This window comes from Microbulbifer maximicatervae (SeqCode) (genome assembly GCF_052467505.1).
The window spans coordinates 3407672-3460000 of sequence record NZ_CP174313.1 but is presented as its reverse complement, the minus strand read 5'-3'; the positions used below and the strand labels follow the sequence as shown (position 1 = coordinate 3460000).

Below are 52329 nucleotides of genomic sequence, written 5' to 3'. Positions count from 1 at the left end.
TTTAAGGTTGTAGGCTGGGGACTTAGGCAAATCCGGGTCCCTAAGGCTGAGAACTGATGACGAAGCCCACTTAGTGGGTGAAGTGGTTGATGCCCTGCTTCCAGGAAAAACTTCTAAGCTTCAGGTAATAGTGAATCGTACTCTAAACCGACACAGGTGGTCAGGTAGAGAATACCAAGGCGCTTGAGAGAACTCTGGTGAAGGAACTAGGCAAAATGGTACCGTAACTTCGGGAGAAGGTACGCCGGTTTTGGTGATGGGACTTGCTCCCTAAGCTGAGGCCGGTCGAAGTGACCAGGTGGCTGCGACTGTTTATTAAAAACATAGCACTCTGCAAACTCGTAAGAGGACGTATAGGGTGTGACGCCTGCCCGGTGCCGGAAGGTTAATTGATGGGGTTAGCTTCGGCGAAGCTCTTGATCGAAGCCCCGGTAAACGGCGGCCGTAACTATAACGGTCCTAAGGTAGCGAAATTCCTTGTCGGGTAAGTTCCGACCTGCACGAATGGCGTAACGATGGCCACGCTGTCTCCACCAGAGACTCAGTGAAATTGAAATCGCTGTTAAGATGCAGTGTACCCGCGGCTAGACGGAAAGACCCCGTGAACCTTTACTACAGCTTTGCACTGAACTTTGAGCCTATTTGTGTAGGATAGGTGGGAGGCTTTGAAGCAGCGACGCTAGTTGTTGTGGAGCCGTCCTTGAAATACCACCCTGGTATGTTTGAGGTTCTAACTCTGGTCCGTTATCCGGATCGAGGACAGTGTATGGTGGGTAGTTTGACTGGGGCGGTCTCCTCCCAAAGAGTAACGGAGGAGTACGAAGGTGCACTCAGCATGGTCGGAAATCATGCAATGAGCATAATGGTATAAGTGCGCTTGACTGCGAGACAGACATGTCGAGCAGGTACGAAAGTAGGTCATAGTGATCCGGTGGTTCTGTATGGAAGGGCCATCGCTCAACGGATAAAAGGTACTCCGGGGATAACAGGCTGATACCGCCCAAGAGTTCACATCGACGGCGGTGTTTGGCACCTCGATGTCGGCTCATCACATCCTGGGGCTGAAGCCGGTCCCAAGGGTATGGCTGTTCGCCATTTAAAGTGGTACGCGAGCTGGGTTTAGAACGTCGTGAGACAGTTCGGTCCCTATCTGCCGTGGGCGTTGGAGATTTGAGAAGAGTTGCTCCTAGTACGAGAGGACCGGAGTGAACGAACCTCTGGTGTTCCGGTTGTCACGCCAGTGGCATTGCCGGGTAGCTATGTTCGGACGGGATAACCGCTGAAAGCATCTAAGCGGGAAGCCTCCTTCAAGATAAGATCTCCCTGAGGCCTTGAGCCTCCTGAAGGGCCGTGGAAGACTACCACGTTGATAGGCTGGGTGTGGAAGCGTTGTGAGGCGTTGAGCTAACCAGTACTAATTGCCCGTGCGGCTTGACCATACAACAGAGATGGTTACTAACGACTAGCTAAGCTAGCGGATTGTGAGTTAGAGACATACGATCGCTTGCGGTGTATTACTACAGATTGTTTTACCGACTTATTTGGGGTTATCGCCGGTCAATAATGACCGAGGCAAACAGCGATAACACGGCAGGCCAAGCACTTTGCTTATAAGACCAATGCCAACCCAAGCCAGTTTGCCTGACGACAATAGAGTTGTGGAACCACCTGATCCCTTGCCGAACTCAGAAGTGAAACGCAACATCGCCGATGGTAGTGTGGGGCTTCCCCATGTGAGAGTAGGTCATCGTCAGGCTTCTAATCCGAAAAGGGCCACCCAATAGGGTGGCCCTTTTTTTATGGCTGAAAATATTTAAAAAAACAAAAACAAAAGCTAAAAAAATAAGAGAGAGAAAGCAGAAAATACTTAGTAAAAATTAAATAGAAAAAATAAAAGTAATTCTGAAAAACTTTAATGCTCCACTTTCTCTTAAAAAGTCAGTCAGTAAATAAAAAAGAAAAAGCTAAAATTACCTGAGTACCTTAAACAGACGCTCTCCTAAAAAGCCTATAAAAATAGGTCTTTACCGACCTCCGTAGCAAACGCCTTTGCGTTCACTCAAAAAATAATCCAACAAAAATAACCCTCGTAAATACCAGAAAAGTACCCATACCACTCCCGCCAAAAATTAAAATTAGCCCATAAAAATATCGGTGATTTTTTAGTCTCTGCAGTAATCCCCTGTAACCACGGGGCCTGTAGCCCGTTTATTAAAGTTATGCACAACTCTATCCAGACTTTCTGTTAGTAACCTCTGGCTGTGGAAATCCGTGCAAAAAGTGCTGCTTTTTTACCCGCCTTCAATAGAGCCAAGCAACCACGGGGCTGGCCGGGGATATCCAAGAGTTATACACAGCTCTATCCATGGTTTCTGTTGGTAACAAAGACGCCATAAAACGGACATCAGTTATTAACAGTGTTATGAGCGATAAATCTGTGGATTACTGCGGCTGATTGGTACGCCAGTATGCGAGAGAAGAAAAATTTGGGGATAAAAAAAGCCCCACCAGGTGGGGCTTGGGTGGGCTAGCAAGCAAAGGCGTTATCTGGAACGAGCTCAAAGTTCATATCATTCAAACTGAGGTCTTCCAGTGGAACCAGCTCGGCAGGGAGAGCAAAGCGTCGTGCGGCATTGTTCTGGTGCCAATCCAATACTTCAATGTCTGCTAACTCTTCTTGCTGTAGATCTTGTAAAAAGGTCTTCAGCTCAGTGGTGCTCGCAGTAATTAGCGACTGGTAGTCGTAGGTTCCCAATAGTTTAACGAAGCGGTATTCATCCGTGGCATCTTCAATACGCAGCCAGGCCTGCCCATTGGAATTACCATCCTCGCCGAGAATAACCGGACCTTGATCATCGTCGAATACTGGAATGAGCTGATAACCGGGAACAGGTAGTATTGTCCCCACCCATACCCAACCAGAGAGGCTGGTGCGGCTTAATTGCCATTCACAGAGCCATACCGTCTGATCATCGTCTATGCGAAATTCCCGGTACTCCCTTTGGCTTAAATAGTTGTCAAAGCTGACTTCGGCATTGGGGTTATCTTTACGAAAACTATGAAGCTGTTGTGTCATTTCATAGTTTACTTCCCAGTGCTTTTTCAAGCGCCACTGCATTGGGTATTGGCCCCATTCAACGATATATTCTTCGTGCTCGCGAACAGTTTCGACTACGCGCCAAAAGGCGCCGTCAATAAGAATGCAGGTATCCCCGAGCTTGCAGCCCGGAGCAATGATGCTGCATTCAGGTGAGGCTTCGGATGCACTCACTAAGTGTTCGCTACGCCCTTCAATAACGTCATACCAGGGAAATCCGTGACGCAATGGCGGCGGGAATGCCAATGGCGGCCGGCCGCCAAGTAATCGTCGGAAGAGAACCGATTTTTCAATTTCAAGATCAGAAAGTGTATAGCCTTCCTGTTGTGTGATTTGGCCCCAGGCAAAGGCGGCTCGGATTAGGTGTTTTTCTCGGTCTGAAAAGCTCATGGGTGCAATCATGGGCAAGTAAATAAGAAACCATACCACTGTGCAGGGGTGGGTGCTAATGCAAATGCAATTATCTGTCTTTTGTTGAATGGCGACATGTTGAAAATGGTTCGATACACTGGCTGGGATAAATTAGATGGATAGGGAGTTGTCAGTGGTTTGGATACAGAGGTTTGCGATCTTCGCGATCGGCTTGTTTATAGGGCTATCTCCAGCAGTTGCAGAGGAGAGAGAAGAGAGTAACTTCTCGCCCTGCTACCTGGACGGCTGGAGCCATGCTCTGCACTGTACAAAGATACCGGTTGGTGAAGGAGAAGCTGCAGTAGATCTAGCGGTAACGATAGCCCCAGCAGTTAATGACATTGGACTGGAGCCACTTTATTTACTGGCCGGTGGCCCCGGCCAGGCAGCCAGTTATCTGACCCCAATTCTAAATGCCTTATATAAAGTCAATCAGAGTAGGGCGATCGTTCTTGTCGATAGGCGCGGCTCGGGTTACTCGGCTGCATTTGATTGTGGGATCGACGGAGAAGTCCATATGGATCTGGAGGCGGTCACCGATCAATTCTCAACTTGCTACCTTGAAAACTCTTCCTTTGCGAAAGCCCTGCATAGCCGTCAAGCGGTTGATGATCTGGAGGAAGTGCGCCTCCAGTTGAGGCATAAAAAAATTGCTTTGTGGGGAGGTTCTTGGGGAACTCGCACAGCGCTTCTTTACCAGCAATGGTATCCCGAAAGTTTGAGTGTCCTGATCCTGGATGCCGTAGCCCCGATTGATTCAAAAGTTTTTCTTACTGCGCAAGCTGCTGAAAAGGCGCTGCTAAAATTGGAGAAAGACTGCAGTCAGGATCCGGTGTGCTCCGAATTTGGCGATTGGAGATCTGACCTGGATAGCTTGCTTAGGGACTGGGATGGAAGAGCATCGAATTTCCCGGACCCCCACTCTGGTCGCACAATGGAAACAAGTGTTCCCCGGAGCTTCATACAAAACCTGATAAGGACCGCGCTCTACACACCTGAAATGGCAGCGCAGTTACCATACGCTATTAGCCAGGCTGAGGAAGGTAATTATTTGCCGCTATCGGGATTGGCTGGACTTTTATCTGATGATGGAAGTATGTCTATGGGGCTCACCTTATCAGTTGCTTGCGCTGAAGAGTTAAATCGCACTACAGAGGAAGAGCTGGCTGCAGATATTCGCAATAGCTTTTTAGGTGATGCTTTTTTTGAGATTTTTGCTGAGGGTTGCAAGGTGTGGCCCGTATCTCCTATCACTTACGAAGTCCCGGAAGAAAGAAATCATCCTGTGTTAATTATTTCCGGGGAGGCTGACCCTATTACCCCACATTATTATGCTGAACAAAGCTTGGGGTATCTTTCAGAATTAACACAGGTAGTGGTTCCAGGTGGTGGGCATATCAATAGTATGCGCGGTTGTATACCAAAGCTAATAGATGATTTTCTAAAATCTCCACTTGCTTCTTTAGATAGTGATTGTATTGCGGATATTCAAAGACCACCTTTTATGGCGGGTGCTTTTGGACCTGAAATTGATAAAGCGGTATCCAGTGAGTTGCTATCGAGCCAAGGGGATAACAAATGATTGCTGTTAAATCTATTCACAAGCAATTCTCTGGAAAGAAAGTACTCAAAGACCTGAACTTCAATATACCTGATGGCCAAATAACCGCTTTGCTGGGGGCTAATGGAGCCGGTAAAACTACTTGCCTGAGAATTATAGCGGGGTTGGTAAAACCGGATGAAGGTACAGTATTTGTTAGTGGGCTTAATGTGGCCGAAAAGCCATTAGAAATAAAGCGGCAATTGGGCGTTGTCGGCGATCGTGAAGGCTTGTATGAACGACTTACTGTAGCGGAGTACTTATCATTTTTTGCCAGTGCGCAAGGATTATTTGGGGCAGAGCTTAAGCGCGCATTGAATTCTGTTCGAGAAGAGCTGGAATTAGAAGATTTGTGGCAACGTCGGACAAAAGGCTTTTCCCAGGGGGAGAGAATGAAAGTGTCGCTGGCGCGGGCACTAGTCCACCGGCCTACGCATTTGATACTAGATGAACCGACTCGCGGTCTTGATGTCCTTGCAGCGAGACTGCTGCGGAAAACACTTCTGCGGTTGCGCTCTGAGGGCGTAGCCATTTTATTTTCCAGCCATATTATGGCTGAAGTCACTGAGTTGTCAGATAGAGTGTTGGTGATGGCTAACGGTGCTATTGTCGACAGTGGTACCCCAGATGAGCTTGTAGAGCGCACAGGCTGTAAAAACCTGGAAGATAGTTTTGTCACTCTGGCTTACGGGGTTAAAGGGGAGGTGATGGCATGAAATTTTTAAACCTATTATTTACTCCCGCCATGTCTGCTCTTTTGAAAAAGGAGTTATTAGAGGTTTGGCGTGACCGGCGAGCACTGTATTTATCGTTGTTTTTTGCCATTTTATTTCCCGGAATGATCGCATCAATGACTCTGTTTATGTTTAAGTCCCAAGGAGAGAGGACATTTCAGCTAGCGTTGTTAGGCGGTCAGGATTTACCAGTATTGGAGCAGCAGCTGAGTAAAGGGCGGGTGGAACTGGATAGCCTGTCAGAAGGGGACCCGATGGCTTTACTTGATGAAGGTTACGATGCAGTTGTGAAAATTGACGAAGGCTTTTCTACCGATTATCGCAATTTCCGCAGCCCCAAGATTTATTTGTATGTTGATAGCTCCGATCGTTTCAGCGGGCAAGGCGCGAGCCATGTTCAACAAAAGCTGGGTGAGCTACAACAGCTCGTTATTCAACAAAGAATGGTCGCTAGGGGAGTCCCACTAAAAACAATGGCACCCTGGCAAGTACAGGTCAGGGATGTCAGTACCCCCTCTACCCGCAGTGCCTGGATTGTTGGTTCAATACCGGCACTCCTGATAATGACGCTGTTTATAGGTTGCTTGTCCTCGTCCATTGATGCCTCTGCCGGTGAGCGGGAGAGAATGAGTTTTGAGGTATTGCTGCAACAACCTCTGGCCGCCTGGCAGGTGGTCCTGGCCAAGGTGCTCGCTGTAGCCAGTATCAGTTGGTTATCTTCTATTCTTGCGTTAGTTTCGCTAATGGCTGTTTTTCCATTTTTGCCCTTGGCTGAAATGGGGATACAACATGCAACTACGCTAAGTGGAATGGTCGCTATGGCGCTTGCCCTGCTGCCATTGGCTCTATTGGTTGCTGTACTGCAAATATTGTTAGCGTTGCGTTCCCAGTCATTTAAAGATGCTCAAACTCAATTGAGTATATTGCAGATTTTACCTGTCACTATGTTGTTAATATTGGATATGTCATCCATAGAGCTAGAGGAACCTGTCTGGCAGTTGGTCCCGCTGGTCGCGCAACAGCAGTGGTTTAAGGCTCTACTGGTTGGGGATACGGTCTCCATATCACTAATGATCGCTGGCTCACTGGTCAGCCTTTTGTTGGTTGTTGGGTGTATATTAGGCGGTGCCCGAGCGCTGCAGCGAGAGAGTCTGCTCGGAGCTACCTAGCTTACTGATTTAGAGAGTTGTACTGGTATGAGTGACTTTCGTGAAGGGTTATTAAGTATCAACCTGAGGTCTATAGCAGATAACTATCAGGATCTGGCTAATCGCTTGAAAGCCGGCACCCGGTGCGGTGCTGTGGTTAAAGCGGATGCTTACGGCTTGGGAATGGCTCATGTTGCACCGGCGCTATACGCTCAGGGATGCCGCGATTTCTTTGTGGCCACCCAAGTCGAGGGGGAGCGCTTGCGCAGTGACCTCGGCAACGATGTGAATATAGTCATTTTTACCGGTGTCAGGCCTGGTGCTGAACTAGAGTGCGCTCGCGCGGGTTTGATCCCCACATTGTTTACTCTGGATCAATTGAAGAGCTGGGTTGAAATCTGCGAGAAAGCTCAGTTGGAGGCCCCTTGCGCCGTAAAAATTGATACCGGCATGACTCGGCTGGGATTGACCCCAGATGAGTTCGAATTGCTGCTGAAGGACCGCCCTCTCTTGGAGTCCGCCGATGTTCGGATGTTCTTCAGTCATCTTGCCTGTGCAGATCAGCCCCAGCATCCGCATAACAAGCTTCAGTTGAACGAGTTTAAGACCGCGGGCGATCGCTTGCGGGAACTGTGCCCGGATATTCAGCTCAGCCTTGCGAACTCATCCGGCATCTTTTTGGGTGAGGACTATCACTTTGATATTGCCCGACCGGGCTCCGCACTATACGGCCTTAACCCTGTCCCTGAGGCTGAAAACCCGATGCGTCCAACGGTGACTTTGGGCTTGCCAATTGTCCAAAAGCGCTATGTCAGTCAGTCCCGGTCTGTGGGGTATGGTGCGACCCAGGAAGTTCCCGGAGATAGTTGGCTTGCGGTAGCTCGGGGTGGATATGCCGATGGCATTATACGAGCCCAAGGGGGGCGGGGGCGCGGATGGGGGCACGGCCGCCCTCTGCCAATTGTCGGGCGTATATCAATGGACTCTACCACTTTCGATATTTCGGGTCTCAGCGAAGAGGAGCGGGACTCCCTTCAGTCGATCGAGATTCTCAATGACCAGCTTACGGTGGATGAGGTCGCTGGGTATGCCGGGACTATCGGTTATGAAGTCCTGACGAGCCTCGGGCATCGCTATGGCCGCCATTATGTAAAAGGTTGAACAAATTGCAGGACGTCGCCGCAAAAACACCATTAGAACAGCTTCGCCCGGTGCTGGAGCTGCTGGCGGATGGGGAAATACACTCGGGAGAATCCCTCGGGAATGCGCTTGGTGTCAGCCGAGCCGCTGTTTGGAAACAACTACAAAAGCTCGAGAGCTACGGCCTGACGCTTGAGTCTGCTAAGGGGCGAGGTTATCGCTTGCCGGGAGGTCTCGACTTGCTATCTGCGCAGACTGTTACCGCTCAGCTGGATGATTCAGCCCGAGCGCTACTGCGCGAGTTGCGGGTTTTTGATGAATTGAGTTCAACGAACTCGCTGTTACTGGAACGTTTTGAAGAAGGTAAGGGGCATGCTGTAGCGATTCTCGCCGAGCGGCAAAGTGCCGGTCGGGGTCGCCGTGGTCGCAATTGGGTCAGCCCGTATGCCACAAGTATCAGCCTCTCAGTGGGCTGGGAGTTTAATGGTGGTGTACTAAGCCTGGAGGGGTTGAGTCTTGCCGTCGGTGTTGCTGTGGCAAAAGCGCTCGAGCGTTTTTCTGTACCGGGCGTGCGCCTGAAGTGGCCAAATGATGTGTGGTGCCAGGGCCGTAAATTGGCCGGTGTATTACTTGAGCTAAAAGGGGATTTAACCGATCGCTGTTCAGTGGTTATCGGTATCGGGTTGAATAATGGTCTCAATGCAAAGACAGCTGAGGAGATTGATCAACCATGGGCAGATCTCCAGCAAGTCCGTCCTGGTATTGGCCGCAGTGAATTAACTGCGGCGATACTCAGCGAGCTGTTACCGATGCTGGAAACTTACCCGGAAGGGGGCTTCGCCGCTTACCGGGAATCGTGGTCAACCCTAGACCAGTTTGCCGGGCAGCCAGTTCAGTTGCGGTCAGGTAATTTGAGCTGGGAAGGTGTTGCGGCCGGTGTCGATGAAAAAGGAGCCTTGTTACTCGACACTGATAAAGGGCAAAAGTCATTTCATGGGGGGGAAATCTCGTTGCGGGGGCAGGTGTGATTCTAGAGCTGGATGTCGGCAATACACGGGGTAAGTGGCGCTACCTGGTCGAAGGCGAGGTGATAGCCCGTGGTGATATCGAAACTGGGCAGTTGCGCCAGCAGGTTTTGCCTGAGGGTTGGGCAGACTTAACCCCCTACCGTTTTCGGGTAGTGAATGTCGCCGGTCCCGTTGTTGCTGAATTCTTGAGTCAGGTGGCCCGAGACCTGTTCACACTGGAGGCTGAATTCTCGGCAGTAGCGCCCCAATGTGCCGGCGTTATCTGTGGGTATGAAGACCACTCCGCCCTGGGGGTGGATCGGTGGCTGGCAATGTTGGCGGCCTACCAGCAATCTCCCCGAGCATCATTAATTGTGGATTGCGGCAGTGCGGTCACCTTAGATTTGCTGGACAATAGCGGGCGCCACATTGGGGGATATATCGTTCCCGGTTTCGGATTGATGAATCGCGTTCTCAGTGTCGATACTCATGCAGCAAAGAGTCGTGAGGCACTGGCCCTGACAAAAACATTGGGCGCGGGACGCAATACCAATGAGGCGATAAACCGTGGCCTCTTGCTGATGGTGTTGGGTGCGGTTGATCGAGCAATGGAAGAATTGCAGGTCCAATCCGGTTCCCCCCCTTTATTGTGGTTAACCGGTGGAGATGCGCAGTTGCTCTCCGCAGTTTACCAGCACGAACATCGCCTGGTTCCCGATTTGGTGATGGATGGGTTGGCCCTTAGTAATCCATAAAAATTTACTCTGTTATGCGCTGGATAGCCCTTTCTTTAGTCGCCCTGAACGCTGTGCTTTTTGCCTGGTATATGTTGGTAGCGCCGTCTCCGCAGTTAAGTAGCGGCAAGAGCCCGATCCCTCACGAGTCGGAGGGAAAGAAAATTACCCTCGTTAGCGAAATATCCCCTGAAGAGCTGCCTGCTCCAGAGAAGGCCGGGGCACTGAGCAAGGAGTCCTTTGAGGTTGAGCAGCTTTGTACGCTGTTGGGGCCTTTCGCGGAGGAGTACCAGGGCGAGGATCTCTTGCAGCGAATCCGGTCCCTTCAGGTTAAAGCCGAGCTGCGTGATATAGAAATGCAGGGGCAGATGCGCTACTGGGTATATCTGCCGCCACTGAGTTCGAGGCGGGAGGCCTACAACCGCTTGCGTGAACTACAGTCTCAGGGGATCGACAGCTATGTCATTCCCAAAGGCGCATTGGAAAATGGCATTTCATTTGGGATTTTCAGTGAGCGAGCCCGAGCTGAGTCCCATACCAGCGTTTTGAAGGAGAGGGGGGTTACCGCGCAGTTCAAGGAGGAGCCGCAAACCTATATGGAGCGGTGGATAGTTATGCCCCCTGGCAGCACAGAAAGTCTTGCAGAAGAATTTTGGCGACAACTGCAAAGTGAATACCCGGATCTGGATCGGCGCCCAAATCTTTGTTCTGAAGTGCTTGGCTAACAAAAAAGCAGATTTATCAGAAAACCATCAGGTGGCGTCTCGAATCGCTGTTTTTTTCAACAAGTTGGAATAGGCGACATAAAAAATATGATTTATCTGCAAAAAGGGTGTTGCGTGTCGAGATAAGTTCCCATAGAATCCCGCCTCCATTGACGAGGGTGACTTAACAACTTCGGCAATGAACGGGATAGGGCTGGCGTAGCTCAGTTGGTAGAGCAGCTGACTTGTAATCAGCCGGTCGGGGGTTCGACTCCTCTCGCCAGCTCCATTTTCATCCCGTTGCTGTCAAAATTAGGTTTCGCTGCTAAGTATGTGAAATTTAAAGAAAAATTGTTGACAGCGCAGCGAGATGTGTAGACAATGCACACCGCTTTGAGCAGGGGTTCCCGAGTGGCCAAAGGGATCAGACTGTAAATCTGACGCGAAAGCTTCGGTGGTTCGAATCCACCCCCCTGCACCATATTACATCTTAGGGTGTTGCGCGAAATCGAAGGGTTTCGCATGGAGGTCCCGAAAGCGGGCATAGTTCAATGGTAGAACCTCAGCCTTCCAAGCTGATGATGCGGGTTCGATCCCCGCTGCCCGCTCCAAGTTTTGGGGTTGGTTGGAATGCTCTCCAGGGTGCAACATTTTAAGATGCCGTTATCGGTAAGATTTTAGCTCATGTAGCTCAGGGGTAGAGCACACCCTTGGTAAGGGTGAGGTCGGCGGTTCAAATCCGCCCATGAGCTCCATTTTATATGACCGCAAGGGTGAAAGCTCTTGCGGTTGTTTGTGTCCGGGGTCGGATTTTCCGGGTCGGATGTGCATGTTCTGGACGTGGGTGGTGCCGTTATCGGCTCGCCTATATATAGGAGGCTGCAATGGCAAAAGAAAAGTTTGAACGTTCCAAGCCCCACGTGAACGTGGGCACCATCGGTCACGTTGACCACGGTAAAACCACCCTGACCGCTGCTCTGACCCGCGTATGTGCGGAAGTTTGGGGTGGTGACGCTGTTGCTTTCGACGGTATCGACAATGCACCGGAAGAGCGTGAGCGCGGTATCACCATCGCTACTTCTCACGTTGAGTACGAGTCCCCGACTCGCCACTACGCTCACGTAGATTGCCCGGGACACGCCGACTACGTTAAGAACATGATCACCGGTGCTGCTCAGATGGACGGCGCTATCCTGGTATGTTCCGCAGCTGACGGCCCCATGCCTCAGACTCGTGAGCACATCCTGCTTTCCCGTCAGGTAGGTGTACCTTACATCGTTGTATTCCTGAACAAAGCGGACATGGTAGACGACGAAGAGCTGCTCGAGCTGGTAGAAATGGAGGTTCGCGAACTTCTGGACCAGTACGAGTTCCCAGGTGACGACACTCCAATCATCGTTGGTTCCGCTCTGATGGCCCTGAACGGCGAAGACGACAACGAAATGGGTACTACCGCTGTTAAGAAGCTGGTAGAGACTCTGGACGAGTACATCCCTGAGCCAGAGCGCGCTGTAGATCAGCCGTTCCTGATGCCGATCGAAGACGTATTCTCTATCTCTGGCCGTGGTACTGTTGTAACTGGTCGTGTAGAGCGCGGTGTGATCAACACTGGCGACGAGATCGAAATCGTTGGTATCAAAGAAACCACTACTACTACCTGTACTGGTGTTGAAATGTTCCGCAAGCTGCTCGACGAAGGTCGTGCTGGTGAGAACATCGGCGCACTGCTGCGCGGCACCAAGCGTGACGAAGTGGAGCGTGGTCAGGTACTGGCTAAACCGGGCTCCATCACTCCGCACACCAAGTTCGAAGCGGAAGTGTATGTACTGTCCAAGGACGAAGGTGGTCGTCACACCCCGTTCTTCAAAGGCTACCGTCCTCAGTTCTACTTCCGTACTACCGACGTAACTGGTGCGGTAGAGCTGCCGGAAGGTACTGAAATGGTAATGCCGGGCGACAACATTCAAATGGTTGTTACCCTGATCGCTCCGATCGCCATGGAAGACGGCCTGCGCTTCGCTATCCGCGAAGGTGGTCGTACCGTAGGTGCGGGCGTTGTTGCTAAGATCATTGAGTAATCTTTGATTTCTGCATCACAATATTCTATGTGGTGCACCAGGTGGGAGAGTTCCTGTAGCTCTCTCATCTTTGAGTGCGAAAGTGCTCACACTGTACAGGCCAGTAGTTCAATTGGTAGAGCACCGGTCTCCAAAACCGGGTGTTGGGGGTTCGAGTCCCTCCTGGCCTGCCATTTTTAATCACTCCGCTTAGATAAGCTTAGGGGTGTCGCAAAACCCTACTTGTCAGTGGGGCTTTTGTGTTTATGAGCGCTAAAAGATTATCTATAGTGCGCTAAGGGCTTCTTATATGAATGCTAAAACAGAAGCGAAAACCTTTCGTCTTGACGGTCTGAAGTGGTTGTTAATAGTGCTGCTGGTGGGCGGTGCTGTTGCAGGCAATTCATATTACGCCGAATTCCCTTTGTTTTACCGAGTGTTGGCAGTAACTGCCATCTGTCTGGTAGCTCTGGTTGTGGCTGTAAATACCGCCAAAGGCAATGCGTTGTGGCAACTGTTGCGCGAAGCGCAAACTGAAGTCAGGCGTGTGGTTTGGCCGACCCGCCAAGAAGCAACCCAGACCACAGCGATTGTGGTTGTTTTCGTGTTGATTATGGCGCTTATCTTGTGGGCGCTTGATTCGGCTCTGGGTTGGGCGGCTTCCAAATTTATCGGCTAAAGGTTGATACATGTCAAAGAATTGGTATGTGGTCCAGGCTTACTCGGGCTATGAGAAGCGTGTCGCCAGCTCCCTGAAAGAGCGCATTGAGCTGAACGAAATGGACCACCTGTTTGGTGAAGTCCTGGTTCCCACGGAAGAAGTGGTTGAAATGCGCGCAGGGCAAAAGCGTAAGAGTGAGCGCAAGTTTTTCCCGGGCTATGTCCTGGTAGAAATGGAATTGAATGACGATACCTGGCACTTGGTGAAAGAAACTCCCCGAGTACTGGGTTTTATCGGCGGTAAGGCGGATAAGCCAGCCCCGATCACTGACCGCGAAGCGCAGGCTATCCTGAATCGCATCGACGATTCCGCCGATAAGCCCAAGCCCAAGACTCTGTTTGAGCCTGGTGAAATGGTTCGAGTTATCGACGGTCCGTTTAATGATTTCAACGGTGTGGTTGAAGAGGTTAACTACGAGAAGAGTCGCTTGCGAGTGGCTGTGTTGATCTTCGGACGTTCCACCCCGGTTGAACTGGAGTTCAGTCAGGTAGAGAAGACCTGATTCCAGTATAAATTTTTTGCCCCCTTTCGCCGTGAGGTGGAAGGGGGTTTTCGCGTCCCCGAAAAATGAGTTTTCATTTCGGGGTTCGGGGAGCTTGCCCTTAAACCTTATGGCTGAGTGGCGGGCGTTAATACCCAACTAGAGGAGAGCTGTAATGGCTAAGAAAGTAGAAGCTTATATCAAGCTGCAAGTTAAGGCCGGTCAGGCCAACCCGAGTCCGCCCGTTGGTCCCGCACTGGGTCAGCACGGTGTGAACATCATGGAATTCTGTAAGGCGTTCAACGCCCAGACCCAGAGCCTCGAGCCAGGTCTGCCAGTTCCAGTTGTAATCTCTGTATACAACGACCGCTCTTTCACCTTCATCATGAAGTCGCCGCCCGCCGCTGTACTGCTGCGCAAGGCTGCCAAGATCAAGAGCGGTTCCGGTCGTCCGAACACTGAGAAAGTGGGTAAAGTAACCCGCGCTCAGCTGGAAGAGATCGTAGAAATGAAGAAAGCAGACCTGACTGCATCCGACTTGGACGCGGCCGTGCGCACTATCGCCGGTTCCGCTCGCAGCGCCGGTATCGAAGTGGAGGGTCTCTAAGTGGCTAAATTGAGCAAGCGTCAGCGCGTAATCGCTGAAAAAGTTGAAGCTGGTAAAGCTTACGGCATGGAAGAAGCCGTAGCTCTGTTGAAGGAGCTGTCCAACGTTAAGTTTGCAGAAACTGTAGACGCTTCTGTAAACCTGGGCATCGACCCACGTAAATCCGACCAGGCTGTTCGCGGTGCAACTACTCTGCCGCACGGTACTGGTAAAGAAGTTCGCGTAGCTGTTTTCACCCAGGGTGCTAACGCTGACGCCGCTAAAGAAGCGGGCGCTGACTTGATCGGTATGGACGAGCTGGCTGCCGACGTTAAAGCAGGCAAGATGGACTTCGACGTAGTAATCGCTTCCCCCGATGCGATGCGCGTTGTAGGTCAACTGGGTCAAATCCTCGGCCCGCGCGGCCTGATGCCGAACCCGAAGACTGGCACCGTAACTCCAGACGTTGCTACTGCGGTTAAAAATGCCAAAGCTGGTCAGGTGCGTTTCCGCGCTGACAAAGGCGGCATTATCCACGGTGGTATCGGTAAAGTGGCTTTCGATGCGAACTCTCTGAAAGAGAACCTGGAAGCTCTGGTTGCCGACCTGAAGAAAGCCAAGCCGGCTTCTGCAAAAGGTGTATATCTGAAGAAGATCACCCTGAGCACCACTATGGGCCCGGGTCTGGTTATCGATCAGTCTTCCCTGAATATCTAAATATCACTGCGGGGTGTGATCACCTCTCAGTAAATCGAACTTTGGGGTCCACCTGAATGCTTCGGCAGAAGGTGGGCCGTCAAAGACCGTAGGTGTCAGGTGCGTTGAGGTTTAACGTGCCTGGCTTAATCCGAACTTCGGCCAGGTTGGCCATTGCGAGGTTCGAGCCTACGCAGACGGTGTCGCCCAAACCAGTATTTTTACTGGATTTGAGCTTTATGCACCGGAACGGATCGGACGTTTAAGTCCGGTTTTTTTCAAATCCAGGAGTGACACTATGGCTATTGGACTCGAAGACAAGAAAGCGATTGTCGCAGATGTCCAGCAAGCTGCTGAAGGTGCTCTGTCTGCGGTTGTTGCGGATTCCCGCGGCGTAACCGTGAATGACATGACCACTCTGCGCAAAGAGGCTCGCGAGAACGGCGTTTGGTTGAAAGTCGTCCGCAACACTCTGGCGCGTCGCGCTCTGGCAGGTACCGAATACGAATGTCTGACTGACAAATTCGTAGGTCCTAGCATCATTGCATTCTCTAACGAACACCCAGGTGCCGGCGCGCGCATCCTGAGCCAGTTCGCTAAAGGCAATGACAAGCTGGAACTGAAAGGTGCTGCCTTCGAAGGCGCGATCACCGACGTCGCATTGTTGGCAAGCCTGCCGACTTACGACGAGGCGATCGCCAAGCTGATGAGCGTGTTGAAAGAAGCATCTGCTGGCAAGCTGGTTCGCACTATTGCGGCCGTTCGCGACCAAAAAGAGCAGGAAGCTGCGTAATTTTTTCGCTAGAGCGAATCGCAGTTTCAAAACGAAATACGAGCAGCTACTGCTCAAACCAATTCAGGTACTGAATCATGTCTCTGACTAAAGAAGATATCATCAATGCTGTTGCCGAAATGTCCGTTAAGGATGTTGTTGAGCTGATCGAAGCAATGGAAGAGAAATTCGGCGTAACTGCTGCTGCAGCAGTTGTTGCTGGCCCGGCTGGTGGCGAAGCTGCCGCTGAAGAGAAAGACTCTTTCGACGTAATCCTGACCTCCCCAGGCGACAAGAAAGTGAACGTGATCAAAGTTGTTCGCGGCATCACTGGCCTGGGCTTGAAAGAAGCTAAAGGTCTGGTAGACGGCGCTCCGAGCCCGCTGAAAGAAGGCGTAAGCAAAGACGAAGCTGAAGCAGCTAAGAAAGAGCTGGAAGAAGCTGGCGCAGTTGTAGAACTGAAGTAATTCGGTTCTTGCGTCTCCCGCTAGCTGTCGCGTAAAGCGGCGGGTAGCGGTAAGGCTGGTGGACTTTTGTCCGCCGGCCTTTTTGCCGTTTGCGGTACTGAGGTTTTTACCGGTGCCGGCGGAATTGAAAAACCGTGGCAAACCTCATTTAACCATAGCGCAGTAGCGCTACCCAAAAGCAAGCGGAGAGGTTTCTGGCCAGTGCAGGCAAGTTGCATTGACCAGAGGCTTCTCGCCCGGAGGGGCTCTGGACTGGAGTCCCACGAAGTCTTGTCACTGATCAAGCTGGGGAATTTGAATGGCTTACTCATATACTGAGAAAAAACGTATCCGCAAGGATTTTGGCAAACTGCCTAAGGTCATGGATGTGCCCTTTCTGCTTGCGATACAGCTCGATTCTTATCGCAACTTTACACAGGCCGACAAGCGCCCCGACGACCGTATGGACGTTGGCCTGCAAGCGGCGTTTAAATCTGTATTTCCGATTGTCAGCTATTCCGGCAATGCCGCCCTGGAGTACGTAAGTTATACGCTGGGTAAGCCCGCTTTTGACGTTAAGGAATGTACCCTGCGCGGCGTAACCTATGCATGTCCGCTGCGCGTGCGTGTGCGTCTGATTATTTACGATAAAGAATCTGCGAATAAGTCCATTAAGGACATTAAAGAGCAGGAAGTTTACATGGGCGAGATTCCGCTCATGACCGACAACGGTACCTTCGTAATCAATGGTACCGAGCGCGTTATCGTATCCCAGCTGCACCGTTCCCCGGGTGTATTCTTCGATCACGACAAAGGCAAGACTCACTCTTCCGGTAAGCTGTTGTACGCCGCGCGTGTCATCCCCTACCGTGGCTCATGGCTGGACTTCGAGTTCGATCCGAAAGACCTGGTATTCGTTCGTATCGATCGTCGCCGTAAATTGCCAGCGACTATTCTGCTGCGCGCCCTGGGTTACACCTCCCAGGAAATGCTGGAAATGTTCTTCGAGACCAGCACCTTTGAGTTGTTGGAAGACCGTGTCAGCCTGGAGCTGATTCCATCCCGCCTGCGCGGTGATGTTGCTTCCTTTGACATCAAAGATGGTCAGGGCAAGGTGATTGTCGAAGAGGGTCGCCGTATTACCCCGCGTCATATCCGCCAGTTGGAAAAGGCCGGCGTAGAAAAGCTGGAAGCACCGCTTGAGTACCTGTTTGGCCGTGTACTGGCGAACGACATCATCGATGAGTCCACCGGTGAGATCGCGATCGACTGTAATACCGAGATTACTGATGAAGTAATCGCCAAGCTGCGTGTACTGAACGTTAAGAGTTTCCAAACCCTGTACACCAACGATCTGGATCGCGGTCCGTTTATCTCCGACACCCTGCGTGCAGAGCCGTCTCGCACTGTGTTGGAAGCGCTGGTAGAGATCTACCGTATGATGCGCCCGGGCGAACCGCCCACCAAGGAGTCCGCAGAAGCGCTGTTCGAGAACTTGTTCTTTACCGACGAGCGTTACGACCTGTCCGCTGTTGGCCGCATGAAGTTCAACCGCCGCCTGGGTCGCGAAGATGAGACTGGCCCCGGCACTCTGAGCAAAGAAGATATCGTCGAAGTTCTGAAGACTCTGATCGATATCCGCAACGGTCAGGGCATGGTCGACGATATCGATCACCTGGGTAACCGTCGCGTGCGTTCCGTAGGCGAAATGGCTGAAAACCAGTTCCGCGTTGGCCTGGTACGTGTAGAGCGCGCTGTTAAAGAGCGCCTGTCCATGGCGGAGTCCGAAGGCCTGATGCCTCAGGACCTGATCAATGCCAAGCCGGTTGCCGCTGCCGTGAAGGAATTCTTCGGTTCCTCGCAGCTGTCCCAGTTTATGGACCAGAACAACCCGCTGTCGGAAGTGACTCACAAGCGTCGTGTTTCCGCCCTCGGCCCGGGTGGTTTGACCCGTGAGCGCGCTGGCTTTGAGGTGCGCGACGTGCACCCGACTCACTACGGCCGCGTATGTCCGATTGAGACGCCGGAAGGGCCGAACATCGGTCTGATTAACTCCCTGGCTACTTACGCCCGCGCCAACCATTACGGTTTCCTCGAGAGCGCCTACCGCAAAGTGGTCGATGGCAAGGTAACTGATGAAATTGCGTACCTGTCCGCGATCAATGAAGCCAACTTCATTATTGCCCAGGCGTCTGCGGAAGTAGATGACAACGGTAACTTTGTTGATGACCTGATCAGCGTGCGTCACCAGGGCGAATTTACCCTGAAAGCACCGGGCGAAATCCAGTATATGGATGTTTCCGCCAAGCAGGTGGTTTCCGTAGCTGCGGCGATGATTCCATTCCTCGAGCACGATGACGCCAACCGTGCATTGATGGGATCGAACATGCAACGTCAGGCGGTACCGACCCTGCGCGCTGAAAAGCCGCTGGTGGGCACCGGTATGGAGCGCACTGTAGCGCGCGACTCCGGCGTGTGTGTGGTTGCTAAGCGCGGCGGCATTATTGAGCGCGTTGATTCCAGCCGTGTGGTTGTTCGCGTGGCCGACGCTGAGGTGGAAGCCGGTGATGCAGGTGTGGATATCTACAACCTGACCAAATACATCCGCTCCAACCAGAATACCTGTATCAACCAGCGCCCGATCGTTAATACCGGCGATCGTGTAGTCCGTGGCGATATCCTTGCCGATGGTCCCTCTGTAGACCTGGGTGAGCTGGCTCTGGGCCAGAATATGCGTATCGCATTTATGCCCTGGAATGGTTACAACTTTGAGGACTCCATCCTCATCAGTGAGCGCGTTGTACAGGAAGACCGCTTCACCACCATCCACATTCAGGAGCTGACCTGTATTGCCCGTGATACCAAGCTGGGCAGTGAGGAAATTACTGCGGATATCCCCAATGTTGGCGAATCTGCCCTGAATAAGCTGGACGAGTCCGGCATCGTATACATCGGCGCAGAAGTAGGCGCTGGCGATATCCTGGTAGGTAAGGTCACTCCGAAGGGCGAAGCCCAGCTGACTCCGGAAGAAAAACTGCTGCGCGCAATCTTCGGGGAGAAAGCTTCCGATGTTAAAGACACCTCCCTGCGCGCGCCCAGTGGCACTCGCGGTACGGTGATCGACGTGCAGGTATTTACCCGTGACGGCCTGCAGAAAGACCAGCGCTCCCTCGATATCGAGAAGTCACAGCTGGACGAGGTCCGCAAGGATCTGAACGAGGAATATCGCATTGTAGAAGGTGCGACCTTCGAGCGTCTGCAACAAGCTCTGCTGGGCCAAAAGGCCGCCGGTGGTAAGGGCGTTAAGAAGGGCGATGAGATGACCGCTGAAGTCCTCGCCGCCCTGCCGCGCGAAGACTGGTTCAAGCTGCGTATGGAAGACGACAGCCTGAACGATCAGCTGGAAAAAGCGGAAGCTCAGCTGAAAGAGCGTCGCAAGCTGCTCGACGAAGCCTTCGAAGACAAGAAGAAGAAACTGGAGTCCGGCGATGACCTGGCTCCGGGCGTGCTGAAAATCGTCAAGGTTTACCTGGCGATCAAACGCCGCATCCAGCCGGGCGACAAGATGGCCGGTCGTCACGGTAACAAAGGTGTTATCTCCGTAATCAAGCCCGTTGAGGACATGCCATATGACCAAAACGGTGAGCCGGTAGATATCGTCCTGAACCCGCTGGGCGTTCCCTCGCGGATGAACGTTGGTCAGGTTCTGGAAATGCACTTGGGCATGGCCGCTAAAGGCCTCGGCGTTAAAGTCGACAAGATGATCAAGGAGCAGCAGGAAATCGCCAAGGTGCGCGGATTCCTGGAAGAGGTCTACAACTCCACTGGCGGACGCAAGGAAGAACTCGACGAGTTCTCCGATGAGGAAGTCATGACCATGGCGCAAAACCTGCGTCGCGGTGTACCTATGGCGACCCCGGTATTTGACGGTGCCGATGAAAGTGAGATCAAGCAGCTGCTGCGTCTTGCCGATATCCCGGACTCCGGTCAGATCACCCTGCACGACGGCCGTACCGGCGATGCTTTCGAGCGTCCGGTAACTGTGGGCTACATGTACATGCTGAAGCTGAACCACTTGGTAGACGACAAAATGCACGCGCGTTCTACCGGTTCCTACAGCCTGGTAACCCAGCAGCCGCTGGGCGGTAAAGCCCAGTTCGGTGGTCAGCGTTTCGGGGAGATGGAAGTGTGGGCGCTGGAAGCTTACGGCGCAGCATACACCCTGCAGGAAATGCTTACGGTTAAATCCGATGACGTGGAAGGCCGTACCAAGATGTACAAGAACATCGTGGACTCCGACCACCGCATGGAGCCGGGCATGCCGGAATCCTTCAACGTACTGGTTAAGGAAATCCGCTCTCTCGGTATGAACTTCGAGCTTGAGCACGAGTAAATCCGAACCCGTACCGAAGCCTGTTGGCAGGTGAAATGAGACAAGTGCCAGCGCCCCTCGAAGCAGTGGGGCAGCTGGCTAGCCCGGCGGCTAGTGCGAGTGCCGGGTTGACTACCCCCTAGTGGAGGAAAGGCCTTGAAAGATTTATTAAATCTGGTGAAGTCCCAGGAGCAGCTGGAAGAGTTTGATGCGATTCGTATCGGTCTGGCATCACCGGACATGATTCGCTCCTGGTCCTACGGCGAAGTGAAAAAGCCGGAGACCATCAACTACCGTACCTTCAAGCCTGAGCGTGAAGGCTTGTTCTGTGCCAAGATCTTTGGCCCGGTAAAAGACTACGAGTGCCTGTGCGGTAAGTACAAGCGCATGAAGCACCGCGGCATTATCTGTGAGAAGTGTGGCGTTGAAGTGACCAAGGCCAAGGTTCGCCGTGAGCGCATGGGTCACATCGAGCTGGCCAGCCCGGTTGCACACATCTGGTTCCTGAAGTCCCTGCCGTCCCGTATCGGCCTGCTGCTGGACATGACCCTGCGCGATATCGAGCGCGTGCTGTACTTCGAATCTTACGTGGTTACCGAGCCGGGTATGACCACCCTGGAGCGCGGCCAGCTGCTGAATGACGAGCAGTACTTTGAGGCGATGGAAGAGTTCGCCGACGAGTTTGAAGCGAAGATGGGTGCCGAGGCGATCCAGGAGCTGATGGCGGACATCGAGCTGCCAGCGGAAATCCAGCGCCTGCGTGAAGAGATCCCTGCGACCAACTCCGAAACCAAGATCAAGAAACTGTCCAAGCGCCTGAAGCTGCTGGAAGCCTTCTACAAGTCCGGCAACAACCCGGAGTGGATGGTGATGAAGGCTCTGCCGGTTCTGCCGCCGGATCTGCGTCCGCTGGTACCGCTGGATGGCGGCCGTTTCGCGACCTCCGATCTGAACGACCTCTACCGTCGTGTGATCAACCGTAACAACCGTCTGAAGCGTCTGCTTGAGCTGAACGCGCCAGACATTATCGTGCGCAACGAAAAGCGCATGCTGCAGGAATCTGTTGACGCACTGCTGGATAACGGCCGTCGTGGTCGCGCCATCACCGGCTCCAACAAGCGCCCGCTGAAGTCCCTGGCTGACATGATTAAAGGTAAGCAGGGTCGTTTCCGTCAGAACCTGCTGGGTAAGCGTGTTGACTACTCCGGTCGTTCCGTGATCGTGGTAGGTCCGACCCTGCGTCTGCACCAGTGTGGTCTGCCCAAGAAGATGGCACTGGAACTGTTTAAGCCGTTTATCTTTGGCAAGCTGGAATCCCGTGGCCTGGCCACTACGATCAAAGCTGCCAAGAAGATGGTTGAGCGCGAGGAAGCTGTCGTTTGGGATATCCTCGACGAAGTGATCCGCGAGCACCCGGTACTGCTTAACCGTGCACCGACCCTTCACCGTCTGGGTATCCAGGCGTTTGAACCGGTACTGATTGAAGGTAAGGCAATCCAGCTGCACCCGCTGGTTTGTGCGGCCTATAACGCCGACTTCGACGGTGACCAGATGGCGGTACACGTACCGTTGACGATCGAAGCGCAGCTGGAATCCCGCGCGCTGATGATGTCCACCAACAACATCCTGTCGCCTGCCAACGGTGAGCCGATTATCGTACCGTCCCAGGACGTGGTACTGGGTCTGTACTGGATGACCCGCGAGCGCGTTAACGATAAAGGCGAAGGCATGTTCTTCTCCGACATCAAAGAGGTGAGCCGCGCTTTCTACGCCAAGCAGGTTGGTCTGCAAGCGAAGATCAAAGTACGTATCCGCGAAAATATCGTCGGCGAAGACGGTGAGAAGCACGAGACTATCTCCATTCAGGACACCACTGTAGGCCGCGCGCTGCTGTGGAACATCGTGCCGGAAGGCCTGCCGTTTGCGCACGTCAACCAGCCGATGAAGAAAAAGGCGATCTCTCGCGCCCTGAACGAGTGCTACCGTAAGGTAGGCCTGAAGGCGACGGTTATTTTTGCCGACCAGCTGATGTACACCGGTTTCGATTTCTCTACCAAGTCCGGTTCCTCCATTGGTGTGAACGACTTTGAGATTCCAGCTGAGAAAGCTGAGCTGATCGATGCCGCTGAAGCGGAAGTGAAAGAGATTGAAAGCCAGTTTGCTTCCGGCCTGGTAACCCAGGGTGAGAAGTACAACAAGGTTATCGACGTTTGGTCCCGCACCAACGACAAGGTAACCCAGGCGATGATGGCCGGTATCAAGAAAGAGAAGGTGATCGACCGCGAGGGCAACGAGACCAAGCAGGACTCCTTCAACTCCGTATATATGTACGCAGACTCCGGTGCTCGTGGTTCTGAAGCTCAGATCCGTCAGCTCGCTGGTATGCGTGGTCTGATGGCCCGTCCGGATGGCTCCATTATCGAAAACGCCATTACGGCAAACTTCCGTGAAGGTCTGACTGTACAGCAGTACTTCATCTCGACCCACGGTGCTCGTAAAGGTCTTGCGGATACCGCACTGAAAACCGCTAACTCCGGTTACCTGACCCGTCGTCTGGTTGACGTGGCCCAGGACGTGGTAATTACCGAGCTGGATTGTGGCACCGACGACGGTCTGACCATGGCGCCGGTAATCGAGGGCGGTGACGTTATCGAATCTCTCGGTGACCGTATCCTCGGCCGTGTAGTGGCCCGCGATGTACTGAAACCGGGCAGTGATGAAATCGCCGTTTCTGCCGGCACTATGATCGACGAGAAGTGGGTAGAGCGCATCGAAGCCATGGGCATCGATGAGGTTCTGGTTCGCTCCCCGATCACCTGTGAGACTGCACACGGTATCTGTGCCCAGTGTTACGGCCGCGACCTGGCCCGTGGCCACCGCGCCAACCCGGGTGAGTCTGTGGGCGTTGTTGCCGCACAGTCCATCGGTGAGCCGGGCACCCAGCTGACCATGCGTACCTTCCACATCGGTGGTGCTGCAAGCCGTGCCTCCGCTGCGGACAGCATCCAGGTGAAGCAGGGCGGTACCGTACGTCTGCACAATGTTAAGACGGTTAAAACCGAAGTCGGCACTCTGGTAGCCGTGTCCCGTTCCGGTGAGCTGGCGATTGCCGACAGCGCCGGTCGCGAGCGCGAGCGCTACAAGCTGCCTTACGGTGCTGTGATCAGCGTCTATGAAGGTGCTGAGGTAGATGGTGGCCAGATCGTGGCCAAGTGGGACCCGCACACCCACCCGATCATCACCGAGGTTGCCGGTTGGGTGAAACTGTCCGGTATGGAAGAAGGGCTCTCCATCCGCAAGCAGACCGACGATATCACTGGTTTGTCTTCTATCGAGATTATCGATCCGGCCGAGCGCCCGGCAGCGGGTAAAGATCTGCGCCCAGCGGTAACCCTGCTGGATGAGAACGGCGAAGAGCTGACTCTGGCTAACAGTAATGCGCCTGCGCACTACGCCTTGCCGCCGCGTGCAATCCTCAGCCTGGCTGAAGGTAAGCAGGTGAACGTGGGTGACGTAATTGCACGTATTCCGCAGGAATCCGGCGGTACCAAGGATATCACCGGTGGTCTGCCCCGCGTTGCCGACCTGTTTGAAGCGCGTAAGCCGAAAGAGCCGTCCATTCTGGCGGAAATCTCCGGTACCGTTTCCTTCGGTAAGGAGACCAAAGGCAAGGTTCGTCTGCAGATTACTCCGCGCGACGGCAAGCCGCTGGCCAATGGTAAGGACCACTACGAGGTTCTGATTCCAAAGCATCGCCAGCTGACCGTGTTCGAAGGTGAAACCGTAGAGAAGGGTGAGGTTATCTCCGATGGCCCGTCCAACCCGCACGATATTCTGCGCCTGAAAGGTGTTGAAGAGCTGGCTCGCTACATCACCAACGAGATCCAGGAGGTTTACCGCCTCCAGGGTGTAGGTATTAACGATAAGCACATCGAAACCATCGTGCGTCAGATGCTGCGTAAAGTTGAAGTCACCGAGATGGGTGATTCCAGCTTGATTAAGGGCGACCAGGTTGAATACCAGCGCGTGATCGAAGAGAACGAACAGCTGCGTGCCGAGAACAAGCAGCCCGCTCAGTTCGAGCGCCTGCTGCTGGGTATTACCAAAGCGTCCCTGGCAACTGAATCCTTCCTGTCAGCGGCTTCGTTCCAGGAAACCACACGCGTTCTGACCGAAGCGGCGGTAACTGGTAAGGAAGACAACCTGCGCGGTTTGAAAGAGAACGTGGTTGTGGGTCGCCTGATCCCGGCTGGTACCGGTCTGGCTTACCACAGCGAGCGCAAGCGCAAACGCAGCCTGCAGTTGGAAGAGGCCTTCGGTGAAGGACCTTCCGCAGCTGAGGTTGAAGCAGCTCTGACTGAGGCTCTGAAGTCCTCAGGCGAATAAGGCGTATCCCACTCTATCTGTTGGTGGAGTGGGGTAGGTTGGGGCACTTAGGTGCCCGATCTGATATTGGCGACTGTCTGTGATGTAAGCACTTACTTCCGTCGCCGATTGACTAGGCGGGTTGTCGCTTATAGAATGCGGCCCCCGCTTATGTGGGGTGTTCCGTTTGATCCCAGGATCGGACGATACACACAGACGATAGGCCCTCACTGTTAGAGGTGGGGGCATTTTATTTTTGGAGTGATTTTTAATGGCAACGATCAACCAGTTGGTTCGTAAGCCGAGAAAACGCAAAGTTGAAAAAAGCGACGTTCCTGCTCTGCAGGCTAGCCCGCAGCGTCGCGGAGTTTGCACTCGTGTGTACACCACTACACCGAAGAAGCCGAACTCTGCACTGCGTAAGGTTTGCCGTGTGCGTCTGACCAGCGGTTACGAAGTAACTTCGTACATCGGTGGTGAAGGCCACAACCTGCAAGAGCACAGCGTGGTACTGATTCGCGGCGGTCGTGTAAAAGACCTGCCGGGTGTGCGCTACCACACTGTACGCGGTGCACTTGACTGTGCCGGCGTAAACGATCGCAAGCAGGGCCGTTCTAAGTACGGCGCCAAGCGTCCTAAAGGTTAATCACCTTTAACGATTTGCGTTTCGGTTTCCAACCGGAGTAAGGCTGAGCTCGCCGGATTGTAATGTTTTACGGCGGCGTCTCAGAATAACCCTGAAGAGAGGCAATACCCATGCCGAGAAGACGAGTAGTCGCCAAGCGCGAAGTGCTACCGGACCCCAAGTTCGGGAACGTCACCCTGGCCAAGTTCATGAACCACGTCATGATCAGCGGCAAGAAGTCAGTTGCAGAGCGTATCGTATACGGTGCACTTGAAACTATTTCTGAAAAATTGAACAAAGATCCGATCGAAGTATTCGAGGAGTCTTTGGAAAATATCGCGCCTATGGTGGAAGTAAAGTCCCGCCGTGTTGGTGGTGCGACGTATCAGGTGCCTGTAGAAGTGCGCCCCTCGCGTCGTACGGCTCTGGCAATGCGTTGGTTGGTGGAGTTCTCCCGTAAGCGCGGTGAGAAATCTATGGCTCAGCGTCTGGCCAACGAAATGATCGATGCAGCCCAAAACAAGGGTGGCGCGGTCAAGAAGCGTGAAGATGTACACCGCATGGCAGAAGCCAACAAGGCATTCTCTCACTACCGCTTCTAAGTCTGATGAATACCAACATCGGAAATTAATACCGAAAGGCAGCACGGAAAATTCCAGGCTGCCTTTTGCCGTTATATCGAGGATACAACTGTGGCACGTAAAACGCCCATCGCACGTTACCGTAACATCGGTATCTGTGCCCACGTAGACGCCGGTAAAACCACTACTACCGAGCGCGTACTTTTCTACACTGGTCTATCCCACAAAATTGGTGAAGTACACGAAGGTGCTGCCACCATGGACTGGATGGAGCAGGAGCAGGAGCGTGGTATCACCATTACTTCTGCTGCAACTACCTGTTTCTGGTCTGGCATGCAGCAGCAGTTCGACCAGCACCGCGTAAACATCATCGATACCCCAGGACACGTTGACTTCACTATTGAAGTTGAGCGCTCCCTGCGCGTACTCGACGGTGCTGTTGTTGTACTGTGTGGCTCCTCTGGTGTTCAGCCTCAGACTGAAACCGTATGGCGCCAGGCGAACAAATACGAAGTACCGCGCATGGTATTCGTAAACAAAATGGACCGCGCCGGTGCGAACTACCGCAACGTTGTGAGCCAGCTGAAAGACCGCTTGAACGCGAATGCTGTACCTCTGCAGATGACCATCGGCTCTGAGGACGAGTTCAAGGGTGTTGTTGACCTGGTGAAGATGAAGGCCATTCTGTGGAATGAAGCCGACCAGGGCATGACTTTCGACTACGCTGACATCCCCGCTGAGCTGCAGGACGAGTGCGACGAAATGCGCGAGTACCTGGTAGAGGCGGCCGCTGAAGCCAGCGAAGAGTTGATGGAAAAATACCTGGAAGAAGGTGAGCTGTCCGAAGAAGAAATCAAGGCAGCTATCCGTCAGCGTACCCTGGCCAACGAAATTGTACCGGTTCTGGGCGGTTCTGCGTTCAAGAACAAGGGTGTACAGGCTGTACTGGACGCAGTTATCGAATACCTGCCAGCGCCGACTGAAGTTAAGGCGATCGAAGGTACTCTGGAAGATGGCGAAACTGTTGAGAGCCGCGAAGCTGACGACAATGCGCCGTTCGCTGCACTGGCGTTCAAAATTGCTACCGATCCCTTCGTTGGTACCCTGACTTTCTTCCGTGTTTACTCCGGTAAGCTGGAGAGCGGTACTGCGGTATACAACTCCGTAAAAATGAAGAAAGAGCGTGTCGGTCGTATGGTGCAGATGCACTCCAACGATCGTCAGGAAATTAAAGAAGTACTGGCTGGTGACATCGCTGCTGCGATTGGTCTGAAAGACGTAACCACTGGTGACACCCTGTGTGCCGAAGACAACAAGATTGTTCTGGAGCGTATGGAGTTTCCCGAGCCGGTAATTTCTGTTGCGGTTGAGCCCAAGTCCAAGCCGGACCAGGAAAAAATGGGTATTGCCCTCGGCAAACTGGCCCAGGAAGATCCGTCCTTCCGCGTGAAGACTGACGAGGAAACCGGTCAGACCATTATCTCCGGTATGGGTGAATTGCACCTGGATATCATCGTTGACCGCATGAAGCGTGAGTTCAACGTTGAAGCGAACATCGGTAAGCCTCAGGTTGCCTACCGTGAAACTATCCGCAACACCTCTGAGATCGAAGGTAAGTTCGTTCGTCAGTCCGGTGGTCGCGGTCAGTACGGTCACGTATGGGTGAAGTTTGAGCCTGCCGAAGACGAGTCTCAGGAAGGTCTGGAATTCGTTAACGAAATCGTGGGCGGTGCGGTACCGAAGGAATACATTCCTGCGGTACAGAAAGGTATCGAAGAGCAGATGAAGAACGGTGTTCTGGCTGGCTATCCGCTGCTGGGCCTGAAGGCGACTCTGTACGACGGTTCCTTCCACGATGTGGACTCCAATGAAATGGCGTTTAAGATCGCCGGTTCTATGGCGACCAAGAAGCTGTCCAGTCAGGGCGGTGCGGTGCTGCTCGAGCCGATGATGAAGGTGGAAGTGGTAACTCCGGAAGAGAACATGGGTGATGTGGTTGGTGACCTCAACCGTCGCCGTGGTCTCATCCAGGGTATGGAAGACAACCCCTCCGGTAAGGTTGTCAATGCGGAAGTACCTCTGGCAGAAATGTTCGGTTACGCAACCGACCTGCGTTCTGCTACTCAGGGCCGTGCTACCTACACCATGGAATTCCTGAAGTACGCCGAAGCGCCGAAAAATGTTGCCGATGAGATCATCGCCAAGACTAAGGCCTAATTAACTTCTGCTTAAAGGGGGCCGGGCCAACAGCTGGGGCCCCTTTGGCAAACTTTTAGCTAGAGGACATCTAAAGATGGCAAAAGAAAAGTTTGAACGTTCCAAGCCCCACGTGAACGTGGGCACCATCGGTCACGTTGACCACGGTAAAACCACCCTGACCGCTGCTCTGACCCGCGTATGTGCGGAAGTTTGGGGCGGTGACGCTGTTGCTTTCGACGGTATCGACAATGCACCGGAAGAGCGTGAGCGCGGTATCACCATCGCTACTTCTCACGTTGAGTACGAGTCCCCGACTCGCCACTACGCTCACGTAGATTGCCCGGGACACGCCGACTACGTTAAGAACATGATCACCGGTGCTGCTCAGATGGACGGCGCTATCCTGGTATGTTCCGCAGCTGACGGCCCCATGCCGCAGACTCGTGAGCACATCCTGCTTTCCCGTCAGGTAGGTGTACCTTACATCGTTGTATTCCTGAACAAAGCGGACATGGTAGACGACGAAGAGCTGCTCGAGCTGGTAGAAATGGAAGTTCGCGAACTTCTGGACCAGTACGAGTTCCCAGGTGACGACACTCCGATCATCGTTGGTTCCGCTCTGATGGCCCTGAACGGCGAAGACGACAACGAAATGGGTACTACCGCTGTTAAGAAGCTGGTAGAGACTCTGGACGAGTACATCCCTGAGCCAGAGCGCGCTGTAGATCAGCCGTTCCTGATGCCGATCGAAGACGTATTCTCTATCTCTGGCCGTGGTACTGTTGTAACTGGTCGTGTAGAGCGCGGTGTGATCAACACTGGCGACGAGATCGAAATCGTTGGTATCAAAGAAACCACTACTACTACCTGTACTGGTGTTGAAATGTTCCGCAAGCTGCTCGACGAAGGTCGTGCTGGTGAGAACATCGGCGCACTGCTGCGCGGCACCAAGCGTGACGAAGTAGAGCGTGGTCAGGTACTGGCTAAGCCGGGCTCCATCACTCCGCACACCAAGTTCGAAGCGGAAGTGTATGTACTGTCCAAGGACGAAGGTGGTCGTCACACCCCGTTCTTCAAAGGCTACCGTCCTCAGTTCTACTTCCGTACTACCGACGTAACTGGTGCGGTAGAGCTGCCGGAAGGTACTGAAATGGTAATGCCGGGCGACAACATTCAAATGGTTGTTACCCTGATCGCTCCAATCGCCATGGAAGACGGCCTGCGCTTCGCTATCCGCGAAGGTGGTCGTACCGTAGGTGCGGGCGTTGTTGCCAAGATCATCGAGTAATAGTTACTCCTGATCTAAATAAAAAGCCGCAGCGGACGCGCTGCGGCTTTTTTTGTGCCCGATAATTGCCTACTTGCACCAGCTGGTGTTGTTTGGTGCTGCGAGCATCACCCCTCTCTGTTAGGGGCTCAATATTGAATCCTTTCCGGCATATCTGCGGCCGCTAATATTTGCTTTTAATCTAGCGAGCTTATGGCCAATCCCGGCTTAAATCACAGCTTCTGCTGCCCGCAAACAGCTTGGTGAATTGAGGGCCGCTCATCTCGACCAGCTCTTCGTGGTCACCGGCCTCAAAGTAAATGGTTTCACGGTGTCCAAGACTGGTGTCTAGCAGGGTGGTAATTCCGTAAGCCTGGCCTAGGGCGGGCAGGGCGCCCAGTTCACAGTCTGGGAATATGGCGCCGAGCTCGGTTTCCGAGACCATTTGCAGTGAGTTTCGCCCTGTCTCATTGTGAAGAGAGCGCATGTCGAGGCTGCTGCTGGCTGGGATCACAGCCATTACGTAACCCTCTATATCCTGAAGCAAAATCGCTTTTGCCACCTGATCCTCTCGCACATGGGCGGCGCGGGCGCTTTCCCGGCTGGTGCGAGTGTGCGGGTGCTGAATCAGATGGTAATCGACCGATTGGTCATTTAAATATTGACTCAGTGTTGCGGCGATAGTCATTGTGGATACCTCGTTCCGCTTGGAGTACTCAATTGTAGTTTCGGCAGATTGAAATTTGATCAGCCTGTACAGTTGACAGCCTGCTGCGCTCCCCGTAGAATTCGCGCTCCTTTTCGCCCGCCCTCGGGGCTGCGTAAGAGGACGTTCTTTAGTTAATAATTGGAGTTTGATTCCATGCAGGGTCAACGTATCCGTATTCGCCTGAAGGCCTTCGATCACAAGCTGATCGATGCGTCCACTCAGGAGATCGTAGAGACGGCTAAGCGCACTGGCGCACAAGTTCGCGGTCCTATCCCGCTGCCGACTCGCAAAGAGAAGTACACCGTACTGATTTCCCCGCACGTTAATAAAGACGCTCGCGATCAGTATGAGATCCGTACTCACAAGCGTTTGCTGGACATCGTTGAGCCTACCGAGAAAACCGTCGACGCGCTGATGAAGCTCGATCTGGCGGCCGGTGTTGAGGTCCAAATTAGTCTCGGCTAACACTTTTACTAACTACCGAATCCCGGGCGAAAACGGTCCGGGTAGTGTAACGCTCTGAAATTGGGCGGCCGCAGTGGGTTAAAGCCCCGTGCACTGAGAGGTTAAAAAAGATGACTATAGGTATTGTCGGCCGCAAGAGCGGCATGACTCGCATCTTCACTGAAGATGGCGTATCCATTCCGGTAACCGTTGTTGAGGTTGCTCCGAATCGCGTCACCCAAGTGAAAACTCAGGAAACTGACGGTTACAGCGCTGTTCAAGTAGCAGTAGGCAGCCGCAAAGCTTCCCGTGTCTCCAAGCCCGCAGCGGGCCACTTCGCCAAAGCCAATGTAGAGGCTGGCACAAATCTTTTCGAACTGCGCACTGACGGTTCCGAAGAGACTTTCGAAATCGGTTCTGAAATTACTGTTTCCAGCTTCGAAGCTGGCCAGATGATCGACGTAACCGGCACTTCCAAAGGTAAAGGCTTCCAGGGCGGCGTTAAGCGTTGGAATTTCCGCACCCAGGACGCAACCCACGGTAACTCCCTGTCTCACCGCGCACCCGGTTCTATCGGTCAATGTCAGACTCCTGGCCGCGTATGGAAAGGCAAGAAGATGGCCGGACATATGGGTGCTGAGCGCGTAACCGTGCAAAATCTGGAAGTGGTTCGTGTCGATGCCGAACGCAACCTGCTGTTGGTTAAAGGCGCTGTACCCGGTGCGCCCGGTGGCAACGTTATCGTTCGTCCGGCAGTTAAAGCCTAAGTCTGAGGGGAAATAGATATGGAACTGAATATCGCTACTCCCGAAGGCGCTAAAGGCACAGTAGCTGTCTCTGAAGTGACTTTCGGACGTGAGTTCAACCAAGATCTGGTACACCAGGCAGTTGTGGCCTACATGGCCGGCGCTCGCCAGGGTACCAAGGCGCAGAAAAATCGTTCCGATGTTTCTGGTGGTGGTAAGAAGCCATGGCGCCAAAAAGGTACTGGCCGCGCACGTGCCGGTACTATCCGCAGCCCGCTGTGGCGTTCCGGTGGCGTAACTTTCGCTGCTGATCCACGCGATCATAGCGTTAAGCTGAACAAAAAAATGTACCGCGCTGCACTGCGTTGCATTCTGTCTGAGCTGGCTCGTCAGGAGCGCCTGGTAGTGGTTGAGTCCTTTGATGTGGACGCACCCAAGACCAAGCAGCTGGTAAGCAAACTGGCTCAGTTTGACCTGTCCGATGCGCTGATCGTGACTGAAGAGGTTAGCGAAAACCTCTACCTGGCCGCACGCAACTTGCACAAGATCGACGTCCGCGATGTACAGGCGATCGATCCAGTAAGCCTGATTCGCTTTGATAAGGTCGTGGTTACCGTTTCTGCGCTCAAGAAAATTGAAGAGGTGCTGGGATGAACCAAGAGCGACTCTACAAAGTACTGCTGGGCCCGGTAATTTCCGAAAAAGCTGCTGGACTGGCCGATAGCGCCAACCAGGTAGTTTTCAAGGTTACCACCGACGCCGAAAAAGCTGAGATCAAGGCTGCGGTTGAGAAGCTGTTTAACGTTTCCGTTGAGCAGGTTCGCACCGTGAACGTAAAGGGCAAAACCAAGCGCACTCGCAATGGCATGGGCCAGCGCAGCGATTGGAAAAAAGCCTACGTTCGCCTGGCTGAGGGCAGCGACATCAATTTTGAAGCTGCTGAGTAAAGGGGACCGTTACAATGGCAATTGTAAAAACAAAACCGACCTCCGCCGGCCGTCGTCACCTGGTTAAGGTTGTTAACACCGACCTGCACAAGGGTGCTCCTTACGCTCCTCTGTTGGAGAGCAAGAGCAAAAGTGGTGGCCGTAACAACAATGGTCGTATCACTACCCGTCACATCGGTGGTGGCCACAAGCAGCACTACCGTGTAATCGACTTCAAGCGCAACAAAGACGGTATTCCGGCTAAAGTTGAGCGTCTGGAGTACGATCCCAACCGCAGCGCACACATCGCTCTGGTGTGTTACGCCGACGGTGAGCGTCGTTACATTATCGCACCGAAAGGCCTGAAAGCAGGTGCCACCATTCAGTCCGGCGATGCCGCACCGATTGTTGTGGGTAACACTCTGCCTCTGCGCAACGTTCCGGTAGGTTCTGTAATCCACGCGATCGAGCTGAAGCCAGGCAAAGGCGCTCAGCTGGCCCGTTCTGCTGGTGCCTCTGTGCAGCTGGTAGCTCGTGAAGGTCAGTACGCGACCATTCGTCTGCGTTCCGGCGAAATGCGCAAGGTTCTCGCTGAGTGCCGCGCAACCCTGGGTGAAGTGAGCAACTCCGAGCACAGCCTGCGCAAGCTGGGTAAAGCTGGTGCTGCACGCTGGCGTGGTGTTCGTCCTACCGTTCGCGGTGTGGCGATGAACCCGGTAGATCACCCGCACGGTGGTGGTGAAGGCCGTACCTCTGGTGGTCGTCATCCGGTTACTCCGTGGGGCGTTCCGACCAAGGGTAAGAAAACGCGCAAGAACAAGCGCACCGATAAGATGATAGTACGTCGTCGCGGCAAGTAAGCCGCGCGATGTCTGAGCAGCTAGAGAGGAATCGACAGTGCCACGCTCATTAAAGAAAGGTCCCTTTATTGATCTGCATTTGATCAAGAAGGTGGAGGCAGCGATTGCAGCAAACGATCGTCGGCCGATTAAAACCTGGTCCCGCCGTTCCATGATTATGCCGGAAATGGTTGGACTGACGATTGCCGTGCACAACGGTCGTCAACACGTGCCCGTTTTGGTTAACGAAGAAATGGTTGGCCATAAACTGGGCGAGTTCGCTGCTACCCGCACTTACCGCGGTCATGCTGCGGACAAGAAAGCGAAGAAGCGCTAAGCCGAGGTTATAAAGATGGAAGTAGCAGCAAAATTACGCGGCGCACGTCTATCGGCGCAAAAGGCGCGACTGGTAGCTGATCAGGTTCGCGGCAAAGGCGTTGAAGAGGCCCTGGATATACTGGCTTTCAGTACTAAAAAGGGTGCGGCGATCATTAAGAAAGTACTGGAGTCGGCCATTGCCAACGCTGAGCACAACGAAGGTGCTGACGTTGACGAGCTGAAGGTTTCCACAATTTTTGTGGACGAAGGTATGACCATGAAGCGCATTAAGCCGCGTGCTAAAGGTCGTGCTGATCGCATTCTTAAGCGTACTTGTCACATCACTGTGAAAGTGGCCGAGAAATAAGAGAGCAGGCGAGAAAACCATGGGACAAAAAGTACATCCTACCGGCATTCGTCTGGGTATCGTTAAAAAGCATACCTCTGTTTGGTATGCCGGCAGCGACGAGTACGCAGACAAGCTGTACACGGATCTGAAAGTTCGCGAATACATTCGCAAAAAACTGGCCCACGCTTCTGTGAGCCGTATCGAGATCGAACGTCCGGCAAACACTGCGCGTGTGAAGATTCACACTGCACGTCCGGGCATCGTGATCGGTAAAAAAGGTGAAGACGTAGAACGTCTGCGCAAAGAAGTAAGCGCGCAGATGGGCGTACCTGTGCACATCGACATCGAAGAAGTGCGCAAGCCTGATATGGACGCGGCTCTGGTTGGCCAGAACGTTGCCCAGCAGCTGGAACGCCGTGTTATGTTCCGTCGCGCTATGAAGCGTGCCGTACAGAACGCTATGCGTCAGGGTGCCGAAGGTATCAAGATTCAAGTAAGTGGCCGTCTTGGCGGTGCAGAAATCGCGCGTACCGAATGGTATCGCGAAGGCCGTGTGCCCCTGCACACCCTGCGCGCCAACATCGACTACGCCAATGTTGAAGCGAAGACTACTTACGGCATCATCGGTATCAAGGTGTGGATCTTTAAAGGCGAGGTAATCGGTGACGAAGTGCCCGATGAGAAGCCGGTAAAGAGCCGCAAAAAAGCTGCTAAATAAGGGGTACGCAAATGCTGCAACCAAAGCGTACAAAATTCCGCAAGGTACAGAAGGGTCGCAACCGCGGTCTTGCTCAGCGCGGCTCTAAAGTGAGCTTTGGCGAGTTTGGCCTTAAGGCTACCGGTCGTGGACGCATTACTGCGCGCCAGATCGAAGCGGCTCGTCGCGCAATGACTCGTCACATTAAACGTGGCGGTAAAATCTGGATTCGTGTGTTTCCAGACAAGCCAATTACCAATAAGCCCCTCGAAGTTCGAATGGGTAAAGGTAAAGGTGGCGTTGAATACTGGGTAGCTCAGATCCAGCCGGGCAAGGTCCTCTATGAGATGGAGGGTGTGTCCGAGGAGCTGGCTCGTGAGGCTTTCGCACTAGCTGCGGCCAAGCTGCCTGTAAAAACAACTTTCGTTAAGCGTTCGGTGATGTAATGAAGACTGCAGATCTACGCGAAAAGTCAGTTGAAGAGCTGAACCAGGAACTGCTGAACCAGCTCGAAGCTCAATTTAAGCTTCGTATGCAAAAATCCACCGGTCAACTGGCTCAGACTCATCTGCTGAAGCAGACTCGTCGCGACATTGCTCGCATAAAGACTGTGTTGACCGAGAAGGCAGGTAATTAATCATGGCTGAAGCAAAACTGAAGCGTACTCTGACCGGCAAGGTTGTGAGTGACAAGATGGATAAAACCATCACCGTTTTGATCGAGCGCCGTGTTAAGCACCCGATCTACGGCAAAATTGTAAACAAGTCCACAAAGCTCAAGGCACATGATGAGAACAATGATTGCAGCATCGGTGATGTTGTAACCATCGAGGAATCTCGTCCTCTGTCCAAGAGCAAATCTTGGGCTTTACAGAAAATTGTAGAGCGTGCGGCGAAGGTATAACCCCTAGCGCATTGACTGCCGAATTGAAAGGTTTCGGAGAGAGACAATGATTCAAGCGGAATCCTACTTAGAAGTAGCTGACAACAGTGGGGCTCGCCGCGTCATGTGCATCAAGGTGCTGGGCGGCTCCCATCGTCGTTATGCCGGCGTGGGCGACATTATCAAGGTAACCGTTAAGGAAGCCATCCCCCGCGGTAAAGTGAAGAAAGGTCAGGTAATGAACGCCGTTGTGGTTCGCACCAAAAAAGGTGTGCGTCGCGCGGACGGTTCCCTGATTAAATTTGACGATAACGCAGCGGTGCTGCTGAACCAGCAACTGGCGCCGGTTGGCACCCGTATTTTTGGTCCGGTAACTCGCGAATTGCGCGGTGAGAAGTTCATGAAGATCATCTCCCTCGCTCCCGAAGTTATCTAGGCCTCGAGCGGAGAAGAGTTATGCGCAAGATCAAGCGTGACGACGAAGTGATCGTTATCGCCGGTCGTGACAAGGGCAAACGTGGTTCAGTACGTAAAGTACTGAACGACGGTCGTCTGATTGTCTCCGGCATACAGATGATCAAAAAGCACCAAAAGCCAAACCCACAGATGGGTATTGCAGGTGGCATCGTTGAGAAAGAAGCTGCTATCCAAGCTTCCAACGTAGCCATCTTCAACCCTAACACCCAGAAGGCTGACCGGGTGGGCTTTAAAGTACTGGAAGACGGCACTAAGATTCGCGTCTTCAAATCCAGCGGCGAAGCCATCTAAGGCTCTTGACGCAAAAGCAGGTTGGTAGATCATGGCAAAGCTTAAAGAGCTCTACACTAAGGACCTCGTGGCCAAGCTAAAAGAAGAGCTTGGTCTCGAGAATGTGATGGCAGTGCCGCGCATCACCAAGATCACCATCAACATGGGTGTTGGTGAAGCGATTGGTGATAAGAAGGTGCTGGAGCACGCTGTCAACGATATGACAGCAATTACTGGTCAAAAGCCCATCGTTACTAAAGCGCGCAAGTCTATTGCGGGCTTTAAGATTCGTGACGGTTGGCCGATCGGCTGCAAGGTAACTCTGCGCGGTGAGCGCATGTATGAGTTCCTGGAGCGTTTGGTTGACATCGCGATTCCGCGTATCCGCGACTTCCGTGGCATTAGCCCGAAGCAGTTCGACGGCCGCGGTAACTTCTCTATGGGCGTGACTGAGCAAATCATCTTCCCGGAAATTGACTACGACAAAGTAGACAAGCTCCGCGGTCTGGATATTTGTATTACCACTACAGCTGCAAACGACGATCAAGGTCGTGCGCTGCTGAAAGCGTTCAACTTCCCTTTCAAGGGTTAAGAGGATTCCATGGCGAAGAAATCCATGATTGCGCGCGAAAACAAGCGCGCTCGAACCGCAGCTAAGTACGCCGAGAAGCGTCAAGAGCTGAAGGCGATCATCGCCAGTTCCACTGCTTCCGAAGAGGAGCAGTGGGAGGCTCAACTCAAGCTGCAGAAAATGCCGCGCGATGCAAGCCCGGTACGTCAGCAACGCCGCTGTCGTATTACTGGTCGCCCCCACGCTGTATACCGCAAGTTCGGCCTGTGCCGTAACAAGCTTCGTGAAGCTGCGATGCGTGGTGATGTTCCTGGCCTCGTGAAGTCCAGCTGGTAATTACCAGCTGGTTTAAGGCAGATTTGAGGAGTCTCATAAGATGAGTATGCAAGATCCGTTGGCAGATATGCTGACTCGCATCCGCAATGCCCTGGCGCGCGGAAAGGCGGAAGTCACCCTGCCATCATCCAAACTGAAAGTAGCAGTGGCCAAAGTCCTGAAAGACGAAGGTTACGTTACTGATTTAAACGTAAGCGAAGGCGCTAAGCCGGAACTGACCATTGCTCTGAAATACTTCCAGGGCAAGCCGGTTATTGCCGAGCTCAATCGCGTTTCCCGTCCGGGCCTGCGCGCTTACACTGGTAAAAAAGCTCTGCCTACCGTACGTGGTGGCCTGGGTGTCGCGATCGTTTCCACCTCTAATGGTGTGATGACTGACCGCGCTGCACGTCAGGCTGGTATCGGTGGCGAAGTGCTTTGCACCGTATTCTAAGCGGGGGTTGCAATGTCTCGAGTAGCAAATAGTCCGGTAGTTATCCCCGCAGGTGTAACCGTAGACCTGAAAGGTCAAAATATCGCTGTTAAAGGCGGTAGCGGTAACCTGGATATGGTTATTCACGGTGATGTAGAAGTGAGCGAGGCTGAAAGCCAGCTGACTTTTGCCGCGCGCAATAACTCCAAGCAGGCCAGAGCCTTGGCGGGTACCACCCGTGCTTTGGTCAATAACATGGTGATAGGCGTAAGCAAGGGCTTCGAGAAGAAGCTGCAGTTGCTGGGTGTTGGTTATCGTGCGAAAGCAGCCGGTAAAGCGGTTAACCTGACCCTGGGCTTCTCCCATCCGATCGATTATCAGTTGCCGGAAGGTGTGACTGCGGAAACTCCATCCCAGACTGAAATCGTACTGAAGAGCAGCAATAAACAGCTGCTGGGCCAAGTGGCCGCTGAGATCCGCTCGTTCCGTCCGCCGGAGCCCTACAAAGGTAAGGGTGTCCGTTATGCCGACGAGCGCGTGTATCGCAAAGAGGCCAAGAAGAAGTAAGTAGGGCATAGATATGAACGTTAAGAAAGCATCTCGCTTGCGTCGTGCACGTCGTGCCCGCGCCAAGATCCGTGAGCTGGGCGCCGTTCGCCTCACCGTGAACCGCACCCCGCGCCACATTTACGCACAGATCCTGTCTGCCGAAGGCAGCGCGGTATTGGCTTCCGCCTCTACCCTGGACAAGGACCTGCGCTCTGGTAAAACTGGCAACGCTGACGCTGCTGCCGCAGTTGGCAAACTGATCGCTGAGCGCGCGAAAGCCGCTGGCGTTGAACAAGTTGCCTTCGATCGTAGCGGCTTCAGATACCATGGCCGTGTTAAGGCTCTGGCTGACGCTGCCCGCGAAGCCGGTCTGAAATTCTAAGGGTTGAGTTATGGCTAGAGAGAAAGACAAAAGCAACGACGAAGGCCTGCAGGAGAAGCTGGTCCAGGTCAACCGCGTTGCCAAGACTGTTAAAGGTGGTCGTATCTTCGCCTTTACCGCACTGACCGTAGTTGGTGATGGCAATGGCCGTGTTGGCTTTGGTCGTGGCAAGGCACGTGAAGTGCCTGTAGCGATTCAAAAGGCGATGGAATCTGCACGCCGCAACATGATCCAGGTAGACCTGAATGGTGACACCATCCAGTACGCTACCAATGGTCGCCACGGCGGTTCCAAGATTTACATGCAGCCCGCTTCCCAGGGTACCGGTGTAATTGCCGGCGGTGCTATGCGCTCCGTTCTGGAAATGGCTGGTGTACACAACGTATTGGCTAAGTGTTACGGCTCCACCAACCCGGTGAACGTAGTACGTGCAACTTTCAAAGCTCTGGAGCAAATGCAGAGCCCGGAAGATGTAGCTGCCAAGCGCGGTAAATCTGTCGAAGAGATTCTGGGCTAATTACAGCTCGGATTTAAGGTTATTGGTGGGTTAAGACCATGGCTAAGAAGACCATAAAAGTGACCCAGACCAAAAGCATCAACGGACGCCTGAAAAGTCATCAGGCGTGCGTTGCGGGTCTGGGCCTGCGCCGCATCGGCCACACAGTGGAAGTGGAGGATACTCCCTCCGTGCGCGGTATGATCAACAAAGTAAACTACCTGGTTAAGGTTGAGGGGGAATAACATGCGTTTGAACGACTTGTCTCCAGCACCAGGCCACAAGCACAGCGCCAAGCGCGTTGGTCGCGGTATTGGTAGCGGAATTGGTAAGACCGGTGGCCGCGGCCACAAAGGTCAGAAAGCGCGTTCCGGCGGCAGTGTTCGTCCGGGCTTCGAAGGCGGTCAGATGCCTTTGCAGAAGCGTCTTCCTAAGTACGGTTTCACCGCTCGTGTTTCTCGCTTTACCGCAGAAGTACGTCTGGCTGAGCTGGCGAAGGTAGAAAATGACGTAATCGATTTGGCAGCGCTTAAGAATGCCGATATTATCGGCAGCCATATTAAACGCGCCAAAGTGTTCCTCTCAGGTGAGCTGACCAAAGCTGTTACCGTTAAGGGTCTGGGAGTTACCAAAGGTGCAAAGGCAGCGATTGAAGCTGCTGGCGGTAAAATAGAAGACTAATCGAGGCGCCAATGGCACGACCAGGATCCGGTGGAAATCCCCTGGGCAACAGCAAGGGATTGGGCGAGCTTTGGGCTCGCCTTCGTTTTCTGTTTCTAGCGATTCTTGTTTATCGACTGGGGACACATATTCCGGTGCCCGGCATTGATCCGGAAAAGCTGTCAAACCTGTTTAACCAGAACCAGGGAACCATCCTTGGCCTGTTTAACATGTTTTCAGGCGGCGCCCTGGAAAGGATGAGTATTCTGGCGCTGGGCATCATGCCCTACATCTCCGCGTCCATCATCATGCAGTTGATGAGCGCGGTGACTCCCTCTCTGGAAGCGTTGAAGAAGGAAGGGGAGGCCGGAAGACGTAAGATCAACCAGTACACCCGCTATCTGACGGTAATACTGGCCCTGATTCAGGGGATCGGTATGACTTTCGGCCTGGCAGGGCAGAACCTGGCTTACTCATCTGAGCCCGCGTTTGGTTTTTACTTTGTGGCGGTAACGTCACTGGTGACTGGTGCTGTATTTATGATGTGGCTCGGTGAGCAGATCACTGAGCGCGGTGTTGGCAACGGCATTTCCATGCTGATTTTTGCCGGTATCGTCGCCGGTTTACCCGGTGCCATCGGCCAGGCATTTGAGCAGGCGAGACAGGGTGAGCTGCACATACTCATGCTGTTGATGATTGGCGTCATCGCTCTTGCTGTAGTGTTCTTTGTGGTTGTTATGGAACGCGGCCAGCGCCGCATTACGATCAACCACGCCAGGCGCCAAGCGGGACGCTACTCTGCGGCTCCAGCTGCACAGGCGAGCCACTTGCCGCTGAAGGTAAATATGGCCGGTGTAATTCCGGTAATCTTTGCCAGCAGTATCCTGTTGTTCCCGGCCACACTGGCACAGTGGTTTGGTCAGGGCGGGGAAGGTCTCGGTGCAGAGATCCTGCAGTGGATGGCGTTGCAGCTTGGACCAGGGCAACCGCTGAACATTATTCTGTTCGCACTGTTGATTGGTTTCTTCTGTTTCTTCTACACGGCGTTGATGTTCAACCCGAATGAAGTTGCGGATAACCTGAAAAAGTCCGGTGCTTATGTGCCAGGCATTCGCCCTGGAGAGCAGACGGCCCGCTATATCGATAGCGTGCTGACTCGCCTCACTCTGGTGGGTGCTGTATACATCGCACTGGTATCCCTGCTGCCGCAGTTCCTGGTGGTTGGGTTTAACGTTCCCTTCTATCTGGGGGGTACCTCACTGCTGATCGTTGTAGTCGTAGTGATGGACTTTATGGCACAGGTACAATCGCATCTGCTGTCGCACCAGTACGAGGGTTTGATGAAAAAATCTAACCTGCAAAGCTACGGTCGTCGCTAGGGCGTCGCCTGCTCGCAGTTTGATTGAATTGAGGTAAGGTCATGAAAGTACGCGCTTCTGTAAAAAAGATCTGCCGTAACTGCAAAATCGTGCGTCGCAAGGGTGTTCTGCGGGTAATCTGCAGCGCTGAGCCACGTCACAAGCAGCGTCAAGGCTAAGAAGGGGCCAGCCCCTTGCGGAGAGCGCCCACAGGGCGCCTCTGTAAAAGCTGGAAAAATTCGCTACTCGATACAGCCCCGTATCGAATGGCAACACCCCGGGAAGTTTTTTGGGGTGGGAAGTTAGCAACAGCAAACTTCCAACTGGGGGCGTTGACTGTCGTCTTCATCCGCTTCGGGGGACCGATGCGGACGTTGGCTATTGCAAATTAGTGTCTGAAAAGCTATTCTTGCGCGCCTTTTTGGTGGCGCCGCCGGTTTTTTAGTCGCTGTCAGCGCCGAAATCAAAGTAGAGTCACATACTTAATATAAAGCAGTGACTCCAATACGTGGAGTACGCCTCTATGGCACGTATTGCTGGTGTCAATGTACCAGACCACAAGCACGCCGTAATCTCCCTGACCCACATTTATGGGGTTGGTCGCACTACGGCTAAGTCTATTTTGGCAGCGGTTGGTATCGCTGAATCCACCAAAATCCGCGAACTGTCTGAAGAGCAGATCGAAACCATCCGTGGTGAAGTTGCAAAACTGACCGTGGAAGGCGACCTGCGCCGTGAAATATCCATGAACATCAAGCGTTTGATGGACCTGGGTTGTTATCGCGGTCTGCGTCACCGTCGCAGCTTGCCGCTGCGTGGTCAGCGCACCAAGACCAATGCTCGCACCCGTAAGGGTCCGCGCAAGCCGATTCGCAAGTAAGCCTTAACTAAAAGGCGCGAAATCGCGGTTCAAGATGCCCCGTCCGGCTAATCGCCGAGGGGATTTGATACAGGATTTAGGATACTGGTATGGCTAAGCCAAAAACTACTGTTCGCAAAAAGGTCAAAAAGACCGTTGTCGACGGTATTGCCCACATCCACGCATCGTTCAACAACACGATCGTGACGATCACTGATCGCCAGGGTAATACCCTCAGCTGGGCCACCGCAGGTGGATCTGGCTTCCGTGGCTCGCGTAAGAGCACCCCGTTTGCAGCCCAGGTTGCCGCTGAGCGCGCAGGTACTGCAGCTCAGGAATACGGCCTGAAAAACCTCGACGTAGAAGTTAAGGGCCCTGGCCCCGGTCGCGAATCTGCCGTTCGTGCACTGAACAACTGCGGCTACAAGATCACCAACATCACCGACGTGACGCCTATCCCGCATAACGGATGTCGTCCACCTAAAAAGCGTCGCGTGTAAGAGGGGGCTGACAAAATGGCACGTTATATTGGACCAAAATGTAAACTGTCCCGTCGTGAAGGGACTGACCTGCAGCTGAAGAGTGGTGTTCGTCCGCACGACTCCAAGTGTCGCGCAGAATCCAAACCCGGTCAGCACGGCGCTGGTCGCGGTCGTCTGTCCGACTACGGTATTCAGCTGCGTGAAAAGCAAAAAGTTCGTCGTATCTACGGCGTACTGGAAAAGCAGTTCCGTAACTACTATAAGGAAGCAGCACGTCTGAAGGGCGCTACAGGTGAAAACCTGCTGCAACTTCTCGAGCAGCGTCTGGACAACGTGGTTTACCGCATGGGCTTCGGCTCAACTCGCTCTGAAGCGCGTCAGCTGGTTTCCCACAAAGCGATTCTTGTAAACGGCACTACCGTTAACATCCCTTCTTTCCAGGTTAAAGAAGGCGACGTTATCGCTGTACGTGAGAAAGCCAAGAAGCAGCTGCGTATCCAGAATTCCGTTTCCCTCGCTGCCCAGCGTGGCGATGTCGAGTGGGTAGACGTAAACGCGAGCAAACTGGAAGGCACTTTCAAGCGCACTCCGGATCGTGTCGATCTGCCGGCAGAGATCAACGAAAACCTTATCGTGGAACTGTACTCCAAGTAACAATAAGTCCACTTTAAGGAATGCAACTGTAAACAGGTATGGCTATGCAGACTGCTGTCAACGAGTTTTTGACACCGCGTCGTATTGACGTCACCGAGTACAATCCGAATCACGCCAAAGTGATTTTGGAGCCCCTGGAGCGTGGCTTTGGCCACACTCTTGGCAATGCGCTGCGTCGCATCCTGCTGTCCTCCATGCCGGGCTGCGCCGTCACCGAGGTGGAAATCGAAGGTGTCGAGCACGAGTACAGCGCGATCGAAGGTGTGCAGGAAGATGTAATTGAAATCCTGCTCAACCTGAAAGAAATCGCCGTTGTTATGCACGGTAAGGATCAGGCGGTATTGAGCCTGAGCAAAAAGGGCCCAGGTGCGGTGACTGCTGGAGATATCCAGGTAGATCACGACATCGAGATCGTTAATCCTGAGCACGTGATCGCCAATATTACTGGTGATGTCGAGCTCAACCTGCGTCTCACTGTAGCGCGCGGCCGTGGCTACCAGCCCGCCGATGCTCGTCGTGGCGAGGAAGAGGAAAGCCGTGCAATTGGCCGTCTGCAGCTGGATGCTTCATACAGCCCAGTGCGTCGCGTTTCCTACAGCGTGGAAAGCGCGCGTGTAGAACAGCGCACTGACCTGGATAAGCTGGTTCTGGATCTGGAGACCAACGGTACCCTGGACCCGGAAGAGGCTATTCGTCGCGCCGCCACTATTCTGCAGCAACAGCTCGCAGTATTTGTGGACCTGGAAGGCGAGAAGGATGCACAGCCGAAGGCTGAAGAGCCTGAAGTTGATCCGGTACTACTGCGCCCGGTAGACGACCTGGAGTTGACTGTACGTTCGGCGAACTGTCTGAAGGCAGAGAATATTTACTACATCGGTGATCTGATTCAGCGCACTGAAGTAGAACTGCTGAAGACGCCGAATCTTGGTAAGAAGTCTCTGACTGAAATCAAGGACGTACTGGCTTCCCGTGGTTTGTCCCTGGGTATGCGCCTGGAAAACTGGCCGCCGGCCAGCCTGAAAGGCGACAGCAAGTTAAGCCCCCTGTAAGCATTTGGTAGTCGCGACGGTGTCGTGATTAGTAGAAAGAACCCGAGCGGTGCTACAGCTTAGCGCGACACCGCTCCAGAACGACCTGCTGTGACAGCAACTTAGGTCGTAAGGAATTGAGTCATGCGTCATCGCTATAGTGGCCGTAAATTCAGCCGCACGAGCGCTCACCGCAAGGCCATGTTCAAGAACATGAGCGCCTCTCTGGTGGAGCACGAACTGATCAAAACCACACTGGCCAAAGCCAAAGAACTGCGCCGCGTTGCCGAGCCGCTGATCACTCTGGCTAAGAAAGACAGTGTTGCTAACCGCCGTCTGGCTTTCGCTCGTATCCGTGATAAGGATGCTGTGCGTAAGCTGTTCGACGAGCTGGGTCCTCGTTACGAAGCCCGTCCTGGTGGTTACATCCGTATCATGAAGTGTGGTTTCCGCGCTGGTGATAAGGCGCCGATGGCATACGTTGAGCTGGTAGACCGTCCTCAAGTAGAAGACGAAGCTGCTGAAGCTTAAGCGTTATTAGCCATAGCGCTACGGAAGGCCGGTCTTTGACCGGCCTTTTTTTTGCCATAAGGAGATTTTTGTATGTCTTTTGAGCAACTATTAAAGAGTTTGAATCCCGAGATTGTGGGCAGCTTAAAGCGGGCCATTGAGCTTGGAAAATGGCCCAATGGTGTTGCGCTATCCCCTGAGCAGCGCAGCCTCTGCGCAGAAGCGGTTTCCAATTGGGAGTCCGCAAACCTTCCGCGGGAGCAACAGCTAGGCTATGTGGCGCCGAAGACCAAGGATGAGCCCTGTGTAGGAAAAAAAGACGATGAGCAAGCTGTTAACTGGGTTGGCTAGCTAATCAGTCTGTAAGATATTGGCACTTTATTCATTGGTGAGGGCGTTATTTTCTTTCATGCTCTCCCAATTCTCTGCTTAGATAGTTACCGACAGACAAATACATAATTTCTAATTTGCTCGGTAACTAATTATGAAAAAGCTGATTTTGCTTGCCGGAGCAGTAACGCTCGCCGTTGTAGGGGTTGATCACTACGATATTGATGTGCGCTCAAGTGTGGCCAAGGTGCGCCAGATAATAGAGCCGCTAAAAGATGATAGTGAATTAGTAAAGAATATTTCTGACAGCATACCCTGGTCCCAGCTGGAACATGGGGAAGTCGAAGAGTTATTAAATCATCCTCGGGTTCAGGCTTATCTGGATCGTGAGAATGTTAAGCAGGCGCTCAAAGACTACTTTGCAGACCTGGGCAATCTCTCTGGTGAAGAGGCCTGGGATGCAATTGAAAAAATAGAGCGGGAATCGCGTATTACAGGCTATGAAGCGCTTTCAATGAAGTTGGCCTGGCTGGAAAAAAATAGTCTTAACCAGGCAGAGTTCACCCAAAGAGCTGAAGAGCTATTTAATATTTATCGGGATAAAGCGCAAACGGTGATCAGGGATTACGACCCTCATGTCGAGGTTCCGGGCTTTTCCACCTATAAGGATCTTGAGCGCTCGATCGTTGAGGAAGTTCAGCAGATGACGTCCTTTCCCGATGGCATGAGTAGACATGAATACTTACGTAAACGTCTTCAGGACGCCCGTGAGGCGGTATATGGCAGTTAGGTTTTCTATCACTTCAGCGCTGCCAGCGAGTTACCGGCAGCGCTGGGGGTATTTTAATTACATAAACAAGCCGATCAGATCATAGAACCAGTTACTGTTGTCCTCATAATCTGAAACCTCATCGGTTTCGTATGCCCGAATCATGCCTCCACCGTTATGATTGACGATGTTGTCGAGGAAATCTTTTAATTCAAGCCCGTGCTCGGCAATCTCACCATAGTTTAAATCGATAATGGTTGTGCAGTGGCTCTCGTTTAAATTGCGGAACATCGGGAAGTAATAGCCCCAGTTACTAGTTTGATCCAGCAGCGGAATCAAATTTTCATGGGTATCTTTCTGCCAGCGCTGTCGCAATTTATTTAAACGGGAGTCTGCATCGGGATCATTATAAATATCCTCATAAAATCTCTCGTAGGAGTAGGATGAAAAATTCCCGTCAGCAAGAAAGTGCGTAATACCCAGTCGATCTGAGGGGAATTTATTGGAAAGCGCTGCATAAAGTGAGGCTAGCTGATTGGCTTCGAATCCCGGTGTTATGGCTTTTAACATAGTGATGGGGTTTTCCGAGCTTTCATCGCTATCGGCGGTATAGGTAGTCCAAGAGCGCAGCACTTCTTTATGTAGCGGTAAAGAGGGATATTGGGTGCTGTCACTCCCGTCTAAAGGTGCCTGATAGAGAGGGCCTGAATCATCGAGGAGATAGCCATAATCGACATTCATATCCTCGCGCAACTTCGAATAATTAAACAGAGCACCAATACTACCTGCACTACAACCCGCAGCGAGCATCTGCTTCGGTTTTTGCAAATTATTTTTCACCCAGGAAGTAACTGCCTGAACGTTGCGTAATCCATTGTGGTGCCAGATAAGGTCGGGGTTCTCGCCAGTAGTATCCTCGTATATTTCAGTTTTATCGCCTACGTAGATATCCCCTGTGCAATACGGTACATAAACCATATTCCACTCGCCAGTTTTATACTGGTCGTAGGGGTGATGTGTATAAATCAAAGGGGATACGCCAGCGGTAGTAAGATTTTCGAAATTTGTAAAATCTAACAAGTGCACATTGCTTAGGTAATCATCGGGAATGCCATTGGGGTTGCGAGCCCCGCGAATACCAGCTTGTCCTGAGCAGCTTTCATAGTCCCAGCATGCCCCTCCACCCTCGAAATAGAAAATGGTGTTACTGGTATCTGGAACACGGTGAACAAAGAACTTATAGGGTGATCCATTCCCACACATGGCACCTGTACTGGTAGGTACATCAATTTTTTGCCAGGTGTTGTAGTCGCCAGGATCAAAATCATCATTAAAACTGGGATCATCCATAGTTAGTGGATACATCCCTTCAGCTTGCTGCGAGGTGACTGGCGCATCGGCATTGGGTGGATCAAACAAATGCTTTAGGGTAGTCCAGAAGTTGTAATCACCCGGTTCTGCATTTGCATGACCTGTGATAAGTAGAGAACTCGCTAAGAGTATTGAAATAAAACCGCGGAGAATTTTTATCATTATTAATCCCCTTAAGGTATTGTGTGTTTTCTCTTTGGAATGTGCTTTGTTGATCCTGAAATAATTGTTTGGAGATTTATTTGCTCCCTATAGATAATCAACTTGCACGCTAGTCCAAATCGCTGTTTGGGTAAAACCCAATGAGGTTAGTTAATAATGATGTTTTGGTCTAGAAAGATATGAGGGGAAACTTGCCGGTCACAGAATTTCTGTAATATTTTTTCTTTTTTTGTCCAAAAATATTCCATTTAAATTTTTAATAAAATTATTTTGTCTATTTTGGCGTAATTTTTATTCTCTACTTTATGCTGTTATTTTTGAGTATTAAATAGTTCTGTATCTGATAATGTTTATGCTTGCATTAAAGGGATAGTGCCTCCCTGTGATTAAGATTCAGGCTCTGTTGGAGTTTTTTAATTAGGTCTTGTTTCTTTTTGAAAATTTCACGCGATTCTTCAATACTTATTTCTTGAAATGTGATTTTGTTTTTTGGGGCTAGCTGACCCAGGCGATGAAGTTCCGATTTTATAATATGGCCTATTCGGGGGTACCCGCCAATAGTCTGTCCCTCAATAAAGGAAATAATAGGATTGGCATCGGGTGGTACTTGAATGCTGCCGGGATAGAGTCCTGCTGATGATAGTTGTGTCTTTCCGTTTGTAATTTTATGAATTGTAGAATTGTTTTTAGTGGATAGACGAATGCCCATACGATTGCTTTGGGTAGAAACCAGATAGGTTGAGCCGTAAAAGTGTTCAATAAATTTCTTGGAAAATAAATTGCTCTCTGGTCCAGCCACTAGTCGTAGCTTTGAATTATGTGAGTAGTGAAGGTGAAACCTTTTATTTAGTACAGATTCTTTTGCGGTGTGGACTTCTTTAAAGTGGATGACTTCGTTAGATGTGATCGGTTTGCCACTATTTGCGCCAAATTTACTTATAACGTGAGTTGCAGAGCTACCTAAGATATTGGGTGCGTCTATCTTGGCAGAAATCGCAAGGTAGGTTCTTGCACCGGAAATAGCTTGAGCTATATCCAAAATATCACCAGGCTTAACCCTATAGGTTCGGAAATTATCAATTGACTCGTTATTTAAGGAACCTCTGAATTGGCCTCCGGCTATAGCGATAGTGAGATTGCAGAGGAATTCGATTCTAGGACCGAGCAGGGTGATCTCAAAGGTTGGGTGCCCTAACGGGTTTCCTAATAACAGGTTGGCTATTTTCATCGATAGTGGGTCGGCAGCACCTCCCCATGGAATTCCACAGTGCATCATGCCTGGACGACCCAGGTCCTGAATACTTGTCTGTAGCCCTGCTCGAAGAAAGTGAATACCCATAGACCCTCCTTTTTAGGGTGAACTACTTTTAGTACTCTGCGAGAGTATATGAAATTGCTGAGAATCTATTGCATAAAACTCAATTTCATCTAAAGGTGCAGCGATAAATGGGGAGGGTTCCGCAGGTTGAAAAAGACTAAGGGGTGTCTGGCCAATAATTTGCCATCCCCCCGGTGTAGCTTGTGGGTAGATGCCTGTTTGTTCTCCACCTATCCCGACAGCGCCTGCGGGAATTCTGGTTCGGGGAGTTTCTTTTCTGGGGCAATATAGCTTTGGGTCAAGTCCGCCAAGGTATAAGAAGCCTGGAGTAAAGCCCAACATATGCACTAAGTAACGTTGTGCGGTATGTCGTTTGATGATTTCCTGTGACGATAATTTGGTATGTTCTGATAATGCCTCAAGGTCTGGAGAAAAGCCTTCTTCGTAGCATACGGGAATACGCACTATGCGTGGTCTACTGGTGAAGGGGGCAGGGTTGTTTAGAAAGTCCTCGGTAGTTTTAGTGAGTAATTGGTATAAGGTTTTGTGATCCCATAGGGAAGGATTGAAAATAACAGTTAAGCACTGGTATGCAGGAATGATATCAATGATACCTGGATGCACTTCATTTAATAGAGCCGCTCTCAAACCGATAATTGTCCGGCTAAGAGCTTTGCATGGTTTGCCGGAAAAGCGGATATCTACTGCACAATCTCCGTTAATGGTAATAGCTAGTGGTATATGGGGGGCAGGGTGTGTCACCGAGCTATACTCACGCCGTTTGCATTGAGATGTTGATTAAGTTGTCTGGCGATAATGGGCGCTTGGGGATTATCGCCGTGGAGGCAGATGGTATCCACAGAGAATTGCAATTTTTCACCAAGATAATCGTTAAATTCTAAGCCCTTTGCCAAGCAGATAGCCTGCTGTAAGCACTGTTCTGTCTCAGCAATAACAGCACCCGCCATTGAGCGTGGAGCTAGTTGGTTATTGCTGAGGTACTGCCTATCCATAAATCCTTCGCGAATAAATGTTTTATTTTGTTTGGCAGCAGCGAACTGCATGGCAGCGTTGGCTAACCCAATAATTTTCAGTGAAGGATATTCTTTGTCGAGTAGGGTAATAATACTTTCAGCGAGTTCTCTGTTTGACTCTGTATCATTGTAGAGAGCGCCGTGTAGTTTAATATGGTCTAAAGTTGCTCCTAGGCTACGCGCGATATTTTCTAGTTGGTTTACTTGTGCGCAAAGAGAATCGAGTAATTTATTTTGAGGAATAACTAGAGATTTGCGGCCAAAATTTTCCCTGTCGGGGTAGCTGGGGTGCGCGCCGATTTTTAAACTATTTTTTAGGGCGTTTTCGATTGATCTACCCATGATCTCGGGAGTGCCAGCGTGGCCGCCGCAAGCTATATTGCAGCGGGAAATAAACGGCATGATTTGGGCGTCCCTGTCACAGCTGCGCAAATCAGCACCTTCACCCAGATCGCAGTTGATATCAATATTCACTGTGGCATCCTGCCTGTAATATATTTCGAATGCGTTTTAACGCTAAGAACCCGCCTATTAAAGTGGTTAATTGTTAGGGCACTGGCTGACTTCCATTGAAATTTTCTTTGAATTTGACTCATAGCAATTTCCCAGCGGTGAGCAGAAGCAGGCGGAAACCGAAAGTTTCCATCTTTCTTGATTAATTTTTTCCCATAGTTCAGAAGTTGCAGTGCCACGACTTAACGAATAGAAAGGATACTCAGATTGTGCGGGAATGATAACTTCATTTATTTCTGAAGAGCTTTGAAAGCCTTCATCAAGGGGTGGGTGGTGATTTCTATGGTTTCTATTAAATTTATTTTTCATCATTTTATGCTCCTCCTGACAGCAGGCTTGCAAAAAATCATGGGTGCTTGAGTATTCTACATTTCTATATTTAAAACTAACGGATTTTAGGATGGCTGGGCCAGCTCCAGCATTGTGAAAATTAAAAGTGATCCTATTCTGATTTCTCTTCTCATCATAGTTTCCATGGCTGAACTGGATAACCGGCATTGTCATTATTTTGACTTGTTGGTTGGCAGCTCTGGCTTGTAAATAGGTGGCATAGAAGGATGCCAGAGAAATCATAATTGCACTTACTGCGATCACTGAGTTTAAGCGGTCACGATTGAATAACTTCATATCTTGTCGCACCTACCTACTAGTTATTTTTAAGTGAATTGAGCTAGAAAGGATGCCGGTCTATAGATTGGCATCCTTTCCTATTCAATTAGTTCAGCATGGTTTTTAGAAAGCGCCCGGTATGGGAAATGTCCATTTCTGCAACATCCTCAGGTGTCCCCGTGGCAATAATTTGCCCGCCGCCAGAGCCACCCTCCGGGCCCAGGTCTACAATCCAGTCTGCAGTTTTGATCACGTCCAGATTGTGTTCGATCACTACGATGGTATTGCCGTGATCGCGCAGGCGATGGAGAACATCCAGCAGTAATTGGATATCGGCAAAGTGCAGGCCGGTAGTCGGTTCGTCGAGGATGTACAGGGTTTGCCCAGTGTCTCGTTTGGATAGCTCGCGGGAGAGTTTTACCCGTTGGGCTTCACCACCTGAGAGAGTGGTGGCAGCCTGGCCTAGCTTGATATATGAGAGGCCGACATCCATTAGGGTTTGCAACTTCTTCGCGATTGCGGGCACAGGGTCAAAGAATTCCCGTGCATCTTCCACGGTCATTTCCAATACTTCGTGGATATTCTTGCCCTTGTAGTGTACCTCCAGGGTCTCGCGGTTGTAGCGCTTGCCGTGACAGGTATCACAGGGTACATAGACATCCGGCAAAAAGTGCATTTCTACCTTAATCACCCCGTCGCCCTGGCAGGCTTCACAGCGCCCACCCTTGACGTTAAAGCTGAAGCGTCCAGGTTTATAGCCCCGTGAGCGGGCTTCCTGGGTGCCAGCAAACAAGTCGCGAATTGGGGTAAAAATACCGGTATAGGTTGCCGGGTTTGAGCGAGGAGTGCGCCCGATAGGACTCTGATCAATATCCACGCATTTGTCGAAGTGCTCCAGACCGTGCGCCTCTTTATAGGGAGAGGCCTTAAGGGTTGTTGCTTTGTTAAGTGCAGTGGCGGCAAGTGGATAGAGGGTTGTATTAATCAGGGTGGACTTACCAGAGCCGGATACACCGGTTACACAGGTAAATAATCCTACTGGGATCTCCAGATCGACGTCCTGTAAATTATTTCCACTGGCCCCTTCGAGGCGCAACAAATAGTCCGGGTCGGGTACGTAGCGTTCTTCCGGTACGGCAATTTTCTTTTTGCCGGAGAGGTACTGACCGGTTAGGGATTTCTTGCATTTGGTAATTTTATCGGCGGTACCCGCTGCCACGACTTCTCCACCATGGACTCCGGCACCGGGGCCAATATCGACGATAAAGTCGGCACTGCGAATGGCATCCTCATCGTGCTCCACCACAATAACCGTGTTGCCGATATCGCGCAGGTGGGTAAGGGTGTTGAGCAGGCGCTCGTTGTCCCGCTGGTGTAGGCCGATAGAGGGCTCGTCGAGAATATACATTACGCCCACGAGGCCGGCGCCGATCTGGCTGGCGAGGCGAATGCGCTGTGCTTCGCCGCCGGAGAGGGTTTCTGCACTGCGGTTTAGGGTTAGGTAATTCAGGCCGACATCGACGAGG

General features: G+C 52.1%; 58 protein-coding genes, 5 tRNA genes and 2 rRNA genes (2 of these 65 only partly in view). 57 read left to right on the top strand and 8 right to left on the bottom strand.

From position 1 onward, the window contains the following. Positions 1 to 1439 (top strand): 23S ribosomal RNA (locus ACJJIN_RS15380) (it extends 1443 nt beyond the left edge of the window). A gap of 201 nt (positions 1440 to 1640) precedes the next feature. Then, positions 1641 to 1756, top strand: a 5S ribosomal RNA gene (rrf, locus tag ACJJIN_RS15375). Between the two features lie 771 nt (positions 1757 to 2527). Here the strand turns inward: rrf and ACJJIN_RS15370 are convergent. Further along, entirely contained in the window at positions 2528 to 3487 is a 960-nt protein-coding gene (locus ACJJIN_RS15370; protein ID WP_444895291.1) for a hypothetical protein, read from the bottom strand. Between the two features lie 136 nt (positions 3488 to 3623). Here ACJJIN_RS15370 and ACJJIN_RS15365 point away from each other — a divergent pair, with 136 nt between their 5' ends. The 25 genes from ACJJIN_RS15365 to tuf (ACJJIN_RS15245) all read left to right on the top strand — a co-directional run bounded on the left by ACJJIN_RS15365 (position 3624) and on the right by tuf (ACJJIN_RS15245) (position 29764). Beyond that, positions 3624 to 5090 (top strand): alpha/beta fold hydrolase, encoded by a 1467-nt coding sequence (locus ACJJIN_RS15365; RefSeq protein ID WP_444895290.1) that lies wholly within the window; start codon positions 3624 to 3626, stop codon positions 5088 to 5090. Continuing rightward, the gene (locus ACJJIN_RS15360) at positions 5087 to 5824 is read left to right on the top strand and encodes an ABC transporter ATP-binding protein (RefSeq protein WP_444895289.1); all 738 of its coding nucleotides are present in this window, start codon (positions 5087 to 5089) and stop codon (positions 5822 to 5824) included. Before ACJJIN_RS15365 ends, ACJJIN_RS15360 begins: the two co-directional genes overlap by 4 nt. After that, positions 5821 to 7011 carry an ABC transporter permease gene (locus ACJJIN_RS15355; protein ID WP_444895288.1) on the top strand — a complete coding sequence of 397 codons (1191 nt, stop codon included), beginning with the start codon at positions 5821 to 5823 and terminating at the stop codon, positions 7009 to 7011. The genes ACJJIN_RS15360 and ACJJIN_RS15355 overlap by 4 nt, the downstream gene beginning before the upstream one ends. A gap of 27 nt (positions 7012 to 7038) precedes the next feature. Beyond that, positions 7039 to 8151: an alanine racemase gene (gene alr, locus ACJJIN_RS15350; RefSeq protein WP_444895287.1), complete on the top strand. Its 1113-nt coding sequence runs from the start codon at positions 7039 to 7041 to the stop codon at positions 8149 to 8151. A gap of 5 nt (positions 8152 to 8156) precedes the next feature. Next, positions 8157 to 9158 (top strand): bifunctional biotin--[acetyl-CoA-carboxylase] ligase/biotin operon repressor BirA, encoded by a 1002-nt coding sequence (gene birA / locus ACJJIN_RS15345; protein ID WP_444895286.1) that lies wholly within the window; start codon positions 8157 to 8159, stop codon positions 9156 to 9158. After that, entirely contained in the window at positions 9155 to 9892 is a 738-nt protein-coding gene (locus ACJJIN_RS15340) for a type III pantothenate kinase (protein ID WP_444895285.1), read from the top strand. The genes birA and ACJJIN_RS15340 overlap by 4 nt, the downstream gene beginning before the upstream one ends. Positions 9893 to 9906: 14 nt before the next feature. Then, complete coding sequence (locus tag ACJJIN_RS15335) at positions 9907 to 10596, top strand: SPOR domain-containing protein (RefSeq protein ID WP_444895284.1); 690 nt, start codon at positions 9907 to 9909, stop codon at positions 10594 to 10596. Positions 10597 to 10788: 192 nt separating this feature from the next. Beyond that, a tRNA-Thr gene (locus tag ACJJIN_RS15330) sits at positions 10789 to 10864 on the top strand. 108 nt (positions 10865 to 10972) lie between these two features. Then, positions 10973 to 11056, top strand: a tRNA-Tyr gene (locus ACJJIN_RS15325). Between the two features lie 56 nt (positions 11057 to 11112). Further along, positions 11113 to 11186: transfer RNA gene (locus tag ACJJIN_RS15320), tRNA-Gly, on the top strand. A 69-nt stretch (positions 11187 to 11255) separates the two neighbouring features. After that, a tRNA-Thr gene (locus ACJJIN_RS15315) sits at positions 11256 to 11330 on the top strand. 129 nt (positions 11331 to 11459) lie between these two features. Then, the gene (tuf, locus tag ACJJIN_RS15310; protein ID WP_108731642.1) at positions 11460 to 12653 is read left to right on the top strand and encodes an elongation factor Tu; all 1194 of its coding nucleotides are present in this window, start codon (positions 11460 to 11462) and stop codon (positions 12651 to 12653) included. 97 nt (positions 12654 to 12750) lie between these two features. Beyond that, positions 12751 to 12826, top strand: a tRNA-Trp gene (locus ACJJIN_RS15305). Between the two features lie 116 nt (positions 12827 to 12942). Beyond that, positions 12943 to 13311: a preprotein translocase subunit SecE gene (gene secE, locus ACJJIN_RS15300; RefSeq protein ID WP_108731643.1), complete on the top strand. Its 369-nt coding sequence runs from the start codon at positions 12943 to 12945 to the stop codon at positions 13309 to 13311. Positions 13312 to 13321: 10 nt separating this feature from the next. Further along, positions 13322 to 13855 (top strand): transcription termination/antitermination protein NusG, encoded by a 534-nt coding sequence (gene nusG / locus ACJJIN_RS15295; RefSeq protein ID WP_108731644.1) that lies wholly within the window; start codon positions 13322 to 13324, stop codon positions 13853 to 13855. A 154-nt stretch (positions 13856 to 14009) separates the two neighbouring features. Then, positions 14010 to 14441 (top strand): 50S ribosomal protein L11, encoded by a 432-nt coding sequence (gene rplK, locus ACJJIN_RS15290; RefSeq protein ID WP_108731645.1) that lies wholly within the window; start codon positions 14010 to 14012, stop codon positions 14439 to 14441. Next, entirely contained in the window at positions 14442 to 15137 is a 696-nt protein-coding gene (gene rplA, locus ACJJIN_RS15285) for a 50S ribosomal protein L1 (protein ID WP_444895283.1), read from the top strand. A gap of 277 nt (positions 15138 to 15414) precedes the next feature. Further along, on the top strand, positions 15415 to 15909 hold the full coding sequence (gene rplJ, locus ACJJIN_RS15280) for a 50S ribosomal protein L10 (RefSeq protein ID WP_282934404.1): 495 nt from the start codon (positions 15415 to 15417) through the stop codon (positions 15907 to 15909). A gap of 77 nt (positions 15910 to 15986) precedes the next feature. Further along, positions 15987 to 16355 carry a 50S ribosomal protein L7/L12 gene (gene rplL / locus ACJJIN_RS15275; RefSeq protein WP_282934403.1) on the top strand — a complete coding sequence of 123 codons (369 nt, stop codon included), beginning with the start codon at positions 15987 to 15989 and terminating at the stop codon, positions 16353 to 16355. A gap of 298 nt (positions 16356 to 16653) precedes the next feature. Beyond that, entirely contained in the window at positions 16654 to 20727 is a 4074-nt protein-coding gene (rpoB, locus tag ACJJIN_RS15270; RefSeq protein WP_444892716.1) for a DNA-directed RNA polymerase subunit beta, read from the top strand. A gap of 135 nt (positions 20728 to 20862) precedes the next feature. Continuing rightward, positions 20863 to 25092: a DNA-directed RNA polymerase subunit beta' gene (rpoC, locus tag ACJJIN_RS15265; RefSeq protein ID WP_282934401.1), complete on the top strand. Its 4230-nt coding sequence runs from the start codon at positions 20863 to 20865 to the stop codon at positions 25090 to 25092. A gap of 250 nt (positions 25093 to 25342) precedes the next feature. Then, on the top strand, positions 25343 to 25717 hold the full coding sequence (gene rpsL / locus ACJJIN_RS15260) for a 30S ribosomal protein S12 (protein ID WP_108731651.1): 375 nt from the start codon (positions 25343 to 25345) through the stop codon (positions 25715 to 25717). A 110-nt stretch (positions 25718 to 25827) separates the two neighbouring features. Beyond that, positions 25828 to 26298: a 30S ribosomal protein S7 gene (gene rpsG / locus ACJJIN_RS15255; protein WP_152451131.1), complete on the top strand. Its 471-nt coding sequence runs from the start codon at positions 25828 to 25830 to the stop codon at positions 26296 to 26298. A gap of 90 nt (positions 26299 to 26388) precedes the next feature. Next, on the top strand, positions 26389 to 28494 hold the full coding sequence (gene fusA, locus ACJJIN_RS15250; RefSeq protein WP_444892717.1) for an elongation factor G: 2106 nt from the start codon (positions 26389 to 26391) through the stop codon (positions 28492 to 28494). Between the two features lie 76 nt (positions 28495 to 28570). After that, positions 28571 to 29764, top strand: coding sequence for an elongation factor Tu (gene tuf, locus ACJJIN_RS15245; protein WP_108731642.1), 1194 nt, complete (start codon positions 28571 to 28573; stop codon positions 29762 to 29764). A 190-nt stretch (positions 29765 to 29954) separates the two neighbouring features. On the opposite strand, the gene ACJJIN_RS15240 is transcribed toward tuf (ACJJIN_RS15245), so the two are convergent. Next, positions 29955 to 30431 carry an aminoacyl-tRNA deacylase gene (locus tag ACJJIN_RS15240; protein ID WP_282934399.1) on the bottom strand — a complete coding sequence of 159 codons (477 nt, stop codon included), beginning with the start codon at positions 30429 to 30431 and terminating at the stop codon, positions 29955 to 29957. Positions 30432 to 30605: 174 nt separating this feature from the next. Here ACJJIN_RS15240 and rpsJ point away from each other — a divergent pair, with 174 nt between their 5' ends. The 30 genes from rpsJ to ACJJIN_RS15090 all read left to right on the top strand — a co-directional run bounded on the left by rpsJ (position 30606) and on the right by ACJJIN_RS15090 (position 45817). Beyond that, a complete protein-coding gene (gene rpsJ / locus ACJJIN_RS15235) occupies positions 30606 to 30917 on the top strand; it encodes a 30S ribosomal protein S10 (protein WP_010133849.1) in 312 nt (103 codons plus the stop codon). Positions 30918 to 31027: 110 nt separating this feature from the next. After that, positions 31028 to 31663 carry a 50S ribosomal protein L3 gene (gene rplC, locus ACJJIN_RS15230; RefSeq protein WP_108731654.1) on the top strand — a complete coding sequence of 212 codons (636 nt, stop codon included), beginning with the start codon at positions 31028 to 31030 and terminating at the stop codon, positions 31661 to 31663. Positions 31664 to 31681: 18 nt separating this feature from the next. Continuing rightward, on the top strand, positions 31682 to 32296 hold the full coding sequence (rplD, locus tag ACJJIN_RS15225; protein ID WP_020411385.1) for a 50S ribosomal protein L4: 615 nt from the start codon (positions 31682 to 31684) through the stop codon (positions 32294 to 32296). Beyond that, a complete protein-coding gene (rplW, locus tag ACJJIN_RS15220) occupies positions 32293 to 32589 on the top strand; it encodes a 50S ribosomal protein L23 (RefSeq protein ID WP_282934398.1) in 297 nt (98 codons plus the stop codon). The genes rplD and rplW overlap by 4 nt, the downstream gene beginning before the upstream one ends. Positions 32590 to 32603: 14 nt before the next feature. Further along, on the top strand, positions 32604 to 33428 hold the full coding sequence (rplB, locus tag ACJJIN_RS15215) for a 50S ribosomal protein L2 (protein ID WP_108731657.1): 825 nt from the start codon (positions 32604 to 32606) through the stop codon (positions 33426 to 33428). Positions 33429 to 33465: 37 nt separating this feature from the next. Further along, a complete protein-coding gene (gene rpsS, locus ACJJIN_RS15210; RefSeq protein WP_069946924.1) occupies positions 33466 to 33744 on the top strand; it encodes a 30S ribosomal protein S19 in 279 nt (92 codons plus the stop codon). Between the two features lie 15 nt (positions 33745 to 33759). After that, positions 33760 to 34092 (top strand): 50S ribosomal protein L22, encoded by a 333-nt coding sequence (rplV, locus tag ACJJIN_RS15205; protein ID WP_282934397.1) that lies wholly within the window; start codon positions 33760 to 33762, stop codon positions 34090 to 34092. 19 nt (positions 34093 to 34111) lie between these two features. After that, a complete protein-coding gene (rpsC, locus tag ACJJIN_RS15200; protein WP_282934396.1) occupies positions 34112 to 34792 on the top strand; it encodes a 30S ribosomal protein S3 in 681 nt (226 codons plus the stop codon). An 11-nt stretch (positions 34793 to 34803) separates the two neighbouring features. Continuing rightward, the gene (rplP, locus tag ACJJIN_RS15195) at positions 34804 to 35217 is read left to right on the top strand and encodes a 50S ribosomal protein L16 (RefSeq protein WP_282934395.1); all 414 of its coding nucleotides are present in this window, start codon (positions 34804 to 34806) and stop codon (positions 35215 to 35217) included. Then, a complete protein-coding gene (rpmC, locus tag ACJJIN_RS15190; protein ID WP_020411392.1) occupies positions 35217 to 35408 on the top strand; it encodes a 50S ribosomal protein L29 in 192 nt (63 codons plus the stop codon). The genes rplP and rpmC overlap by 1 nt, the downstream gene beginning before the upstream one ends. A 2-nt stretch (positions 35409 to 35410) precedes the next feature. Continuing rightward, entirely contained in the window at positions 35411 to 35674 is a 264-nt protein-coding gene (gene rpsQ / locus ACJJIN_RS15185; protein ID WP_108731660.1) for a 30S ribosomal protein S17, read from the top strand. 46 nt (positions 35675 to 35720) lie between these two features. Next, positions 35721 to 36089, top strand: a complete 369-nt coding sequence (rplN, locus tag ACJJIN_RS15180; protein ID WP_067151032.1) for a 50S ribosomal protein L14 — start codon at positions 35721 to 35723, stop codon at positions 36087 to 36089. Positions 36090 to 36109: 20 nt separating this feature from the next. Further along, positions 36110 to 36421 (top strand): 50S ribosomal protein L24, encoded by a 312-nt coding sequence (rplX, locus tag ACJJIN_RS15175; RefSeq protein WP_108731661.1) that lies wholly within the window; start codon positions 36110 to 36112, stop codon positions 36419 to 36421. A 31-nt stretch (positions 36422 to 36452) separates the two neighbouring features. Further along, positions 36453 to 36992 carry a 50S ribosomal protein L5 gene (rplE, locus tag ACJJIN_RS15170; protein ID WP_020411396.1) on the top strand — a complete coding sequence of 180 codons (540 nt, stop codon included), beginning with the start codon at positions 36453 to 36455 and terminating at the stop codon, positions 36990 to 36992. 9 nt (positions 36993 to 37001) lie between these two features. Further along, positions 37002 to 37307 (top strand): 30S ribosomal protein S14, encoded by a 306-nt coding sequence (gene rpsN, locus ACJJIN_RS15165; RefSeq protein WP_020411397.1) that lies wholly within the window; start codon positions 37002 to 37004, stop codon positions 37305 to 37307. A 40-nt stretch (positions 37308 to 37347) separates the two neighbouring features. Beyond that, positions 37348 to 37740, top strand: a complete 393-nt coding sequence (gene rpsH, locus ACJJIN_RS15160) for a 30S ribosomal protein S8 (protein ID WP_282934394.1) — start codon at positions 37348 to 37350, stop codon at positions 37738 to 37740. 12 nt (positions 37741 to 37752) lie between these two features. Beyond that, positions 37753 to 38286 carry a 50S ribosomal protein L6 gene (gene rplF / locus ACJJIN_RS15155; protein ID WP_282934393.1) on the top strand — a complete coding sequence of 178 codons (534 nt, stop codon included), beginning with the start codon at positions 37753 to 37755 and terminating at the stop codon, positions 38284 to 38286. 13 nt (positions 38287 to 38299) lie between these two features. Next, entirely contained in the window at positions 38300 to 38650 is a 351-nt protein-coding gene (gene rplR, locus ACJJIN_RS15150; RefSeq protein ID WP_282934392.1) for a 50S ribosomal protein L18, read from the top strand. Positions 38651 to 38660: 10 nt separating this feature from the next. Beyond that, a complete protein-coding gene (gene rpsE, locus ACJJIN_RS15145; RefSeq protein ID WP_282934391.1) occupies positions 38661 to 39167 on the top strand; it encodes a 30S ribosomal protein S5 in 507 nt (168 codons plus the stop codon). A 38-nt stretch (positions 39168 to 39205) separates the two neighbouring features. Beyond that, positions 39206 to 39391 carry a 50S ribosomal protein L30 gene (gene rpmD, locus ACJJIN_RS15140; RefSeq protein WP_020411402.1) on the top strand — a complete coding sequence of 62 codons (186 nt, stop codon included), beginning with the start codon at positions 39206 to 39208 and terminating at the stop codon, positions 39389 to 39391. Between the two features lies 1 nt (position 39392). Beyond that, a complete protein-coding gene (gene rplO, locus ACJJIN_RS15135; RefSeq protein WP_282934390.1) occupies positions 39393 to 39827 on the top strand; it encodes a 50S ribosomal protein L15 in 435 nt (144 codons plus the stop codon). An 11-nt stretch (positions 39828 to 39838) separates the two neighbouring features. After that, the gene (secY, locus tag ACJJIN_RS15130; RefSeq protein WP_282934389.1) at positions 39839 to 41185 is read left to right on the top strand and encodes a preprotein translocase subunit SecY; all 1347 of its coding nucleotides are present in this window, start codon (positions 39839 to 39841) and stop codon (positions 41183 to 41185) included. 41 nt (positions 41186 to 41226) lie between these two features. Beyond that, positions 41227 to 41343 (top strand): 50S ribosomal protein L36, encoded by a 117-nt coding sequence (gene rpmJ, locus ACJJIN_RS15125; protein ID WP_010133825.1) that lies wholly within the window; start codon positions 41227 to 41229, stop codon positions 41341 to 41343. 344 nt (positions 41344 to 41687) lie between these two features. Beyond that, complete coding sequence (rpsM, locus tag ACJJIN_RS15120; protein WP_282934388.1) at positions 41688 to 42044, top strand: 30S ribosomal protein S13; 357 nt, start codon at positions 41688 to 41690, stop codon at positions 42042 to 42044. 89 nt (positions 42045 to 42133) lie between these two features. Further along, on the top strand, positions 42134 to 42523 hold the full coding sequence (gene rpsK / locus ACJJIN_RS15115) for a 30S ribosomal protein S11 (RefSeq protein WP_020411406.1): 390 nt from the start codon (positions 42134 to 42136) through the stop codon (positions 42521 to 42523). A 15-nt stretch (positions 42524 to 42538) separates the two neighbouring features. Continuing rightward, a complete protein-coding gene (gene rpsD, locus ACJJIN_RS15110) occupies positions 42539 to 43159 on the top strand; it encodes a 30S ribosomal protein S4 (RefSeq protein ID WP_108731669.1) in 621 nt (206 codons plus the stop codon). A 44-nt stretch (positions 43160 to 43203) separates the two neighbouring features. Further along, positions 43204 to 44208: a DNA-directed RNA polymerase subunit alpha gene (locus tag ACJJIN_RS15105; RefSeq protein ID WP_282934387.1), complete on the top strand. Its 1005-nt coding sequence runs from the start codon at positions 43204 to 43206 to the stop codon at positions 44206 to 44208. 123 nt (positions 44209 to 44331) lie between these two features. Continuing rightward, a complete protein-coding gene (rplQ, locus tag ACJJIN_RS15100) occupies positions 44332 to 44718 on the top strand; it encodes a 50S ribosomal protein L17 (protein WP_108731671.1) in 387 nt (128 codons plus the stop codon). Between the two features lie 72 nt (positions 44719 to 44790). Continuing rightward, the gene (locus ACJJIN_RS15095) at positions 44791 to 45048 is read left to right on the top strand and encodes a YeaC family protein (RefSeq protein WP_444895282.1); all 258 of its coding nucleotides are present in this window, start codon (positions 44791 to 44793) and stop codon (positions 45046 to 45048) included. Positions 45049 to 45181: 133 nt separating this feature from the next. Beyond that, on the top strand, positions 45182 to 45817 hold the full coding sequence (locus ACJJIN_RS15090) for a hypothetical protein (RefSeq protein WP_444895281.1): 636 nt from the start codon (positions 45182 to 45184) through the stop codon (positions 45815 to 45817). Between the two features lie 57 nt (positions 45818 to 45874). Here the strand turns inward: ACJJIN_RS15090 and ACJJIN_RS15085 are convergent, their stop codons facing one another. The 6 genes from ACJJIN_RS15085 to uvrA all read right to left on the bottom strand — a co-directional run. Then, positions 45875 to 47329, bottom strand: coding sequence for a pectin acetylesterase-family hydrolase (locus ACJJIN_RS15085; protein WP_444895280.1), 1455 nt, complete (start codon positions 47327 to 47329; stop codon positions 45875 to 45877). 361 nt (positions 47330 to 47690) lie between these two features. After that, positions 47691 to 48668: a 5-oxoprolinase subunit C family protein gene (locus ACJJIN_RS15080; RefSeq protein ID WP_444895279.1), complete on the bottom strand. Its 978-nt coding sequence runs from the start codon at positions 48666 to 48668 to the stop codon at positions 47691 to 47693. 12 nt (positions 48669 to 48680) lie between these two features. After that, complete coding sequence (gene pxpB / locus ACJJIN_RS15075) at positions 48681 to 49409, bottom strand: 5-oxoprolinase subunit PxpB (protein ID WP_282934382.1); 729 nt, start codon at positions 49407 to 49409, stop codon at positions 48681 to 48683. Further along, complete coding sequence (pxpA, locus tag ACJJIN_RS15070; protein WP_444895278.1) at positions 49406 to 50155, bottom strand: 5-oxoprolinase subunit PxpA; 750 nt, start codon at positions 50153 to 50155, stop codon at positions 49406 to 49408. The genes pxpB and pxpA overlap by 4 nt, the downstream gene beginning before the upstream one ends. A gap of 66 nt (positions 50156 to 50221) precedes the next feature. Further along, the gene (locus tag ACJJIN_RS15065; RefSeq protein WP_444895277.1) at positions 50222 to 50821 is read right to left on the bottom strand and encodes a hypothetical protein; all 600 of its coding nucleotides are present in this window, start codon (positions 50819 to 50821) and stop codon (positions 50222 to 50224) included. Between the two features lie 88 nt (positions 50822 to 50909). Next, positions 50910 to 52329, bottom strand: the 3' portion of a protein-coding gene (gene uvrA, locus ACJJIN_RS15060) for an excinuclease ABC subunit UvrA (RefSeq protein ID WP_444895276.1). Its footprint extends 1406 nt past the window's final position; only the last 1420 of its 2826 coding nucleotides appear in the window; its start codon lies off the right edge, out of view — the gene reads right to left on this strand; its stop codon occupies positions 50910 to 50912.

Excerpts from the sequence above, each read along its gene's own strand:
- ACJJIN_RS15370 (WP_444895291.1), bottom strand. The coding sequence starts at position 3,487 with ATGAGCTTTTCAGACCGAGAAAAACACCTAATCCGAGCCGCCTTTGCC.
- ACJJIN_RS15365 (WP_444895290.1), top strand. The coding sequence starts at position 3,624 with ATGGATAGGGAGTTGTCAGTGGTTTGGATACAGAGGTTTGCGATCTTC.
- ACJJIN_RS15360 (WP_444895289.1), top strand. The coding sequence starts at position 5,087 with ATGATTGCTGTTAAATCTATTCACAAGCAATTCTCTGGAAAGAAAGTA.
- ACJJIN_RS15355 (WP_444895288.1), top strand. The coding sequence starts at position 5,821 with ATGAAATTTTTAAACCTATTATTTACTCCCGCCATGTCTGCTCTTTTG.
- alr (WP_444895287.1), top strand. The coding sequence starts at position 7,039 with ATGAGTGACTTTCGTGAAGGGTTATTAAGTATCAACCTGAGGTCTATA.
- ACJJIN_RS15335 (WP_444895284.1), top strand. The coding sequence starts at position 9,907 with ATGCGCTGGATAGCCCTTTCTTTAGTCGCCCTGAACGCTGTGCTTTTT.
- tuf (WP_108731642.1), top strand. The coding sequence starts at position 11,460 with ATGGCAAAAGAAAAGTTTGAACGTTCCAAGCCCCACGTGAACGTGGGC.
- secE (WP_108731643.1), top strand. The coding sequence starts at position 12,943 with ATGAATGCTAAAACAGAAGCGAAAACCTTTCGTCTTGACGGTCTGAAG.
- nusG (WP_108731644.1), top strand. The coding sequence starts at position 13,322 with ATGTCAAAGAATTGGTATGTGGTCCAGGCTTACTCGGGCTATGAGAAG.
- rplK (WP_108731645.1), top strand. The coding sequence starts at position 14,010 with ATGGCTAAGAAAGTAGAAGCTTATATCAAGCTGCAAGTTAAGGCCGGT.
- rplJ (WP_282934404.1), top strand. The coding sequence starts at position 15,415 with ATGGCTATTGGACTCGAAGACAAGAAAGCGATTGTCGCAGATGTCCAG.
- rplL (WP_282934403.1), top strand. The coding sequence starts at position 15,987 with ATGTCTCTGACTAAAGAAGATATCATCAATGCTGTTGCCGAAATGTCC.
- rpoB (WP_444892716.1), top strand. The coding sequence starts at position 16,654 with ATGGCTTACTCATATACTGAGAAAAAACGTATCCGCAAGGATTTTGGC.
- rpsL (WP_108731651.1), top strand. The coding sequence starts at position 25,343 with ATGGCAACGATCAACCAGTTGGTTCGTAAGCCGAGAAAACGCAAAGTT.
- rpsG (WP_152451131.1), top strand. The coding sequence starts at position 25,828 with ATGCCGAGAAGACGAGTAGTCGCCAAGCGCGAAGTGCTACCGGACCCC.
- tuf (WP_108731642.1), top strand. The coding sequence starts at position 28,571 with ATGGCAAAAGAAAAGTTTGAACGTTCCAAGCCCCACGTGAACGTGGGC.
- ACJJIN_RS15240 (WP_282934399.1), bottom strand. The coding sequence starts at position 30,431 with ATGACTATCGCCGCAACACTGAGTCAATATTTAAATGACCAATCGGTC.
- rpsJ (WP_010133849.1), top strand. The coding sequence starts at position 30,606 with ATGCAGGGTCAACGTATCCGTATTCGCCTGAAGGCCTTCGATCACAAG.
- rplC (WP_108731654.1), top strand. The coding sequence starts at position 31,028 with ATGACTATAGGTATTGTCGGCCGCAAGAGCGGCATGACTCGCATCTTC.
- rplD (WP_020411385.1), top strand. The coding sequence starts at position 31,682 with ATGGAACTGAATATCGCTACTCCCGAAGGCGCTAAAGGCACAGTAGCT.
- rplW (WP_282934398.1), top strand. The coding sequence starts at position 32,293 with ATGAACCAAGAGCGACTCTACAAAGTACTGCTGGGCCCGGTAATTTCC.
- rplB (WP_108731657.1), top strand. The coding sequence starts at position 32,604 with ATGGCAATTGTAAAAACAAAACCGACCTCCGCCGGCCGTCGTCACCTG.
- rplV (WP_282934397.1), top strand. The coding sequence starts at position 33,760 with ATGGAAGTAGCAGCAAAATTACGCGGCGCACGTCTATCGGCGCAAAAG.
- rpsC (WP_282934396.1), top strand. The coding sequence starts at position 34,112 with ATGGGACAAAAAGTACATCCTACCGGCATTCGTCTGGGTATCGTTAAA.
- rplP (WP_282934395.1), top strand. The coding sequence starts at position 34,804 with ATGCTGCAACCAAAGCGTACAAAATTCCGCAAGGTACAGAAGGGTCGC.
- rpmC (WP_020411392.1), top strand. The coding sequence starts at position 35,217 with ATGAAGACTGCAGATCTACGCGAAAAGTCAGTTGAAGAGCTGAACCAG.
- rpsQ (WP_108731660.1), top strand. The coding sequence starts at position 35,411 with ATGGCTGAAGCAAAACTGAAGCGTACTCTGACCGGCAAGGTTGTGAGT.
- rplN (WP_067151032.1), top strand. The coding sequence starts at position 35,721 with ATGATTCAAGCGGAATCCTACTTAGAAGTAGCTGACAACAGTGGGGCT.
- rplX (WP_108731661.1), top strand. The coding sequence starts at position 36,110 with ATGCGCAAGATCAAGCGTGACGACGAAGTGATCGTTATCGCCGGTCGT.
- rplE (WP_020411396.1), top strand. The coding sequence starts at position 36,453 with ATGGCAAAGCTTAAAGAGCTCTACACTAAGGACCTCGTGGCCAAGCTA.
- rpsN (WP_020411397.1), top strand. The coding sequence starts at position 37,002 with ATGGCGAAGAAATCCATGATTGCGCGCGAAAACAAGCGCGCTCGAACC.
- rpsH (WP_282934394.1), top strand. The coding sequence starts at position 37,348 with ATGAGTATGCAAGATCCGTTGGCAGATATGCTGACTCGCATCCGCAAT.
- rplF (WP_282934393.1), top strand. The coding sequence starts at position 37,753 with ATGTCTCGAGTAGCAAATAGTCCGGTAGTTATCCCCGCAGGTGTAACC.
- rplR (WP_282934392.1), top strand. The coding sequence starts at position 38,300 with ATGAACGTTAAGAAAGCATCTCGCTTGCGTCGTGCACGTCGTGCCCGC.
- rpsE (WP_282934391.1), top strand. The coding sequence starts at position 38,661 with ATGGCTAGAGAGAAAGACAAAAGCAACGACGAAGGCCTGCAGGAGAAG.
- rpmD (WP_020411402.1), top strand. The coding sequence starts at position 39,206 with ATGGCTAAGAAGACCATAAAAGTGACCCAGACCAAAAGCATCAACGGA.
- rplO (WP_282934390.1), top strand. The coding sequence starts at position 39,393 with ATGCGTTTGAACGACTTGTCTCCAGCACCAGGCCACAAGCACAGCGCC.
- secY (WP_282934389.1), top strand. The coding sequence starts at position 39,839 with ATGGCACGACCAGGATCCGGTGGAAATCCCCTGGGCAACAGCAAGGGA.
- rpmJ (WP_010133825.1), top strand. The coding sequence starts at position 41,227 with ATGAAAGTACGCGCTTCTGTAAAAAAGATCTGCCGTAACTGCAAAATC.
- rpsM (WP_282934388.1), top strand. The coding sequence starts at position 41,688 with ATGGCACGTATTGCTGGTGTCAATGTACCAGACCACAAGCACGCCGTA.
- rpsK (WP_020411406.1), top strand. The coding sequence starts at position 42,134 with ATGGCTAAGCCAAAAACTACTGTTCGCAAAAAGGTCAAAAAGACCGTT.
- rpsD (WP_108731669.1), top strand. The coding sequence starts at position 42,539 with ATGGCACGTTATATTGGACCAAAATGTAAACTGTCCCGTCGTGAAGGG.
- ACJJIN_RS15105 (WP_282934387.1), top strand. The coding sequence starts at position 43,204 with ATGCAGACTGCTGTCAACGAGTTTTTGACACCGCGTCGTATTGACGTC.
- rplQ (WP_108731671.1), top strand. The coding sequence starts at position 44,332 with ATGCGTCATCGCTATAGTGGCCGTAAATTCAGCCGCACGAGCGCTCAC.
- ACJJIN_RS15095 (WP_444895282.1), top strand. The coding sequence starts at position 44,791 with ATGTCTTTTGAGCAACTATTAAAGAGTTTGAATCCCGAGATTGTGGGC.
- ACJJIN_RS15090 (WP_444895281.1), top strand. The coding sequence starts at position 45,182 with ATGAAAAAGCTGATTTTGCTTGCCGGAGCAGTAACGCTCGCCGTTGTA.
- ACJJIN_RS15085 (WP_444895280.1), bottom strand. The coding sequence starts at position 47,329 with ATGATAAAAATTCTCCGCGGTTTTATTTCAATACTCTTAGCGAGTTCT.
- ACJJIN_RS15080 (WP_444895279.1), bottom strand. The coding sequence starts at position 48,668 with ATGGGTATTCACTTTCTTCGAGCAGGGCTACAGACAAGTATTCAGGAC.
- ACJJIN_RS15065 (WP_444895277.1), bottom strand. The coding sequence starts at position 50,821 with ATGAAGTTATTCAATCGTGACCGCTTAAACTCAGTGATCGCAGTAAGT.